We start from the raw sequence: 57,671 nt of genomic DNA, 5'->3' as shown, positions 1-57,671 counted from the left end.
CCGTACCCCAATCGGTCTGACCGGAGGTGCCCGCGTATTCGTGCGGGAAGTGCGCGGGGTAGGCGAACCTTTCCACGATGGAGGCCGGGCCGATGACGGGCGTCACGGTGACCGGAACCACGCGCACCGGCGGAAGAGCCCGTCCCGTGAAATAGGCGATCTGGTCACCCGGACGGTAGGCGAACAGATGGCTCTGCCCGCCCGTGCTCAGGAAGTCGAAGGTGATGATGCGGTCCTTCGCCAGCTCCAGGTTGTAGCCGCCGATGCCGGTCGAACTGTGGAACACCGCCGTGAACGAATTGCCCGCGCCGTGCTTCAGGATCCAGGCCGTCTTCCCGCCCGGACGGTAGAGCAGCAGATGATCCAGCCTGCCCGTGTGCTCGTAGTCGTAGGCGATGATCTGGTCCGCCGTGCTCTTCAGGTCATAGCCACCGATGCCGGCCGCACTGTTGAAGACGGCCCTGAACGTGTTGCCCGCGCCGTGTTCGAGCACCCAGGCCGTCTCTCCGCCCGGACGGTAGAGCACCAGGTGGTCCGGCTTCCCCGAGCTCGTGTAGTCGAAGGCGATGATGCGGTCCTTGGCGTCCTTCAGGTTGTACCCGCCGATCCCACCATCGGCCGTGGCGAAGACCGTCGTGAACGTGTCATTACCGTTGTGCCGGAGAATGCGGGCCATACCGGTCCCCGGCCGGTACAACAGCAGATGGTCCAGCTTTCCCGAATGCTCGTAGTCGTAGGCGATGATCTGGTCCTCGGCGCTATTCAGGTCATATTCGCCGATGCCGGCCGAGCTGTGGAAAACGGCATTGAACGTGTTGCCCGCGCCGTGCTCGAGAATCCAGGCCGTCTGCCCGCCCGGACGGTAGAGCAGCAGATGGTCCAGCTTTCCCGAACCCGTGTGGTCGAAGGCGATGATGCGGTCCCGGCCGTCCTTCAGGTCATAACCACCGATACCAGTGGTCGAGGAGAAGACCGGGGCGTAGGTGCCGTCCGTTCTCCGCTTGACGATGAAGACGATCTGCGAGCCCGGACGGTAGAGCAGCAGGTGATCCAGCTTTCCCGAATGGTCGTAATCGAAGGCCACCGCCTGATCACGGTTGTCCTTCAGGTCATAGCCGCCGATACCGGTCACGCTGCCGCCGTACTGCGCGAAGGACGTGGTGGGCTCGCTCGCGACCGTGCGAATCCAGCTCGCCAGGTCGTCCACCCGCGCCGCATCGCCCCCGCGCGCCCCGTCGCCGGCGGCGCCCAGGCAGCCTCCCTGGCCCGCCCCGGAGCTGAGCCCGACGAGCTCCGCGCGGCCCCCGCTCGTGCGCAGCACCGGCGCGCCCGCGTCCCCCTGACAGGCGCTCACGTCACTGCCGTTCGCCCCGGTCCAGCCGAACGAGCCGGCGTCCACGGCCCCCGCCACGACCGGCGCGGCATGCACCCGGTTGGGCGCCCACTGCTCAGCCGTTCGTCCATAGCCCACGACCTGCAGCGCGTCCCCCGCGGCGGGAACGGCGGAGCCGACCACGGCAGGCGTGATGCCGACCGCCCGCAGCGCCAGCTTGACCAGCACGACGTCCCGGTCGCGGTGCGGGTGGATCCATTCCACGGGCAGCACCCGCCCGCTCGTACCGGACAGGTCGGTCCTGCCGACCGTCACCGTCGTCGCCGTCTTCGGCGCTCCGCTCGTGACCGACTGCCCTTGGGAGGCGAAACAACTGGTGGCGGTGATCACCCATTGCGGGCTGACGAGGGCTCCGGTGCAGCTGTGCGTCTCGCCGGCGTTCACCTTCGCCACGAAACCGTACGTGCCGTCGGCCACCGGGCCGGCTCCCTTGACGGCCTGGGCCGGCGTCGCCCCTGCCCAGAGCACCGCTGAGGAGGCGATCATGAGGAGGGAGAGGGTCGTGACATGTAAGGACCGAATGATCCGCTGGAGGTTCACGACACGATTGTGAAGATCAGGTCATTCGCTAGCCAGGGCACTACCCGGACATAAGCCGGGCATTTGCCCTCCGAGTTTCTGTATCGATTCTCTGGTTCGACGACATGGCGCCGCGGAGGCCGTTGTCCTGAATGCGGGCACGGCATTTGACGAGCACCGGCGAACCACTCTTCGAGATGATTCAGGGCTCGAAAATTCGATTCATCCGCCAGCCTGTACGTACTGCGCCACACCTTCACCGAGCGACCAGTCGATCGACCTGTTCTCGTGGAGCACGACGAGAACATTGCGCGGCTCGATGCCCGCGTACTCCTCGGCGAGCTCGGCGATCCTTCGGTAGAGAGCCCGCTTCTGGTCATCGGTGCGTCCGGAGCGCATGGTGATGGACACGAACACGATGTCGTCGCTCCGTTGCAGGCCGAGGTAGTTGTCGTAGTGGAGCATGCTCCGCGTGCCGCCGTGACTGGTGAGCACGTGGAAGAGATCGTCCTGCGGGATGCCGATGGCGTCGACCAGGGCCTCGTGCACGGCCCGTCCCATGGCCTCCAGCCGCTGCTCGTCCGCGCGGAGCGCGTCGATGCGAACAAAGGGCATCAGTTCGTCCTTTCGAGTGATGCGATCGGTGCATGGTCGATGGAGAGCCGGCGGCAGGCGCGGCCGTGGCACATCGGGCTCTCCCGGGTCAGCGAGCGTGGCCGGCGAGCATGCCGAGCGCGCCGTCGATGGCCTGGGCGTACACCTCCGCGTCGGCGGCGGCGCGGGCGACCACATATCCGCCCTGCAGGACGGCGACGAGGGCGGTGGCGGTGGCGGCCGGGTCGAGCTCGGAGTCGATCTCGCCCTTCGCCTGCGCTTCCGCGAGGAGCCCGGTCATCCGGGCGCGCAACCAGACGAAGGTCCTCTCGACGGGACGGCGCAGCGTGGGGTCGGCCATCACGTCCGGGTCCTGGGTCAGGCGGCCCACCGGGCAGCCTCGCAGAACGTCCCGTTCCCGGCGCAGGTAGGTGATGATCCGCTGGGCGGGGGTTCCGGGACCGGAGAAGATCGCCTCCGCGCGGGCGCGCATCTCCTCGGCGCTTCGGGTGATCGCGGCCAGCGCCAGGTCGGCCTTGCCGCGGAAGTGGTGGTACATGCTGCCCTGGCCCGCCCCGGACCGCTCCTGGATGGTCTTCGGCGACGTGCCCACATAGCCGCGTTCCCACAACAATGCGCGGGTGCTCTCGATCAGCCGTTCCCGGGTGTCCACAGGCCGAGCGTACATAACAGTAGGTACAGCGACAAGCCAGACCTTTCGCATCGACCCAGCCGCCGTGGCCCCCGCGTGTGGCGGTTCACGGCCGGAACGGCTGCCAGTCGCGCGAATCCGCGTCGAACAGGGGCCTCTTGTGCGTCCGTTTCTGTACTTACCGGTTTGTCAATCGAGAGCACCCAGAGGTGCCGTGCTCACATGCCGCCAGGATGTTCGATCGATCGGATGACCGGGTCGGGGACGATCAGGTCGGCCTTCGGCTTGGTGGTGGCGATCAGATCGGCGTTGCGCTGGTCGACCTCCTCCGCCCAGCTCACCGCGTGCTCCGGCGGCTTGCCGAAGCGTACGTGCCGGGTGATCAGCCGGCGCAGGCGTTCGGTGTGGTCCAGGTCGCAGTACCAGACCTCGTCCAGCCAGGGGCGTACGCGGGCCCAGTCGCCGTCGTCGAGCAGCAGGTAGTTGCCCTCGGTGATGATCAGGCGGGCGGCGCGGGGGACCGGGATACCGCCGGCGACGGGCTGTTCCAGGTCGCGTTCGAAGACGGGGGCGTACACCATGTCCTCCTGGTCCTCGCGCAGGCGGCGCAGGAGGGCGGCGTAGCCGGCGGCGTCGAAGGTGTCAGGGGCGCCCTTGCGGTCGCGCCGGCCGAGCCGGTCGAGCTCGATGTCGGCCAGGTGGAAGCCGTCCATCGGGACATGGGCCACCCAGTCGGCGGTCAGACCGGGGGGCGGTTCCTGACGGAGCAGGCGGGTGAGGGTCACCGCGAGCGTGGTCTTGCCCGCGCCGGGGCCGCCGGTGATGCCGAGCAGGGCGCGCCGGCCGGTCCAGGAGCGGGCGCGGTCAAGGAGGTCGTCCAGGCTCTCGGGAAGGGTCATCGGCTGGTGTGGAGGTGGCCGGCGATGAAGGCGCGGGCGTGCCGGGCGAGGTCGTCGCCGTCGTCCCACAGGTTGCGCCAGATGGCCAGGTCGTTGGAGAGCCCTTCCATCACGACGGCCGAGGAGAACGACTCGAAGGTGATCGGTCCTTGGTAGCGGATGTCGCCCAGGGCGTGGAAGAAGGCGGTGAAGTCCAGGTGACCGGAGCCGAGATAGCCACGGTGGTTCTCCCCGATGTGGACGTAGCCGAGCCGGTCGCCGACCTCGCGCACCGGGCGTACGAGGTCGTCCTCCTCGATGTTCATGTGGTAGGTGTCGAGGTGGATCAGCACGTTGTCCTCGCCGATGTCGTCGGCGAGGCGCAGCGCGTCCCGGGCGGTGTTGATCACGTTGGTCTCATACCGGTTGCAGATCTCCAGGCCGAGCGTCATGCCGTGGCCGTCCGCCTCCTGGGCCAGACGGCGCAGCACCGTGACCACGTTGCGCCGTCCCGCCTCGGTGAGCGGGCGGCCGTACTTGCCCAGCGCGCTGTAGAGCGCGCCGGTGAAGTGGGTGCCGCCGAGGGCGCGGGTGACGGCCAGGGAGTCGTGCAGCAGCTTTTCGCCGCGCTCGACCACGGCCGGGTCGTCGCTGGAGACGTCGGCGTCGAAGGCGAGGCCGCGGGAGCAGACCACGCCCAGCCCTGCCGTGCGCAGGGCCTCGCGCGCCGCGGCGACGTCGAGGTTCACCGAGTCGTGCAGCGAGAGCTCCAGCAGGTCGAAGCCGGCCGCCTTGGTCTTGTCGATCGCGTACGCCAGCGAGGCCGGGCCGGTGTCCCCGACCCAGACGAGGGCGTGCACGCCGATGGGGTTGGTGGTCATCTGAAGGAGTTGCCTTTCTGGGAACGTCAGTTGCCGAGCGCGCCGGTGATCAGGGCGACGATCTCCTCGCCGGTGGTCTCGTCGGTGCGCCGCCCGCCCACGCACTGTCCGGCGCGCATCACCCACACCTGCTGGCTGAGCCGCATGACCTGGGCGAAGTTGTGGCTGATGAGCAGGACCGCGTGCCCTTCGTCGCGCAGGCGCAGGATCAGCTCCTCGACCCGGGCGGTCTCCTGCACGCCGAGCGCGGCGGTGGGCTCGTCCATGATCACGAGTTTGGAGCTGAAGCCGGCGGCACGGCAGATGGCCACGGCCTGGCGCTGGCCGCCCGAGAGACGGCGGACCCGCAACTTCACCGCGGGCACGTTGACGGCGAGTGTGGAGACCATCTCGCGGGCGCGGGCCTGCATGGCGCGCCGGTCGAGCAGGGCGATGGGGCCGAGCCTGCGGACGATCTCGCGGTTGAGGAACAGGTTCTGCCACACCGTGAGGTCCTCCACCAGCGCGAGGTTCTGGTGCACGGTCTCGATTCCGGCTTCGCGGGCGTTCTCGGGGGAGCGGAAGTCGGTCTCGGCGCCGTCGAAGACGATGCGCCCGCTTTGTGGCCGGTGGATGCCGGAGATGCAGCGGACGAGGGTGGACTTGCCCGCGCCGTTGTCACCGACCAGCGCGGTGATCTCGCCGCGGCGCAGGGTCAGGGACACATCGGCCAGCGCGCGTACGCTGCCGAAGGACAGGGAGACCTGGTGGGTTTCGAGCAGGGGAACGGCGTTGTCGGTCATCGCTGGAACCTTGTGAGCAGGGCGGCCAGCACCACGACGACGCCGACGGCCAGCGGTTGGTAGAACTGGGAGACCCCGAGCAGGGTCAGCCCGTTGACCAGCGCGATCAGCAGCAGCGCGCCGATGACCGGGCCGATGATGGTGCCCCGCCCGCCGAACAGGCTCACCCCGCCGAGCACGACCGCCGCCACGGAGTTGAGCAGGAAGGAGGTGTTGGAGGCGGGTTCGGCCGCGCCGACGCGGGCGATGAGGAGCAGCGCGCCCAGCCCGGCCAGCATGCCGCTGATGGTGTAGACGGCGATCTTGATCCGCCGGGTGCTGATGCCCATCGCGTTGGCCGACTCCGGTGAGCCGCCGGTGGCGAGCAGATGGGTGCCGAACCTGGTGTGGAACAGGACGACGTGCGCCACGATCGCGACCGCGACCGCGATCAGGAACGAGTAGCCGAAGACCCCTGCCCTCCCGGTGGACAGGGTGAGCAGCGCCGGGTCGATGATCGTGACCGGCTTGCCGTCGGAGAGGATCAGAGCCAGTCCGGAGGCGGCGGAGAGCATGCCCAGCGTCACGATGAAGTCCGCGATCTTCCCCCAGGCGGTGAGCAGGCCGTTGACCAGGCCCGCCACCGCCGCGGCGAGCACGCCCGCCACGCACGAGAGCGCCAGCCCCCACTGCGCCGTGTACGCCTGACCGAAGACCACCGCGCCCAGCGTCATCGCCGAGGCGATCGACAGGTCGATGCCCGCGGTGGCGATCACGAACGTCTGGCCCACGGCCAGCACGATCAGGATCGCGGCGGCCAGCAGCATGGAGGTGATGTTGCCGGGGCTGAGGAAGGCCGGGTTGAGCGCCTGGAACACGATCACCAGGACGACCAGTCCGACGAGGGCCGCCCACTCCGCCCAGAACCCGGTGTCTTTCAGCTTCGCGGACCAGCTCTCCGCGTCGTGGGCCGAGAGCGTTGCGTTTGCCATGTCTGTCACTCCTCGTCCCGCCGGGCCGGCGGGACGGCGTAGGCGCTACTTGATGAGGGACGTGAACGGGTCGTCATAGCTGCCGAACGGCTTCGGCGTGGCCGCCAGCGCCTTGTCCGCGTTGTCCTTGGTGACCAGCTCGACCGGGGCCTTGACGCTGGCGGGCAGCGTCTTGCCGGCCGAGGCCGCCTGGCACGCCTCCACGCCCATCAGCCCGATCGCGTACGGGTACTGGGCGACGGTGCCGTCCAGGGTGCCGGCCTTGACCGCGTCGAGCGCGTCCTTGATGCCGTCCACGCTGATGACCTTGACCTTGCCGGTCTTGCCGGCGTTGGCGACGGCGCGCGCCACGCCCAGCCCCATGTCGTCATTCGCGACGAAGAATCCGGCCAGGTCGGGGTGTGCCTGCAGCACGTCGGTGGCCGCGGTGAGCGCGGTCTGCCGCTCCCAGTTGGCCGCGACGGTCTGCGCCACCTTGACCTCGGGCCCGAGGCCCTGCTGGAAGCCCTCGATCCGGGCGCCGCTGGTCACGTCGCCCGCGATGCCGCCGATGGCCGCGACCTTGCCGCCGCCCGGCAGCAGTTCGGTCATGCGCTGCCCGGCCATCTTGCCGGCCTCGACGTTGTCGGTCCCGATGTACGTCGCCAGCTTGACGTTCGCGCTCTTGGCCGCCGCCGCGTCGATCGGGCTGTCGATGTTGACCACGGTCTTGTTCTGGGCGGAGAGCTGGGCCAGACCCTGGACCAGGTTGGTGCCGGAGATCGGGTTGATCACGTAACAGGAGAAGTCCTGCCCGGCCAGGCCGTTGAGCTTGTCCGCCTGGCCGGTCGTGTCCGTGATGGCGTTGGCCGCCTGGACCGTGACGGGCACCTTGGCCGTGGCGGCCTGCTCGTCCATGCCCTGCTTCATCGTCTGGAAGAACGGGTTGTCCAGTCCCTTGATCACGGCGGCGATCTTGGGCGTCGCGGTGCTCGCCCCTGCGCCCGCCGGGGTGGTCCCGGTGGTCTCGCCGGAACCGCAGGCAGCCAGCGCGAGCACGCCCGCGGCGAGAACCGCGCTGAGGGCCGTGGTGCGGCTACCTCTGGTGTTGGCCATCATCAGATGTCCCTTTCAGGCGTCGATGACATGACCGTAACCAGTGCTTCTGAAGAATGACAACCCTTCTTTCGACTTTTTATGTTGAAACATGGCTGACTTACGTCTAGTTGGAGACATAGCTAGAGTGACCCGTATGGATGTACCGAGCCCGCCCGGCCCGCGTCTGGGGGCCAGCTCAGGCGAGATCCTCAGCCTGTTCCGCGACGCGCCCGACGGCTTGACGAAGGCCGACGTGATGCGCCACACCGGCCTGTCGCGAACCACCGTCAACCAGCGGCTCGACGGTCTGCTGGCGGCCGGCTTGCTCATCCCCGCCGAGGAGGAGGCGCGCACTCGCGGCCGCCCGGCGGGCCAGTTCGTGGTCAACCGCGATCGCGGTGTGCTCCTGGTGGCCGACATCGGCGCGACCGGCCTGAGGACCGCCCTGTGCGACCTGGCCGGCGAGGTCCGGGCCGAGCGCGAGGTCCGCGCCGAGGTGACGACGGGCCCGCAGGCCATTCTCACCATCGTGGACGACCTGTTCGCCGAGCTTCTCGCCGCGGCCCGCCGCAAGCCCGCCGAGGTGCTCGGCATCGGGCTCGACGTGCCGGGCCCGGTGGACTTCGAGACCGGACGGGTCGTCAGCCCGCCGATCATGACCGGCTGGGACCGCTACGACATCCCCGGCTGGTTCCGCTCCCGCTTCGACTGCCCCGTCCTGGTGGACAAGGACGTCAACGCCATGGCGTACGGCGAGCACCGGCTGCGCTACCCGGATGTGCCCCACCTGCTCATGCTCAAGATCGGCACCGGCGTCGGCACCGGCCTCATCGCCAGCGGGAGGGTGCACCGCGGCGCCGACGGCGCGGCCGGCGACGTCGGCCATATCCAGGTCAGGGTCGACGACGTCGCCGAGCCGCCCATCTGCCGATGCGGCAACGCCGGCTGCGTCGAAGCCTACGCCGGGGGCTGGGCCATCGTGCGCGACCTGCGCGAGGCGGGCCGCGACGTGACCACGGTGGACGACGCCGTACGCCTGATCCGCAGCGGCGACCTCGTCGCGGTGCGGCTCGCCCGGCGCGCGGCCCGCATCCTCGGCGGCGCGATCGCCGACACGGTCAACCTGTTCAACCCGCGTGTCATCGCCATCGGCGGGCAGCTCGCCCACACCGACGAGCAACTCTTCGCCGGCATCCGCGAGATCGTCTACCGGCGCTCGCTCCCGCTGGCCACCCGCAACCTGCAGATCGTGCGCAGCGACATCGACCCGCACGCGGGCGTGCTCGGCCTGGCGCAACTCCTGGTCGACGGCATCTACACCCCCGCACGGGTCCAGCAGCTCGTGGACGGAGCCGTGGCATAGCGGCCGTACGGGCTCAGGCGGATTCGCGGATGACCAGTTCGGTCGGGAGGATGAGCGGGGTGGGCTGCTCGCCGCGGATCAGGGCGAGCAGCATGCGGATCATCTCGCGGCCGAGGGCCTTGATGGGCTGGCGCACCGTGGTCAGGGTGGGATGGGTGTGCCGGGCGGTCACCACGTCGTCGAACCCCACGACCGCGATCTCGCCGGGTACGGCCCGGCCGCGCTCTTTCAGCACGCCGAGCGCGCCCACGGCCATCTCGTCGGAGGCGACCAGCACGGCGTCGAGGTCTGGATGCTCGGTCAGCAGGTGAGTCATCGCGGCGGCTCCGCTCGCTTCGGTGAAGTCGCCGTGCGCCACCCGCTCGTCGCCGAGCCGGGCCAGCGCCAGCGCCTCGCGGAAGCCCAGGTAGCGGGAGACGCCGACGTGCATGTCGAGCGGCCCGGTGATGGTCGCGATCCGGGTGCGGCCGGTGGAGATCAGATATTCGGCCGCCTGGCGCGCGCCGTCGCGGTTGTCGGCGTCCACGTACCACTGGTGGGAGCCGCCCAGAGAGCGCCCGCCGTGGACGACGGGCACGCCGCCCTCGGCGGCCACCTTCGCCAGGGGGTCGTTTTCCCGCAGGGCCAGCAGCATGACACCGTCGGCCCTGCGGGACTGCAGGACACGGGCCAGCCGGCTCCGGCCGCGTTCGGAGGCGGCCAGGATCAGCAGCAGCTCAAGGTCGGTCTCCTCCAGGACGGCGTTCACCCCGACGATGACCTCGGCGAAGAAGGGGTTGGTGAACAGGGCCTGGTCGTCGCTGGAGACCGCCAGCACGACCGCGCCACTGCGCTGGGTGGCCAGGGAGCGGGCGGCGACGTTGGGGACGTAGCTCAGATCCTTGATGGCCCGCTCCACGGCCTGCCGTGCGGCCCGGCTGACGTGCGGGGCGTTGTTGATCACCCGGGACACCGTGCCCCTGGACACTCCGGCCCGCCGGGCCACCTCGTCCAGCGTCGGCTGCCGATCCGTCATTTTTAGGAGCGCTCCCAAGTGTGTGTCCGCTGGTCATGCGGAGCGTATCAGGCTTGCTTGCTGTGACCGCTCCCAGTCGCGATCAGGGTCTGGTGAGCGGGCTGAACGGCCCGTCGGCCACCCGTTCCACCATGTCGCCCAAGATCTCGTCGATCGCGCTGAGCACGTCGTCTCCGAGGGTAACCCCGGAGGCCGCCGCGCTGTCGCGCACCTGCTCGGGCCGCGAGCCGCCGACGATCGCGGCCGAGACCCCGGGGCCGCGCAGCACCCAGGCGATCGCCAGTTGCGCCATGGTCAGCCCGAGGTCCGCAGCGATCGGGCGGAGCCGCTCCACGCGCGTCAGGACGTCGTCGGTGAGCAGGCGGTCCACGAACTCTCTGCGCGCCTCGGCGGGCGGCGCCTGGCCGGGGGAGTAGCGCCCGGCCAGGACGCCCTGGGCCATCGGCTGGTAGACGAGCTGGCCGAGACCTTCCTTGGCGCACAGCGGCAGGATCTCCGGCTCGATGACCCTGCGGAGCATGTTGTACTGCGGCTGGTTGCACACGATCCGGTCCAGGCCCAGGTCGTCGGCGATCCGCAGCGCGCCGGCGATCTGCTCCGCGGTCCAGTCGGAGACGCCGACGTACAGGACCTTGCCGCTTCGCACCAGGTCGTCGAAGGCCCGCAGGGTCTCCTCCAGCGGGGTGGCGTAGTCGTAGCGGTGCGCCTGGTAGAGATCCACGTAGTCGGTGCCGAGACGGCGTAGCGAGCCGTCGATCGAGCGCATGATGTGCTTGCGGGACAGGCCGCGGTCGTTGGGGCCGGGGCCGGTGGGCCAGTAGATCTTGGTGAGGATCTCCACCGATTCCCGGCGAACCCCCCGTAGCGCCTGGCCGAGCGCCTCCTCGGCGCGGGTCTCGGCATAGGCGTCCGCGGTGTCGAACGTGGTGATCCCGGCGTCGAGGGCGGCGTGCACGCAGGGTTCGACGGTGTCCTCGGTGAGCCAGTTGCCGTAGGCGATCTCGCTGACCATGAGCCCGCTGCGCCCAAGATGACGAAATTTCATGAAGTCTCCCTTTTCGCGAGGTGTGGGGTGAGGACGAGGATGGATCGGCTCGGTGTTCCGCCGCCGATCAGCATGAGCAGCAGGCGGACCATCTCCCGGCCCATGTCCTCGACCGGCTGATGGACCGAGGTGAGCCCGGCCTGTTCGGCGAGGGGCGAGTCGTCGAAGCCCACGACGGCCACGTCGGCGCGGCCCGCCTCGCGCAGCACCCACAGCGCGCCCAGGGCCATCAGGTCGGAGGCGGCGAAGACCGCGTCCAGGTCGGGCCTGCGGGCCAGCAGCGCCCGCATGGCGACGGCACCGCTGCGCTCGCCGAAGTCCCCGCCCGCCACGAGATCGGAACTCTCCTCGATCCCGGAGGCGGTCAGGCCGTCACGGTAGCCCCCCAGCCGGTGGACGCTGACGAGCATGTCCATCGGCCCCGTGATGGTCGCGATCCGGCGCCGTCCCCGCTCGATCAGGTGCCGCACCGCCAGGTACGCCCCCGCCTGGTTGTCCACGTCCACGACATGAGCGGCGAGAGCGGGATCGAGCGGCCTGCCGCCCAGCACCGCCGGGACGCCGAGCCTCCCCAGGCGGGACGGGAGCGGATCCTCGTGGTGCAGCGAGAGCAGCAGGACCCCGTCCACGTGGCCGCCCCCGAGATAGGACTCCAAGGACGACCGCTCGCCGCTCGACCTGGCCATGGTCATCAGCAACTGCTTGCCGGACGACGTGAGCTGCGCCGAGATGCCACGGACGACGCCCGCGAAGAACGGGTCGCTGAACACCCGCTCGGGTGACTCGGAGATCACCAGCGCGATCGTGTCCGTGCGCCGGGTGACCAGCGAACGCGCGGCCCGGTTGGGGGTGTAGGACAACTCCTCGATGGCCTTCTGCACGGTGAGCCTGGTCTTCGGGCGCACCTTGGAGGAGTCGTTGAGCACGCGGGAGACCGTGCTCCTGCCGACCCCCGCGTGCGCGGCCACCTCCTCGATCGTGGGTCTCACAGCCCACCGCGCCTGATCACCTCGGCGTACCAGCGCGCGCTGTCCTTGGGGGTACGGCGCTGCGTGGCGAAGTCGACGTGAACCAGGCCGAACCGCTGGGTGTACCCGTACGCCCACTCGAAGTTGTCCAGCAGGGACCAGGCGAAATAGCCGCGCAGCGGCACTCCCCGCGCCACGGCGTCGTGGCAGGCGCGCAGGTGGCCGTCGAGGTAGGCGATCCGATCGGCGTCGTGCACCTCGTCGTCGTAGGCCGCGCCGTTCTCGGTGACGTGGAGCTCGGTCACCGGGTAGTCGCGGGCGAGCCGTACGAGCAGGTCGGACAGCCCACGCTCGTCGACCTCCCATCCCATGGTGGTCCGCGGCCGGCCGCCGTCCACGAACCGCACCGTCTCCGAGCCGACGTACGCGCCCGGCTTGCCCGGCGGATGGGCGGGACCGCCGCCGGAGACGATGGCCGGGGTGTAGTAGTTGACGCCGAGGAAGTCCAGCGGCGCGGCGATCACCTTCAGATCGCCGTCACGGACGTGCTCGAAGCCGGTCACCCCGGCCAGGTCCTCGACCACGTCCGCCGGGTAGGCGGCCCGGAACAGCGGGTCCAGGAAGATCCGGTTGGCCACGCCGTCGATGCGGCGCGCGGCGTCCAGGTCCTCGGCCGAGCCGGTGGCCGGGCTCGCCTGGGTGGGGTTCAGCGTGATGCCGACCCGCGAGCCGCTCATGGCGCTCGCGGCCATGCCGTGACCGAGCAGCAGATGGTGCACGGCCCGGATGGCGGCGGCGGGCTCACGCCGGCCGGGCGCGTGCTCTCCGGTGGCGTACCCGAGGAAGGCCGAGCACCAGGGCTCGTTGAGCGTGGTCCAGTTCGTCACCCTGTCGGCCAGCGCGTCGTGCACGGCGGCGGCGTAGTCGGCGAAGCGCGGGGCGGTGTCCCGCGCGGGCCAGCCACCGGCGTCCTCCAGCGGCTGGGGCAGGTCCCAGTGGTACAGCGTCGGCCACGGCTGGATCCCGCGGCTCAGCAGCTCGTCCACGAGGCGCCGGTAGAAGTCCAGGCCGCGCTGATCGACGGCCCCCGATCCGCGCGGCTGCACCCGCGGCCAGGCCACGGAGAAGCGGTAGGCGCGCAGGCCGAGCCCGGCCATGAGGGCGACGTCGTCGCGGTAGCGGTGGTAGTGGTCACAGGCGACGTCGCCGGTGCTGCCATCGAGCACGTTGCCGGGCCGCGCGGCGAAGACATCCCAGATCGAAGGCCCGCGTCCGTCCTCGTCGGCCGCCCCCTCGATCTGGTAGCTCGAGGTGGCGGCCCCCCAGAGAAAGCCAGGATCGAACGTGTTCACGCCTTGACGGCTCCTTCCATGATGCCGCCGATGATCTGGCGGCCGAACGCGATGAAGACGAACAGCAGCGGGAGCGTGGCGATCAGCGTCCCGGAGAACATGAGCGTGTAATCGGTGTAGTACGTGCTGGACAACTGGCTGAGCGAGAACTGGACGGTCGGGTTGTCGGCCTCCAGAACGGCCAGCGGCCACAGGAACTCGTTCCAGGTGCCCATGAAGGTGAACAGCCCCAGCACGGCGGCACCCGGACGGAGAGCGGGCAGCACGACCTTCCAGAAGATGCCGAAGGTCGAGCAGCCGTCCACCCGCGCCGCCTCGACCAGCTCGTCGGGGACGGCCCGCTCGGCGTACTGCCGCATCAGGAAGACACCGAACGCCGAGACCAGGAACGGCACGACGACCGCCTGCAGCCGGTTCTGCCAGCCGAGCTCCACCATGATCATGTAGAGGGGGATGATGCCCATCTGGACCGGGATCATCATCGTGGCCAGGATGACGAGCAGCAGCGCGTTCCTGCCGCGGAAGCGCAGCTTGGCGAACGCGAAGCCGGCCAGTGAGCTGAAGAACACCACCGACACGGTCACGGTGACGGAGGCGATCGCGGAGTTGACCATCCCCAGCAGGAAGTTGGCGTCCTCGGCCGCGAAGAGCCGTGTGACGTTCTCGCCCAGGTTGCCGCCGGGGGTGAGCGGCGGTGGCCAGTCGCCGACGACGTCGTTGGCCCGGGTGGCCACGACGAACAGCCAGTAGAGCGGGAAGACCGACAGCGCGATCGCCGCCAGCAGGGTGAGGTAGACCAGAGGGCCTGAGGTTCGCACGGCTATCTCGCCCTCCGCGTGAGCAGGAAGTTGACCAGGGCGAAGACCACGATGAGCAGGAAGATCATCCAGGCGATGGCCGAGCCATAGCCGTAGTCGAAGTCCCGGAAGGCCTTCTCGAACATGTACATGGCCACGGTCTGGAACTGCCGCAGGCTGCCGCCGGAGATGGCGTAGCCGCCCTGGCCGAAGATGAGCGGCTCGGTGAACAGCTGCATGCCGCCGATGGTCGAGATGATCACCGCGAACAGGATCGCCGGCCGGATCAGCGGCACCGTGATGCCCCAGAACTGCCTGACCTTGGACGCGCCGTCGATGGCCGCCGCCTCGTACAGCTCCCGTGGCACCGACTGCATCGCGGCCAGGAAGATCAGCGCGTTGTAGCCGGTCCATCGCCAATCGACCATCACCGAGATCGCCAGCCAGGACGACCACTTGTCCGCCCGCCAGTCGATCGGTTCCACGCCCAGCAAGGCGAGCAGGCCGTTGGCCATGCCGGCGTCGCGGTCGAAGATCTGGCTGAACACGATGGCCACGGCCGCCACCGAGGTGACGATCGGCGCGAGCACTCCCATCCGGAAGAGCATCAGCGCACGCAGCCGCTGGTTGAGCAGGCTCGCCACGACCAGCGCCAGGAGCAACTGGGGCACCGTGGCCAGCACGAACATGCCGAGGGTGTTGACGACCGCGTTCCAGAAGTCGGGGTCGGCGAACAGATCCGCGTAGTTCGCCAGCCCGACGAACCCCGCGTCCCCCGCCAGGTCCCAGTCGTGCAGCGAGACCCAGGCGGTGTACAGCAACGGGAAGAGCCCGAAGACCCCGAAGATCACGAAGAACGGCGCCACGAACAGGTAGGGCGAGCCCACCAGGTCGAGGCGGGACCGCAGCCCCGCCCGCGACCTCGCGTGCGCGGCGGATGACAGGTGGCTACTTCGCAGCACGCTTGGCGTCCTCGACGGCCTTGGTCCACGCCTCGGCCGGCTGGAGCTTGCCCTGCTCGACGGCCATCAGCGCGTTGCCGACGCGGTCACCGACCGGGTTGTTGTCCGGCCCCAGGTAGACCGGCTTGAGCGCCTTCGCGCTCGCTCCGAAGATCTTCCCGACGGGAGCGTTGTTGAAGTAGTCGTTGACGAAGCCCTGCACCGCCGGGTCGTCGATGGCCTGCGGCGACGAGGGGAAGTTGCTCTTGGCCTTGAACGCCGCGATCTGCCCCTTCGGGCTGGTGAGGAACTTCACCAGCTCGGCCGCCTCCTTCTGGTGCTTGCTCTGCGTCGGCACCGCCAGGAACGAGCCACCGCGAACGGCTCCGTCGCCCGGCACGCGCGCCACGTCCCACTTGCCGGCGTTCTCCGGCCCCGCCTGCTCCTCAATGACGCCGAGCATCCAGGACGGGCACGGGATGGTGGCGAAGGTGCCCTTCTTGAACCCGGCGTTCCACTGCGGGCTCCACTGCGCGAGATTCGCCGACAGGCCACCCTGGACCATCGTGACCGCCTGGTCCCAGGACGCCTTCACCGCGGGATTGGTGTCGATCACCAGTTTGTTGGAGGTGTCGTAGTAGGTGTGGTCGCCCTGCTGCATCAGGATGTTCTGATAGATGCCGCCGGCCGAGTCGAAGAAGTGCGCTCCCGTCTTGGCCTGGGCGAACTTCTGTCCGGTGGCGAGGTAGGCGTCCCAGGTCGGCCAGAGCTCACCGACCTTCTCCCGATCGGTGGGCAGCCCGGCCTTGGCCAGCAGGTCCGTCCGGTAGCACATGCCCTGCGCGCCGACGTCGGTGCCGAGCCCGACGAGTTTGGACCCGTCGCTCGTGAGTGCCTGCTTCCACTTCCATTCCAGGAAATCGCCCTTCAGCGATCCGGCTCCGTGGTCGAGCAGGTTCACGAACTGCTCGGGTCTGGCCATGAACTGGATGAGGATGCCCTCCTCCAGCGCGACCACGTCTCCGGCTCCGCTGCCCGAGGCCATCCACTGCTGCAGCTTGGGCAGGTAGTCGCCGAGCTGGGCGATGCTCTCCTGCTTGATCGTTATTCCGGGGTGAGCGGCCTCGTACTGCTTGTAGAGCTCCTCGTAGCCGAACTCGCTGAAGGTCTTGACCACCAGAGTGGTCTTTCCCGGCGTCGCGGTGTCCGGTGCCTGTGCGCCAGCGCCGCACGCCGCGAGCAGGCCGGTGAGGGCGACGGCGATCAGCGGCCGCGCCAGCCTTGTCGTCATGTCATTCTCCCTGTTTCCGGGAGCGGTTCCAGAGGGGGGTGGAACTGCTCGATACACTCAACTACCTGCGTTGACGCCGCGGATTGTGCCGGTGTACCAGAGCCTTTTTCCGTGCATTTTTGGGAGCGCTCCCAGCAGATGTTAGGGGATTGTCGCACCTCTGAGAAGAGGACGGAGAGAGCAAGGTTCAATCTCTGCGAAACGGTTGACAGCTCGCGGCGGCCTGGCACAGGATTCGGCACTGACGCCGCGGTGTGCCGGGGACGATCTGTCCAGCGACCTGAAAGGTCCCGGTATGCCCGCCACACTCAGGCTGTCCGCAGCCTGTGTCCTCCTCCTCGCCGGCCTCGCGGCCCCCGCGCACGCCGACTCCTACGAAAGACTCCTGAACGGCGGTTTCGACAGCGGCAGAGACCCTTGGTGGAGCAGTCAGAACACCCCGTCACGCGTCGAATCGGGCCGGCTGTGCGCCGACGTCCCGGCCGGGACCACGAACCCGTGGGACTCCATGATCGGTCAGAACGACGTCCCGCTGGAGGACGGCCAGTCCTACACGCTCCGCTTCACCGCCTCCGCCAGCCGCGACGTCACCATCCGCACCACCGTCCAGCTCGCCGGCCCACCGCACACCACCCCCCTGGACCAACGGCCCGAGCTGACGGCCACGCCGCGTACGTTCGAGTACACCGCGACGTCGAACGTCTCGGACTCCCACGGACAGGTGAGCTTCCAGATGGGCGGCGCCACGGAGCCGTACACGCTGTGCCTGGACGAGATCTCCCTGGTCGGGGGAGTGCTCCCGCCCGGCGGCGTCCGGGACCTGGGCTCGCCGGTGCGGGTCAACCAGCACGGCTACGCGACCTCGGGCCCCAAGCGCGCCACGATCGTCGACCCCGGGACGCGGCCGCTGTCGTGGCGGCTGCTCGACACCCGCGGCGCGGCCGTGGCCCAGGGCCGCACCCGGGTGCACGGTGCCGACGCGATGTCCGGCGACCACGTCCACGTGGCCGACTTCTCGTCCGTCCGCAAGGCGGGCACCGGTTACACGCTCGCGGTCGGAGACCAGGTCAGCCTGCCGTTCGATATCGGCGACGACCTGTACGACGACCTGCGCAGGGACGCTCTGGCGTACTTCTACCACAACCGCAGCGGCATCCCGATCGAGGCCGCGTACGTCGGCGACGCCTACGCCAGACCGGCCGGGCACCTCGGCGTCGCGCCGAACCAGGGAGACACCCGCGTCCCGTGCCTGCCGGGCACCTGCGACCACACGCTGGACGTGCGCGGAGGCTGGTACGACGCGGGCGACCACGGCAAGTACGTGGTGAACGGCGCCCTCGCCGCCTGGCAGCTCATGGACCTCTACGAGCGCTCGCGCGGGCAGGGCGATCGAGAGGGGACGCGCGACGGCCTGCTGCGTATCCCCGAGGCCGGCAACGGCGTCCCGGACGTGCTCGACGAGGCGCGCTGGGAGGTGGAGTTCCTGCTCCGCATGCAGGTGCCCGCCAGCGGCCTGGTCCACCACAAGGCGCACGACGCCGCGTGGACCGGGCACCCGACGATCCCGCACCTGGACGCCCAGCCGCGCCACCTCTACCCGCCCTCCACCGCCGCGACGCTCAACCTGGCCGCCGCGGGGGCCCAGTGCGCCCGGATCTGGAAGGTATGGGACCGCGCGTTCGCCCGGCGTTGCCTCGAGGCCGCCGAGACCGCTTGGCGGGCGGCCCGTGCGCATCCCGGCCTCTACGCCCCGCCCGGAGGCGAGGGCGGGGGCGCCTACGACGACACCGACGTCTCCGACGAGTTCTCCTGGGCCGCCGCCGAACTGTACGCGACCACCGGCAAGCGCTCCTATCTGCCCTTCGTCACCACGAAGCTGACCGCCGACGGGTTCTCCTGGCAGTCGACCGGCGCGCTGGCCGACCTGACCGTCGCCCGGCTGCCCGGCCGTTTCCCGGCCGCCATGTTCGCCGCCGCGCGCAAGCGGGTGCTGTCCGTCGCCGACGGCTACGTGCGCGACACGTACACCCAGGGCTACGCCAACCCCTACCTGCCGGCCGACGGAAAGTACGTCTGGGGCTCGGCCAGCGCCACGACCAACAGCGCAGTGATCATGGCCACGGCCTACGACCTCACTCGCGGCCGCCGCTACCGCGAAGCGGTCCTGGAGTCGATGGACTACCTGCTCGGGCGCAACGCGCTCAACCAGTCCTACATCACCGGATACGGAGAGCGGGCCGGCCGCAACCAGCACCACCGGTTCTGGGCCCACCAGATCGACGCGAGCCTTCCCATCCCCGCCCCGGGTTCCCTGGCCGGGGGTCCGAATTCCGGTCTCCAGGACCCGGTCGCCCAGCGCAACCTCGCCGGCTGTGCACCGGCCAAGTGCTACATCGACGACATCGGCTCCTGGTCCACCAACGAGGTGGCGATCAACTGGAACTCGTCCCTTGCCTGGATCGCCGCTTTCACCGACTCCCTGTGACAGGGGATCCCGAAGAAAGGAAGCAGTACATGCGAGTATTAACCCGGTTGGCCGCGGTCACGGCCGCGACCGTGACCGCCCTGTCGGTGGCCGTCGCCACACCCGCCTCCGCCGCGACCGAACTGGTGGTCAACGGCACCTTCGGCACCGGCACCGCGCCGTGGTGGAGCTCGTCCAACACCTCCATGGCGGTGGACACCGGGAGGCTGCGCGTCAACGTCGCCGGTGGCACGGCCAACCCGTGGGACGCCATGGTGGCTCAGAACAACATCACCCTGACCAGCGGTAAGGCTTATACGCTGTCGTTCGACGCCGTCGCCTCCGCCTCGGTCAGCGCGGTCACCACCGTGCAACTGGCCGACAGCCCGTACACCAACACCCTGACGAGGACGATCGCGCTCACCACGACGAGCAAGCGCTTCAGCTTCCCCTTCACCTCCAGCCTGAGCACGGCGGCCGGTCAGGTGTCGTTCCAACTCGGTAAGAACGCCGCGCACACCGTCCACCTCGACAACGTCTCCCTCACCGAGGCGACGACGCCGGGGTCCGGGCCGATCGGCATGACGAGCGGCTTCTATGTCGACCCCAACTCCAACCCCGCGGTCTGGGCGCGCAACAACGCCGGCGACTCCCGCGCGGCCCGCGTCCAGTCCTCGATCGCCTCCAAGCCGATGGCCCGGTGGTTCGGCAGCTGGAGCGGCGACATCACCGCCTCCGTCTCCAGCTTCGTCGGCGCCGCCGACAGCGCCGACAAGCTGCCGATCCTGGTCGCATACAACATCCCCGGCCGCGACGCGTGCGGCGGTCACTCCGGTGGCGGCGCCGGCAGCGAGGCGGCGTACAAGACGTGGATCTCCGCGTTCGCCTCCGGCATCGGCGACCGGCCTGCGGTCGTCGTCATCGAGCCCGACTCCCTCGGGGACTTCGACTGCATGAGCGAGACGGCCCGGCAGGAACGTATCCGCATGCTGACCTACGCCACGGAACAGTTCCGCGGCAAGGCCGCCAACGCCTGGGCCTACCTCGACGCCGGGAACGCCGGCTGGACCGCACCGGCGACCATGGCCTCCCGGCTGCGGAGCGTGGGCGTGGCCAACGTCCGCGGCTTCTCGGTCAACGTCTCCAACTACTACACGACCGGCCAGTCGTCCACGTACGGCGACGCGATCAACTCCGCGCTCGGCGGCACCGCCAAGTTCGTGATCGACACCAGCCGCAACGGCAACGGCTCCAACGGGGAATGGTGCAACCCGTCGGGTCGCAGGCTCGGCGCCACGACGCAGGTCGGCGGCGGCGCCGAGATGCTGCTCTGGGTCAAGGTCCCGGGCGACTCGGACGGCAACTGCGGCATCGCGCCGAACGTGCCCGCCGGAACGTTCAGCCCGGACCTCGCCATACGGCTGATCGACGGCACGTGACCTAGACCCGAGCTCTGAGAGAAGCAGGCCCGGCGTCACACGTGGCGCCGGGCCACCTGTCAAGATCCGGGGAAGCGCGGAGACCGCCAGGTCAACGCCGCCCCGTACCGCATCGTCCCGTGCCGTACATCAGGTACGGCGCAGCTCGAACGCCCGCATCGCCCCCTCCGCCGCCGGCCGCGGCGCGAACCGGATGCCGCCGTCGCCAGGGTGTTCGTGCCGGTGGTCGAAGCCGCCCCCGTAGATCTCCGCCGGGACGCCTTCGGGGAAGGCCGCGCAGTAGGGGACGTACCGGCCGGCCACCTGCGGATCAACCCGTTGCCGGAGCCTCGCGCACGCGTCGCAGATCGCGGGCCGCCGCCGCGTCACAGCCCCTCCTCGTAGACCTCGGCCGCCGCCTCGCCGGTGTACATGGAGTCGAACTCGACGAGCCCGCCGTCGGCCCGCCGCACCAGGACCGGTCCCAGCCCGGCGTACGTGGTGCCGGGGTCGCCCGTCTCGACGAACTCCGCCGTGGTGATCGTGAAGAACCACCCGTACGGCCGCTCCACCGTCACCGCGTCGTGCACGACCAGCCCCTCACCCACCGCGCTCAGCTCGTCCGCGATGTACGCGCGCACGACCTGCTCGGCCCTCTCCTTGCCGATCATGATGATGATCCGTCCTTTCTCAGCGGGTCTGGAAGAAGTCGTACTCGCGGTATCTGCCCTCCATGGGGTGCCGGTCCGGGTACACCCGCTGATGCTGGCCGTCCGCGTAGTAGATGCGGCCGTTGACGTTGAGGACGTTACACACGTGCCCGATGCCGGAGCCGCTGTAGCCGACCACCACGCCGCGCGATCCCGGCCCCTCGTTGAGCAGGATCTTCGCCACCTTCTTGAGGCTGCTGAGCCGCATGTGCTTCTCGATCGCCCGCCTGCCCATCGTGGTGCGGATGACCGGGACCGGCGCGGCGTTCAGCGGCCCGGCCACGGCCGGCTTGCCGCGCAGGATGTCGTCGATGGCCAGGCTGGTCTCGGGGCAGTTCCTGTTGTGCCCGGTCGGGTTGACCTTGTTGAGGATCGTGAGCAGGTCGCCGAACCTGATCTGCCTGGAGCCGAGGTCGTCGATGAACTTCCGCAACTCCCCGTACGCCTTCCGCATGGCCTCCTTGTGCTCTTCGCTGAGCGGCTGGGCGGCGTTGTCGTAGTCTTCCACCCGTTGCGGGCGCAGCCCGGCGAGCGGCACCTTGACCCGGCGCTCGACATTGACCTTGCCGAAGTCGTCGTGGTCGGAGATCGGCGGCTCGTATCCCTTCGTCCCGCTCTGGCCGGCGGCACCGGTGCCCTTCAGGTCGTCCGGCTCCAGGTCGAAGTCGTAGAGCAGGATCTCGCTGATGTAGCCGATACCGGTGCTGGTGTCGTCTCTCTCGCGGAAGGCCATCCAGTCGTCCATCTCGGCCGCGCCCTTGAACTTGTACCACGACGTCCGGTCGGCGTCGGCCAGGCCGTGGCGGCGGACGAACGCCTGTGCGTTGTCGATGGCGTCCTGGAACGCGTCCGCGTCCTGGTCGCGGTCGGCGGCCGTGTACTCGTGGGCGAGACGGTCGGCCTCCCGCATGACGTCCTTCCAGTGGCGCCGGTCGGCCTGGGAGTCGTACAGGTTCTCGGCCTGGTAGGTGGTCTCCGCCGGCTGGCCGCTCTGGCCACTCTGGCCCGCGGGCCGGGATGTCCGTGCCATCGACTGCTCACCGGCCGGGCCGGCCAGGCCGTTCTGGCGGGCGGCCCAGACGATGCCGTCGCGTACGTACGGCGAACGCGCCTGGAACGTGTCCAGCAGCCACTGGGTACCGTTGCGGCCCCAGGTGCTCGCGATGCGCTGCAGGATCTTGCCCGCCTGGCGTTCGGCGTCCTCGTCCCGATAGCGGGATTCGCTCATCCGCCTGTCCATGGCCCGCAGCGCCCACAGGTCCGGATCCGCTTCCGGGTCGTCGGAGGGGCCGCGCCTGCGGGCATAGACCTCCTCACGGGGGCGCGCCGTCAGCGCGGTGTCCTGTGCCGGGGGCGCCTGCGTGGTGTGCAGCCGATCGATCAGCTCACCGATCGCCCTGGCCAGGGGGCGCGGGGCCGCCGAGGCCCGGTACTCGGTGAACGCCTCCGCGATCAGGTCGCGGGGGGTGGTGGCGCCGTACGTGGACAGGCGGGACTCGACAGCGGTCACGGTCTCTTGGTCGTGCACGCCTGTGACGTCGTACGGGCGGCCCAGCGCGGCCGAGACGGTGGCGTTCAGAGCGGTGCGCGCGCCGGGGTCGCCGATGATGCGGTCGGCGATGTGCTCGCCCACCTCGTGGAACAGCACCCCGCGCACCGACCCGCCGCCCGGCACCGTCCATCCGGTCGCCTCCTCCACCCGCCCGGCCTCCACCTGCTCGGTCATGGCGATGGGGTTCAGGTGGATGCCCCGCTCGCCACCGTCCATGACCGCGTAGGCCACCAGGTCCGGCTGGGTCGCGAAGTTGCCGTGGGGGTCGGTGGTGCTGACGGTGCCAAGGGCGCGCGTCAGGTCCGGATAGTCCCGGGCCAACTCCCGCAACGCCTGCTCGATCTCGCTCGCCGCCTCCGGCTCAAGCCCCTTGAGAGCCGGTACGGACGGGGTGCCCGCCGCCCCACTGAGCGCCAGAGCCAGCGCCTCTTTGGACGGCACCAACTCCCCGACCCCGACATCCACCCCGGCCACGTTCGGGGCACCGGAAGCCGTTGGCGCAGAGGCGGCAGCGGTTGTCCCGGTGGCGAGGGTGGCCGCGGTGGCGGGGGCGCTCGTCCCGACAGCGGTGGTGGGGGCGCTTGTCGCGGCAGTGGTGGCGGGGCCGCTTGTCGCGGCAGCGGCGGGCGTCGCCGGCACAGAGGCGGCAGCGGCCGAGGGAGCGAGCCCAGCCCCTGGCGTGGCCTGGGCGGGCCCACCCACTCCACCCGCCCCGGCGGCCGGGGCGCCGGGAGCCGCACCGAGCGGACCGGCCTGCGCCGATGAGCTCCCCGGCTGGGCGCTCGGCCCCGCCCCTTCCGGTGCCACACCAGCCTGCGCGGCGCCACCGGACGCGGCACCCGGTGCCGTACCGGCCTGCGCCGTCGTACCGGCCTGCGCCGTCGTACCGGCCTGCGCCGTCCCGCCGGACGCAGGGCTCGGTGCCGAGCCTTGCGGGGTCGCGGCCGCCTGAAGGCTGGAGGCGATGCTCGGGGGTGCTCCCTTTGGTGTGCTCCCCGTCTGGGCCGGCGCGGTGAGGGTGCCGGTCGGGGCTGGGGTGGGGCCGCCGGGCTGGGGGATGCCCGTTGGGCCGGTTCCGTGCGCGTTGCCGGCCGGGGCAGGTGTGGTGTTCTGGGGGCTCCCGCTCTGGCCGCTGCCGGTGGCGGCGGGTGTGGGGTCTTGGGCGAGGGCGGTGGATTCCGCGCGGGCGAGGGCCGTGGCCGGGTTGGCGAGGGCGGACAGGACGTCGGTGCTGAGAGGGCTGATGGTGCCCACCCGGCCGGCGCCGGCCGCCATGCTGCCCACCAGCCCTTCCACGGTGGGGAGCTGCCAGGTGCCGTACACGACGCCGTTGGCGATCATTCCGGCCGGGGCCGAGACGAGCGCGTTGGTGGCGGCCGCGCTCGCGGCCTTGGTGGGGTACCGCATGAGGACGTTCGCGATCCCGCCGGCGTCCCCCGCCGCGGTGTCGAGGTGGCGCAGGCCGGGGAGGCCGGAGACGTACTTGGAGACCCCGGGCGCGATCCGGGACGCCAGCAGGGCGCCGGTCGCGTCGCCGAGGACGTTCGCGGCCGTCATGCGGGTGTCCCAGCTCGTACGCGTCCCGAGCTCCATCTGCCGCCGCTGGGCGAGCCCGTCCATGAGCAGGCCCTCGCCCACCTCCTCCGGCAGTTCGCGCAGCATGTGGCTGGTGACCGCCCTGGCCAGGAGTCCCTGGCCGAGTCGCCGCCCGCCGAACTGCGCCGTCTGGACGGCGGCGAGCCTCGGCGCGACGGCCGTGAGCCCGCGCCCCGCGCCCGCCACCCGTTCCAGAGAGCCGAACACCTGGTTGAGGAAGGTACGTAGCCGCTGCGCGTAAGCGGCGAGCAGGGGAGTGGTCGCTCCCGCGGTGAGGAAGCTCGCCATGACCCCGACGGCGGCCGCGCTGACCGTGATCCAGTAGCCGACGTTGATGGACAGCTTGCCGTACTGCGTGGCGCGCGCGAAGGAGTCCTGCTGCAGCGCGTACGCCCGCGCGGCGCGCGCCATCCCCGCCAGTCCCGTCTCGCCCGACACGAGCTCGTCGGTGTGCTCGCGGAAGGCGTCGGCCGACGCGCCCGACCACCCGTCCAGCATCGTGGCCCGCGAGCTCACGTCCTGCCCGGCCAGGGCCGCCCGCGACAGGTCGTCGAAGGCCACGGCCAGCTCGGCCAGGCCCTTCTCGCTGCCCTCCGGCCACATCTGCCCGGCCGCCACCAGCGAGATCAGGACGTCCACCCACTCGGGCGCGCCCTCGCCCCAGGCCGGCGTGACGTCGGTCGCGTAGCCGCCGCTGCCGATCGTGTCGTCGGCGCCGCCAGGGTGATCGGTGACCGGTGTGCTGCGGTTGGGCTCCGCCCCCGCGTGGACGCTCACGCCCGATCGCCTCTCGGCGCGGAGGCGGCCTCGCTCGTGGTCTCCACGGTCTGCCGTACGCCTTCGCCGGCGGCCTCGTGGTTCCTTGTGAGCTGCCCGGCCCAGGCGATGAGGGTGTCGGGCCCTCCTTCGGCCGAGTAGGCCCGGTAGAACTCCCGCCCGGCCGAGTCACCGCCCCAGGGGGCGGCGGCGTTCAGCCGTTCGATGCGGGCAGTGGCGTCGCGCAGGGCGTCACCGAGTCCGGCGGCGTGGCCCTGCCAGCCCTTGAGCCCGGCTTCGACCTGAGACCGCTCCATGCGTACGTGCTCGGCCATCCGCTACCCGATCTCGCGCAGCCGGTCGTCCAGGTGTCCCAGCACGCTGTCGAGGTCGCCGTCGAGGTGGGCCCGCATCTGCTCCGGCGGGACGAGGGGCGCGAACATCCGCACGATCTCCTCCTGGGCCATCGCGGCGGCCTGCTGCACGGTTGCGGTGATGAGGATGGCCAGCCTGCCGCTGTCCCGCAGGCGGGAGACGCGGGGGTCGAGGTCGAGCCGGATCAGGTCGCCACGGGCGCCGACGGTGGCGGTGACGAGGCCGTCGGGCGAGCTGTGGGTGACCTGCAGGGCTCGGGCGCGCTGGTGCAGTTCCAGGGATTGATCCTGCAGTCGCAAGAAATTGTCACGCAATTGGTTCGCGTATTCATGCAACTGGTCAGCGTTCATTTCTCGCACCGTAATGGGGGCCAGCCGGCTCGTTCCCTCATTTCAGGATTCGTCGAAGTGACCCGGCCCGCCTCGGCCTCGGCCTGCCGGGCGCCGTCGGTGCCGGGTTTCGACGTCGTCCGGACGGATGTCCGAAGTCCTGTGCACGACTACTCAGGTCGGCCCGGGACTCCCCGGGCTACGGCCGACCACCCCCTTCGCAGTTCGACGGCTTGCGGGAAGACACTCACGCGCTGCAGAGCGCTCTCCGCCCTTCACGCGGGCAGCGCATGGCGACTGGAACGTCGTGTGGGAGAGCCGGTGTCCCCGGTGATCGGCAACGTGGTGAGTCAGCTGTAAGTCAGCACGTCTGGACATGCATATGTGAACTAAGACGCCAAATTTTCGCGAAGACGGCATGCCTTCCGTGCTGGCACACCCAACTGGACGACGTCTACGCGCACGCCATCGAGGTGGCCGACCGCATCGGCGCGTGGGAGGACAAGGCACAGCTCCGCAGCTTCCTCAGCTGGGTCTATCGAGACCAGGCCCGCCACGACGCCGCGATCGCGCAGTTGAAGACGGCGCTCACCGACTGGGACCGCGCCGGCCTGCCCCGGCGCAAGGCCGGGACGTTCAACAATCTCGGCGTCATCCACACACTCGTGGGCCGTCTCGACGAGGCACTCGGCTACTTCGAGTCCGCGTTGAAGCTCAACAGCGACGCCGGACGCCCTGGGGCCGCGGCCTCGATCCGCAACAACCGGATACACGTCTACTACCGTCAGGGACGCTTCGACGAAGCGATCGCGGACGCCCGCCGATCGGTGGAGCTGTGGCAGAAGCTGGACCCGCGCGTCGGTACGGGCGCAGCGCACGAATCGCTGGGAGACGCCTACCGCCACGCCGGCCGCCTGACCGAGGCAATGGAAAGCTACACGACGGCCGTGCGGCTGCTCCGCGAATCGGGATACCGCCTGAAGGAGGCCGGGTGCCGCTGGAGGCTCGGCACCACGCTGCACGACCTCGGACGGCACGGCGAAGCGCGGAAACAGTGGGAGGACTCCGTCCGCCTCCTGCGCGAGGCCCGGATGTTCACGCCCCGGGAGGCGACCGAGATCCTCGCCCGGCCCGTACCGGAAACACCCCAGCCGATCAAGAACATGCTCTGACCGGCAAGGACGTCGCCTACCAGCCGGTCGCCCCCAACGCCTACGCCGCCATGCTGATCGGTGCGGGCCCGCCCGAGGAATACGCCCAGATCATGGCGGTCTCGGGCAATTTCGTCACATGCGGTCAGCCGTCGGACGGCATCATGAGCAAGGTTCGACCCGTCAACGTCCTCGAACTCGAGCACGACAACGCCGTCCGGCCGCCGATCAGCCGACTGACATGACTGGAGCGCGGTGACTACCCTACGTAATGGCAGGCAGCCGCGATGGCGTCCGGATCTGACGAGGGCTGGGCGTTGCCGGAACGGCGACGTCGTACATCAAAGAGCGAGTTTCATCCGCGGGGCCGAGGTCGTCGTGAAGCCCAGTTTCTCGTAGAGGCGCCGCCCTTCCGGCGTGGCGCTCAGGTCGACGCGGTCGGCGTCGATCGACCGGGCCCAGTCGAGCACGTCGAGGACGAGCCTCGTTCCGTAGCCTCGGCCGCGGTGCCCGGGCAAGGTGATGACGTTCGCGAGTCGCACGGTGCGCCCCTTGGCGCACTGGGGGTTCGGCACGCCGAGTTCGAGGGTGCCGATCGCCGTGGCGACGATCGCATCGCCGACCTCGATCACGGGGAAACGGACGCTACTCGGATCGTCAACGGAGCGGCCGAACCACTCGGCTGCGTGGCTTCTCCACGGATCCTCCCGCGCCGCGTTGTCTTCGTCGAACAACAGCGCCCACAGGTTGAGCAACTCGACGCCATCGTGGGTGGTCGCGGTACGCAGGCGCCCATTGTCCATCGTTGTCACGCCGCCATGCTGGCACAGGTCCCATCCTGGTGCGCCCCACCTTCCGATCAGCCGCCCCCTGCCCGTCACCGCACCGGCATGGCGGACGGACCTGCGGGCGGACCGTCCTTCTTGAGGCACCGGCGGCGTCGGCCTGGGCCACGCGGCCGGGCCGGCGCGTGCTCCGCGGGCGGGCTCGATATTCGCCGGCAGTTCACCGTGTGGTGACGGGCGGTTCTCATCTGATTGATCATTCTCGCCCAGAGTCGTCGCCGCGAATCAACCACATCTGACGAGAGCGATACCGCGTGACTTTGCGAACCGACTCCCCAGGCGATGGCACGAGCGGCGACTCCAGGCTCGGAGACGATTGGCCCGGGCTCGGCGCCGAGGTCAGGGACGGTGTCGAGGTCGATCGCAAGGCGTTGCGCGAAACGGCCGTACGCATGGTGGTAGACCTCAACGAGGTCGACATTCCCGAGTGGTGGCATGGGCCGGGGTTCAACGCCGGCGACTGGGGCCGGGCCAACGACGTTTCCAAGATCTTCCGAGGATTCAGCGATGCCTTGTACGGCATCACCAGCGACGCGGCGGTGGAGTGCGTCGTCGCCGCCTGCGGAGTCGCCACCGCCGGCAAGAACTACGACATCGCCGAAGAGAACGACTGGCTGACGAGGCAGTCGTTCTGGAACCGGCGTGGTGCCCCCATCGACACTGTCAGCCAGTTTTCGCAGACGCCGAGAAGTAGCTGGAGCAGCGACGACAAGGGTTACGCCGTCAGCAGTCAATATCCGTCCGGATATATCGTGGTCGACTGGAGCGACATCGAACTGCGCCATGACTACGGCGGTCTCGGCAAGGAACAGATCAGGGACCTCCTGATGACGGGCGACGAACAGTCGATGAGAAACTTCTCCAAGGTCATGAAAGCCATTTCCGATGACCTGGACACGATGGCCGGCAGGCTGCGGTCGCATGCGAACGACATCAGTTACCAATGGGCCGGCGCGGCGGCGGAGAAGGCGCAAAAGTCGTTGAAAGCCATCCATGACACGGTGTATCCGCTGGCCGAGGTCTACAACGTGATCGGCTCGCTGGCCCGGACATGTGCCGATGACATCGTGGCGCCGGCCAAGGCGCGCTTCGATCACGCGGTGGCCGACGAAAACTGGTTCACCGACATTTTCCAGGATGACGACGACAGCACCGCCCGTGAGTATTTGAAAAAGGTCGACCAGCAATTCTGCGACGAAGTGCTCCCGCGGTTCCCGCAGTCCGCCCAGCTCGGCCTGCCGGGCCTGATCCGGCCAGAGGATCGGCGTCCCTACTTCAATTAATGGCCGTCGGGCGGATGTCTCGACGGTGAACGATCATGAACAATCGCAGGTTGAAAAGGTCGGTGTCATGAACGGCTTGGCCTAGTTATCGACCCGCCCGAAAACGCCTATATGGTTAGGTCCCGACGTTCGGGCCGGCGTACAGCTTGCCGCGAAATATGACAAATGCGACGTCGGGGAGATATTGGTGAGTGTCGAGGCCCTCCGCGAACAACAGGCGATCCGCCGGACCACCGAGCACCTGGTTCAGGTCTTCGCCGGCACCCATTCCGCCGAGCACGTCGAGAGGGTGATGCAGGCGGCCTATCGCCGCTTCGACGGCTTTCCTGTCCGGGATTTCATCCCTGTCCTGGCCGAACGCCTGGCGCGTGGCGAGCTGGCGGTACGGGTGGAAACGAACGTACCCGTCGAGGTCGCAACACCAGAAGAGCGGCCCGAGCCCGTCCCGGTCGCGAGGAAGATGCCCGGCCGCAAGGTGCTGATCCCGGCCGGGCTGGCCGTCGCGGTCGCCGTCGTCGCCACCGTGGTGGTCGTGAACCTCGGGCAGGAGGAGCCCCCGGCGCCGCCGCCTCTCGCGACCGTGCGTGGTGTGATCGGCTCAGAGAAGAAGGCGTTCTTCGAGGACCCGCAGGTGGTGCGGGCCTTCGCCGGCAAGGGCGTGAAGGTCGAGATCGAGACGGCAGGCTCCCGCCAGATCGCCACGTCGACGGACCTCGGCGGTTACGACTTCGCGTTCCCGTCGAGCGCGCCTGCGGGCGAGTACATCCAGCGCCTCCGCAAGGTCGGCACGAAGTACACGCCGTTCTCCTCGCCCATGGCGATCGCGACGTTCCAGCCGATCGCGGACCTGCTCACCAAGGCGGGCGTCGTGAAGCAGGACGCCGTCCCGGCCTTCAGAATCGGCCGCCACCTCGAACTGGTCACCACGGACACGAAGTGGGACCAGCTCGCGGGCAACTCCGTCTATCCCGTCGACAAGAACATCCTGATCTCCACGACGGACCCGCGCACGTCGAACTCCGCCGCCATGTACCTGGCGATCAACAGCTATGTCGCGAACGGCGGCAAGGTCGTGCACGGCGCCTCCGAAGAGAAGACCGTGCTGCCCCTGGTGACGCGGCTCTTCACCGGCCAGGGTTACACCGACAACACCTCCGAGGGCCCGTTCAACGAATACCTCACGGTGGGCATGGGCCCGTCGCCGATGGTGTGGATCTACGAGTCGCAGTTCATCGACGCCGCCACGCAAGGGCGGCTCAAGCCCGGAATGGTGCTGATGTACCCGTCGCCGACCGTGCTGTCGAAGCACACGCTGGTGCCGCTCAACGCGGACGGTGACCGCGTCGGACGCCTGCTCAGCACCGACCCGCAACTGCAGCGGCTGGCCGCCGAGCACGGGTTCCGCTCCGGCGACACCGGCCGCTTCGCCCAGGTCGCCGCCGACCACAAGGTACGCGTCGCGGCCGACCTCATCGACGTGGTCGACATTCCTTCCTACGACACCCTGGAGAACCTGCTCGACGGTGTCGCCAAATCGTACGGCTGACCTGGTCAGCTCGTGACGCCGAGCTGTGCACGTACCCGGAGGAGAAGCTCCTGCGGGAGCGGGGCGTAGCCGTACAGAGGAAGGTAGGACTGGCCGGCGTCGCTCGCGGTGTAGGTCAGGAAGGTCCGTACGAGCGGGTCGGAGTTGTTGGAGCAGGTGATTTCGTACGTGACCAGAATGATGGGGTAGGCGCCCTTGGCCTTGGTCAGGTAGTCGAACTTCACCACCAGATCATCGTTCTCGCCGGCCCTCCGGGCGCCGTCCAGCGCCTCGGTGGCACTCTCGGGTGAGAGCGCGACGAACCGGCCGGCGGCGTTGCGCACCTTGGCGGTGCGCAGGCGGGCATTGCTGGCGAACCCGTATTCGACGTACCCGATGGACCCCTCGACGTACTGGACGAGCTGGGTGACCCCATCGGAACCCGCGACGCCCCGCCCGGCGTCGGTCCATTTTCTGGACGGGGGGTGCGGCCAGCGGCCCGCCGCCTGGAGGTAGGAGGTGAAGTTGTGGGTGGTGCCTGAGTCGTCGGAGCGGTGGATGGGCCGGATGCGGCTGGGCGGCAGCCGCACGCCGACGTTGTCGGCGGCGATCTCCCGGGCGTCCCACCTGGTGATCCGCCCGCTGAAGATGGCGGTGAGGGTGGTGGGCGAAAGTCTCAGATCCGGTACGGACGGCAGGTTGTACGGCAGCGCGATGGGGCCGACCACCATGGGCAGGTGCACCGCCCTGGCGCCGCAGCGCCTGTCCGCCAGCACCTGTTCCCGCGGTTGCAGCGCGACATCGGAACCGGCGAACGCGGTGGTGCCGGCAAGGAAATCGCGAATGCCGGCTCCTGACCCGTTGGCCCGGTAGTCCACGCGAAGATCGGGATGGGTCCGATGAAACTCGGCACGCCACGCGTCCATCGCGCCCTTCTGCGCGGTCGAACCCGAGCCGGAGATCGACGCGGACGCCCGCGTCCTCACAGGCGCATCGTCGCGCGTCAGTATCGCTATCCCGCACAAGCCAACAATGCAGGCGGCCAAGATGAGGGCGGCGAGCAGGGCCGGCCAGGCGGCCCACCTCAGGTTTGCCATCTCATCAAGACTATGAAGAGGTCGTTTCCGGTCACGTTGATCAACCGTCAAGCTACGGACATTAATGAGTCATCAAGCCCCCATGCCGGTGGCTGTCCTGATTCCCGCAGGCGGTCCAGGCCGGCGACCGCCATCGGGTCACAAGAAGGCCGCCGCCACGACCCTCGCGGCGGCGGTGCCCACCTCTGGCCAAGATCGTCAACGCCCGTGGGCAAACACGTGTTGGCCTACACTGGCCGGCGTGAGACGATCGTCCGAGGACACCAAGGCCGCGATCCTGCGGGCCGCCCGCGAGCACTTCGCCGCCGATGGCTACGACCGCGCCACCATCCGGGCCATCGCCGCCACCGCGGGCATCGACCCGTCGATGGTGATGCGCTACTTCGGCAGCAAGCAACAGTTGTTCGCCACCGCCGCGGACTTCGACCTGCGCCTGCCCGACGTCACCGGGTTGCCCCACGACCAGGTCGGGCACGCGCTGGCCGCGCATCTGGTCGACCGGTGGGGCGACGGTGACGTGCTGGCGATCCTGCTGCGTACGGCGGTGACCAACGATCAGGCCGCCGAGCGGATGCGCGCCATCTTCGCCGACCAGCTCACCCCTCTGGTCGTCAAGCTCACCGGCGACCCGGCCCAGGCGCACACCCGGGCCGGGCTGGTCGCCACTCAGGCGCTCGGCTTCGCCCTCTGCCGGTACGTGCTCCGCCTGCCGCCGGTCGTCGCGCTGAGCCGTGACGAGATCATCGAGTGGCTCGGCCCGACCCTGCGGCGCTACCTGATCGGCTCCTGACGGCGGTTCCCCGGGTGACAGAGGGCGTGCGCACGATGCCAACGCCTGTTGACATCGTGCAGCGCGCCGTCTTAACGTTTGCCTACAAGCGTTGACCAACAAGCGTTGGCAAGCTCTGAGGGGGATGCCATGTCACCCACTGTCACCAACACCGACGTCCTGGTCGTGGGCGCGGGCCCGACCGGGTTGCTGCTGGCCGGCGATCTGGCCGAGGCGGGTCTGTCGGTCGTGCTCGCCGAGCGCCGCCCGCACAAGGTCAGCAATCTGTCCCGGGCGCTGGTCGTGCACGCCCGGGTCCTGGAGCAGTTCGACGCCCGCGGCATCGCCGACGAGGTCGTGGCGGGCGGGCACCCCATCGACCGGCTGGCGCTGTTCGAGGCGGCCCGGCTCGACCCCTCGCGGCTGCCCACCCGCTACCCGTTCGTCCTGTTCACCCCGCAGTACGAGGTGGAGAAGGTGCTGGAGCGCCGGGCCCGGGAGGCCGGGGTCGCCTTCGCGTACGAGACCAAGGTCGTCGCGGTGGAGCAGGACGCGGACGGCGTCACGGCCCGCACGAGGGACAAGGACGGGCGGCCGGGCGCCACGTTCCGCGCGTCCTACCTGGTCGGCGCCGACGGGGTGCACAGCTCGGTCCGGCCCGCGATCGGCCAGCCCTTCCCCGGCGACACGATCCTCAGCTCGCTGATCCTGGCCGACGTCAGGCTCGGCAAGGCGCCCGACCGGCCCTTCGTCGTGAACGCCGTCCCGGACGGGTTCGCGCTGCTCACCGAGATGGGCGACGGCCTGTACCGGGTGACCGGCTGGAACCGGCGCCACCAGCTTCCCGACGACGCGCCGCTGGAGGCGGAGGAGATCAGGGAACTGCTCAGGATGAACTTCGGCACCGACTACGGCATCACCGACATCCCTTGGAAGTCCCGGTTCCACAGCGACGAGCGGCAGGCTCCCGCGTACCGCGTCGGGCGGGTGTTCCTCGCCGGTGACGCCGCGCACGTGCACTCCCCGGCCGGCGCCATGGGCATGAACACCGGGCTCCAGGACGCCGCCAATCTGAGCTGGAAGCTGGTGGCCGTGCTGCGCGACGGCGCCGGAGACCGGTTACTGGACACCTACCAGGCCGAACGGCACGCGGTCGGCAAGCTGGTGCTGCGGATGAGCGGGACGCTGGTGCGAGCCGCCTTGCTACGCGGGTTCGCCACCCGGCTGCTGCGCCGCGTGGCCGGGATGGTCGTCAGCGACTTCCGCCCGCTGGCCGACAAGGCGGCGTCCATGATCACCGGGATCGGCATCGCCCACAAGGCCCCGCGCGGTGCGCACAGGCTGACCGGACGGCGCGCCCCCGACGTGAAACTGGCCGAGGGGCGCCTGAACGAGCTCCAGCGCGGCGGCAGGTTCGTGCTGATCACACCGGCCGGTCAGGACGCGGACGTGCCCGGCCACGTCGTCCACGCGCACTGGGCCGGCTCCCGGCGCACCACGGCCCTCGTCCGTCCCGACGGCTACTTCGCCTGGGCGACCGACCGCCCCGACGCGGAGAGCCTCCGCGCCACCCTGGCCACCTGGGCGGGCACCGCGACCCCATCGGCCTGAAGGCCGTACGGTCCCTTGGCCCTTCGGCATATCTCGCGTCTGAGAGAGTGGTCGGATGCGGATCGCGTTGCTGGGGCCGGTGCGCGTCTTCGACGACCACGCGCATCGGGTCGTGGTCGGCGGCGCGCGGTTACGCGTGCTCGTGGCCCGGCTGGCGCTGGACGCCGGCCGGGTGGTGACCTCCGACGCGCTCATCGACGACCTGTGGGACTCCGAGCCGCCCGCCGACTCGGCCAACGCGTTGCAGGCCCTGGTGTCGCGGTTGCGCAAGGCGCTGCGTGGGGTGGCCGCCGTGGAGTCGGTTCCGGGCGGATACCGGCTGGCGGTGCGGGCCGAGGACGTGGACGCGCTCCACCTGGCGGAGCTGGCCGCCCGGGGCGGTCGTGAGCTGGAGGCCGGACGGGTGGAGGCCGCCGCGTCCTTGCTCGGCGAGGCGCGGAAGCTGTGGTCGGGCGAGGCGCTGGCCGACCTGCCGGACCTGCCGTTCGCCCGGTCCGCCGCCCTGCGGCTGAACGAGCTGCGCGTCCGCGTCGCCGAGGACTGGTTCGAGGCGGCGCTCCGGCTGGGCCGGCATGCCGAGGTGCTGGCCGAGCTGGAGGACATCGGGGCGCGGCATCCGCTGCGGGAGCGGCCGGCCGTGCTGCGGATGCGGGCGCTTTACGCGGCCGGGCGGCAGGCCGACGCGCTGACCGTCTACGAGCGGACGCGGGCGAGGCTGGCCGAGGAGCTGGGCGTCGACCCGTCGGCCGAGCTGCGGGAGACCCACCTGGCGGTGCTGCGCGGCGAGCTCGACGCGCCCACGCGGGCGGCGCCGGGGCGGCTGCCCGCGCGGCTGACCAGCTTCGTCGGGCGCGCGGACGAGCTGGGGCTGCTGGCCGCGCTGCTGGAGGAGTCGCGGCTGGTCACCATCGTCGGGCCGGGCGGGGCCGGCAAGACGCGGCTGGCGCTGGAGGCGGTGTCGCGGCACCGGGCCCACGAGCGCGGCCGGGTGTGGTTCGTACCGCTGGCCGGGGTGAGCTCGCCGGAACGGATGGCCGACGCGGTGCTCGGCGCGGTCAGCTCGCGGGACCTGAAGCCGCCCGGGCAGCGGGTGGCCGTGCAGCCGGCGGACCCGGTGGATCGGGTGGCGGAGCTGCTGAGCGTGGGTGAGGCGGTGCTGGTGCTCGACAACTGCGAGCATCTGGTGGACGCCGCGGCCGGCTTCGGGCGGCGGCTGCTGGATCGGCTGCCGTACCTGACGATCCTGGCGACCAGCAGGGAGGCGCTGGCGGTCACCGGCGAGGCGTTGTGCCCGCTCGGGCCGCTGGCCGAGCCGGCGGCGGCGCGGCTGTTCGCGGACCGGGCCAAGGCGGTACGGCCGGCCTTCGAGCTGGACACGGACACCGCGGAGCCGGTGGCGGAGATCTGCCGGCGGCTGGACGGGCTGCCGCTCGCGCTGGAGCTGGCGGCGGCCCGGCTGCGTTCGATGGGGGTCGACCAGATCGCCAAGCGGCTCGACGACCGCTTCCGGCTGCTCACCTCGGGCGACAGGGCCGCGCTGCCGCGCCAGCGGACCCTGGCCGCGGTGGTCGAATGGAGCTGGGAGCTGCTGAGCGAGCGGGAGCGGGCGCTGGCCCGGCGGATGTCGATCTTTCCGGCCGAGGTCGGGGGAGCGGCGGTGGAGGCGGTCTGCTCCGACGACGGGATGCTGCCGGTAGAGGAGGTCGTCTACGTGCTGGGCTCGCTGGTCGAGAAGTCGATCGTGCAGGGCGGCGAGCGCTACCGGATGCTGGAGACCGTACGCGTCTTCGCGGCCGAACGGCTGCGCCAGGCCGGCGAGTGGGAGGCGGTCTCCGCCCGGTTCGTGGAGTTCTTCCGGGGCCTGGTGGAGGAGCAGGAGCCGATACTGCTCACGGACGGGCAGGTCAAAGCCAAGGGCGTCTTCGAGGGCGAGTACGACAACCTGGTGTTCGCGCTGCGCGCGGCCATCGATGGCGGCGACGCCGATTCGGCCTGGCGGCTGCTCGGCCCGCTGTGGCTCTACTGGAACGCCCGCTTCGACGCCCGCTCCGAGGGATTCCTGGCCGAGGTGCTGGAGTTCGGCGACGCGCTGCCCGATCATGTCCGGGCCGCCTTCACCGCGATGCACCGGCTGGCCGGCAACAGCGGGTCGTTCCCCGAACCCGCCGTGGTGCGCGCGGTGATCGAGGACGTCTACCGTACCGACGCCATCGACCACTACCCGATGCTGTCCGTGATCGCGATCGCCCCCGCGTACCTCTTCGGCTTCGACGACCTGCTGGAGCGCGAGCTGCCCCGCGCGAAGAACCACCCGCACCCGTGGGCCAGGGCGGCCGCCTACTGGGTGGACGCCTACATCCGCGCCGACCGCGGCGACTGGCCGGGCGGGGCGGAGACGCTGGCCGCCACGCTGCGGGAGTTCGAAGGGGTGGGCGACCGGTACGGGCTGGCGATGACGCTGATGAGCATGGCGCGCGTCCACTCCGTCCAGGGCGAGTATGACGAGGCCGTCGCCGCCGCTGAGCGCGCCGTCGCCCTCGCCGCCGAGTTCAGCTCCAGCGAGGAGGTCATGTACCGCTCCTGGCTCGCCGGGCTGCGCGTCCGCGGCGGCGACCCGGACGGCGCCGCGCGGGACGTGGCGGCCGCCCGCGGGCGCGGGGTGGAGCGGGCCCAGCCGTACTCCGAAATCGAGCTGCTGCTGCGCCTGGCCGACCTGCACCGCCGCTCCGGCGAGCTGGACCGGGCCGGCCAGACGCTCGACCGGCTGGAGGCGTTCCTGCAGGAGATGTCGATTCCCGCGGAGATCACCGCGGCGCGCGTGGCCGCGGCCCGGACGGCCAATCTGCTGGCGGCCGGAGCGGCCGGGCCGGCGCGCGAACTGCTGCCCGCCGCCGTCGGCGCGGCCTTCGGCGGGCAGGATCCGGCCCTGGCCGCGGAGCAACTGGCCAGGCTGCTCCTGCTGGAGGGCGACCTGACCGGCGCGGCGACCGCGCTCGGGACGAGCCAGGCCATCCGCGGCGTGTTCGACCAGGGCGAGCCGGAGCTGCGCGAGCTGGTGACGGAGCTCACCGCCCGGCTCGGCGAGCGGGAATACCGCGCGGCCTACCGCCGCGGCGCGGAAACACCCAGGCAGGAGGCCCTGAACCGGCTGGCCGAGCTGGCCTGACAGAAGCGCGGGCGGCCTATCAGGTCGCTGTCAGGCCCGGTGGAGATCGTGGGTGGCGTTGGAACCATCCACCCTGAAGGAACCGTCATGACCATCACATCCGTGAACGTGACCGCGCGGTCGCTGGCACCGGATCTCGCCCGCGGCTTCATGTTGTTGCTGATCGCGCTGGCGCACGCGCCGGCCCTCGTCGCCGACTGGGACGCCGGGCCCGCCTGGCTGTCCGGCACCGCCAAGTTCGTCAAGTCGCTGGTCGCCGACAACCAGGCGCGCGCGATGTTCGTCTTCCTGTTCGGCTACGGGCTGGGGCAACTGGCCCGGCGGCAGACCGAGTGGACCTCGTTTCGACGGCTGCTGCGGCGCAGGGGCTTCTGGCTGACCGTCATCGGGTTCGCGAACACGGTGATCCTGGTGCCGATCGACATCGTCGCGGTGTACGGGCTGACGCTGCTGGCGATCGCGCCGATCGTGCGGGCCAGGGACTCGGTGCTGCTGTGGACGGCCGGCGTGACACTGATTCCGGCGACCCTGCTGCTGACCTGGCAGAGCGTGACCGCCTTGACCGCGGCCGCGGCCGGCACGCCGATCACCATGGCCGCGTACATGGAGCCCACGCTGGGCCTGCACCTGGTCGCGAGCATCCCGTCGTGGCCGGTCGAGACCGTGCTGGGCACGATCATGGTGGTGCCGGGCATGCTCGCCGGTCTCTGGGCCGCGCGCCGCAAGGTCCTGGACGAGCCGGAGCGCCACCTGACGCTGCTACGCCGCGTCGCGGTGATCTGCCTGGGCGCCGCCGTCGCCGGCCGGATTCCCGCCGCGCTGATGCTGGCCGGAGTGTGGCCGGTCACCTCCGCCCCGGTCACCTGGTCGGCCGCCCTCGCGCACGACCTGACCGGCTATTTCGGCGGCATCGGCCTGGCCGCGCTCGTCGGCCTGATCGCCCACCGGATCGGCCGCGACCACGGGCCCGTCACGCTGGCGCTGTCGGCGCTCGGGCAGCGGTCGCTGACCTTCTACCTCTTCCAGTCGGTCGTGTGGGTGGCGCTGTTCTACCCGTTCGCCCTCGACCTGCGCGACGACATGAGCTTCCCGGCCACCTTCGGCGTCGCGGTCGCGGTCTGGGTCGTGTCGATCCTGCTGGCCGACTGGATGCGCCGGGTGGGTCATCGCGGGCCCGCCGAGATCCTGCTGCGCCGCCTCACCAACCGCTGAGGGACATGTCCGTCGTCCTGGCCCGTACCGTATCGGCAGGCTCCTCATGTCCGGGCTGTGGCCGCGGGGTCGGCGGCCAGGTGCTCGGGCCCGGCGGCCGGTAGCGGGATCCGCCGCGGATACAGCAGCAGGATCAGCGCCATTCCGAGCGCGGCGCCGATGAGCTGGGCGGCGATGAAGCCGGGCGCGGAGGCGGGGGCGATGCCGGCGAAGGTGTCGGTGATGGTGCGGCCGAGGGTGACGGCCGGGTTGGCGAAGCTGGTGCTGCTGGTGAACCAGTAGGCGGCGCCGATGTAGGCGCCCACGGCGGGCGGGGCGAGCGCGGCGCGGCCGGTACGGGCGAGAGCGAAGATCAGGGTGACCAGCCCGGCGGTGGCCACGATCTCGCCCAGCCACAGCCCGGCGCCGGTGCGCTGGTGGGTGGAGGCGGTGACGGCGGGCAGCTCGAACATGAGGTGGGCCAGCACCGCGCCGCCGAGCGCCCCGGCGACCTGGGCGGGAAGATAGGCCAGCAGGGCCCGCCCCGTGAGGCCGTCGCCGGTGCGGCGGTTCAGCAGCCAGTCGGCCAGCGAGACGACGGGGTTGAAGTGGGCGCCGGAGACCGGCCCCATGATGAGGATGAGCGCGGTCAGGGCGAAGGCGGTGGCGGTGGAGTTCTCCAGCAGTTGCAGCCCGGCGTCGCCGGGGGAGAGCCGCTGGGCCATGATGCCTGAGCCGATCACCGAGGTCACGAGCAGGCAGGTGCCGATCGCTTCGGCGAGCACCCGCCGGGCCGGTTCGGTCACGTGTTACCCGCAGCCGCGGGTACGCCGAGTTCGTCCAGCAGGGCCCGTACCCGGCGTTCGATCTCGTCGCGGATGGGCCGTACGGCGTCCACCGACTGCCCGGCTGGGTCGGCCAGAGCCCAGTCCTCGTAGCGTTTGCCGGGGAAGACGGGGCAGGCGTCGCCGCAGCCCATGGTGACGATGACGTCGGCGGCCTGGGCGATCTCGTGCGTCCACGGTTTGGGGTATTCGCCGGTGATGTCGATGCCGCGTTCGCGCATCGCCTCGATCGCCGAAGGGTTGATCCGCTCGCCGGGCTCCGAGCCGCCGGACCAGCCGATCGCGCGGTCGCCGGCCAGGTGGGTGAAGAAGCCGAGCGCCATCTGGGAGCGTCCGGCGTTGTGCACGCACAGGAACAGCACGATCGGCGTGCCGGAGTGGTCTTTGCCTTCGACGCGGGCCAGGGCGCGCAGTCGCTGGCGGGCGAACCGCTCGGCCATCAGGGGCAGGAAGTTGGCCACGGTGGCGCGGCCGGCGAACTGGTCGTAGCTGGTGTGCAGGAACCGGTCGATGGTCTCGGCGCCGAAGGTGCCGTCGAACTCGGCCGCCAGGGTGCGGGCGGCGGTCAGCAGGGCGTGCTGCTGGTCGATGGTCAGGTCGGCGCGGCGGTAGGCGGGCTGGGTCATGACGTGCCCTTCCTCGGGGAGACGACGTCGGTGAGGACGGTGGCGAGCCGATCGACACGGTCGGACAGGTCGGTGTAGGCGTGTTCGAAGGCGTCGTCGGTGCCGGCGGGGACGGGGTCGGGCACCGACCAGTGCAGCGGCGGGCGGGCCGGCAGTTGTTCGTAGGCGCTGTCGCAGACCGCGATCACGAGATCGCCCTCGCGGATGGTGTCATCGACATGAGAGGTGGCACGGGGATCCAGGACCAGATGGTGACGGCGGGCGGTGGCCAGAGCCCGCGGATGCACGCGGGCGGCGGGGCGGGTGCCGGCCGAGGTGGCGGGCAGGTGACTGCGGCGCTGCCACAGGGCGGTGGCCAGTTGCGAGCGGGCGGAGTTGCGGGTGCAGACGAACACCACCCGCTCGGCCGTCGCCGGTCCGGCGGGAACAGGGGCGAGCCGGGCCGGCATGCCGGGTAGCAGCCGGACGTAGCTGCGCCGCCGGTCGGCCTCGGAGCGCGTCCGCGTGATCAGCCCGGCCTCCTGGAGGACTTTGAGGTGGTGGGCGAGCAGGTTGGACGACAGGCCGAACGCTTCCGTGAGCTCGCCGGGCGAGCGGTCACCCAGGAGCAGTTCGTCGACCATCGCCAGCCGGACCGCGTCTCCCAGCGCCGCGTGCTGTGCGGCCCGCCGTTGCAAGTCAGGTATCTCAATCATGATTGAGTCAATAATTACTGAGATAAATCGCGGGGTCAAGCTCCGGCCTCCTGGTTCGCCGCGCCGGCCACCGGGACGCTACCCGGCGCGACCTGGGCCACGGCCTGATCCCCGAACGCCCAGGACCCGCCACCTCCGACCGCCTGAGCAGCCCGCTGCGCCTGGCCTGTGGGCCTGGTGGCGGCAAGGTGCTCGCCGGCGCCCTGGTCCAGGTGCCCGCCACGTGGACCCTGGCCCCTGGCCGGCATCGCCTACTGGATCGCCAAGTACGCCGTGCCCTACCCTGACCTGCCCATGGTCATCTCCGGCGAGCCCTTCACGGCCACCGCCATCGTGATCATGACAGGCATCACCGGCGCCCTCATCACGGCCGGCCTCGCCGCCGTCAGACGCAGGCCGCTGAGCTGAGACCGGAGGGCGAGCCGACATCGCCCTCGCTCAGGCCGTCTCTCCGGTCACCGCGGCGGCCCGCACCACATCTACGAGTCCTCTGGCACAGCGGTGTTCCGCCTTCAGGAGTTTTCTCGGAAGCTCGACGCATCAGTGCAGGGGAACGTACGGCTCCCACAGGGCGGCGAGCGTCGCCACGGCCGCGAGGGCTGTGAGCTGCATGACCACGATGCCATAGCGTCGGTGACGCCAGGCGATGACCGCGCTGACGATCAGGACCAAGGCCATGGCCGCGTAGGAGCCGTACGCGACGGTGGAGCGGAAAGTCATCTCCGCCTGCCATAGCGCGGGAGTGAGGTCTCCACCCGAGCAGAGTTTGGTGGAGCCGTCGCACAACACGCCGCGGTCGCGCGCCCAGGTGATGGCGAAACCCGTGGCCATCAGCAGAGCCACGTTCATCATCAACACCGCGGCCGCGACACCGGTCCGCCCAGGTAACTCATCCGTATTCACGGGCCGAAGCCTAAATGCCGCGCAGCCCGAAAGGGGGCTCGTCCGCCCATCCATGATCAAGTCTCAGATCCATGTTGGCCTGGCAGGCGACGCGTGATGGCGGTCGGCGAGATCGCGGTGGGATATGAGCTCCATGATCCGGCCCGGCGAACGCTACTACAGCGCCGCATCCGGCTGCCGGCCCCGGCGACGATCACCTACAACGCGTGGCCATCACCGCAGGCACCATCGCTGCGTCAAGTGCCCGAAGACGCCCGTCATCGCCCACGACCGGAACCTGTCGTGGGCGATGGACCACCACGTTGAACTGCTGCCGCAGATCCGGGATCGGCCCCCGCTCACCCAAGAGCAGATGAGGCTCGATCAAGGATCACCGCTCGTCGGCGAGATCCGGTGCCACCCTGGAATGGCCGAACGTGGTCCGGCTGCCGGCCACGAGAACCGGGCAGGTGCTCAGCCACTGGCGCGATGTGACGCCCAGTCCGCCGTGTTGGAGCACGTGCCCCAGGTGGTGAACTTGAACCAGTTGCCGGTGGCGTCCGTGACGACCACTTCGATGACGGTGTCCTTACCGACCCGGCAACCGATTCGCATGGTTTTCTTGTCGTCGAATTGCGGTTTGTGAACGCCGTCCTTGTACCAGCGAACCGTCACCGGCGGGGTGCCACCTTTGTAGGCGATGTAACACCACAGCAGCGCGGGGATCCGGTCGCAGTCGCCGAATTCGAACGTCAGCGGATCCGCGGCGGCGGCCGTCGCGGTAGCCGAGGCCGAGGCCGGAGCGGTGGAGAGTGCGGACAGGGCCAGGCCGAGGGCCAGGGGTACGGCCACAAGTCCGGTCCGGATGAATGTGCGCATGGAGTCTCCCTTGACGAATGGGCCCGGCCAGCCTCGCATTGAGCTTTGCGGAGCGTGCTGATTCGCTGCGATTCTTTTCGGCTGCATTGACTGGCCGTGTCGAATGATCTGAACCAGAAATTAATCGACGAAGAGGGCGGCAACAACAGCTTATTGGAACCGAAATTAACACGATGTCCCGAGCTCGGTGATCCGACGCCTCCCCACACGCGATTCCTCAATGGGGGACGTACCGATACGGGGGGTATCGATGGACATCCAAGCGTTGCGTTATGCGGTGACGCTCGCCGAAGAGCTGCACTTCGGGCGGGCGGCACGGCGGCACCACATCTCCGCGCAGCCCTTCGGCCGGCACATCAGGCGCCTGGAGCGGGAACTCGGCCGGCCGCTGTTCCATCGCACGAGCAGGCGGGTGGCACTGACGCGGGAAGGGGAACGGTTCGTGCTGCGGGCTCAGGCGATCCTGAGGGAGATCGATGAGCTGGCGGCAAGCGTCCAGGAGGACCTGCCACATGACGACGCGAGGCTCGCGACCGAGCACCGCCGTACGGCCGGCGAACCGCTGCCTTCGGCCGTTTGATCGAGCATGGTGCCCATGTAGAGGAGCACGGCGGCGCTGACGGTGAGCAGCATGATGATCAGCCCGGTGACGTCGAGCGGACGCGATGGCGAGGCGCGATCTTCGCTGTGCTGCGACATGTGCGGCCGTCAGGGACCAGACGTGTCGGGCGGCGGCTCGGGATCCGAGTCTGACGGCGGAGCCTCAGGCGTGCCCCCGGGGTCAGTGGGGGTCGGCTCCGGGAACGTGATGGTCGGACCGCGAGGCGGTGACTTGCGGACGGAGGGGCAGGGCGGCGGCGCGTTGTCTCCGCCATCGGTGGGGCACGGACGGTGCTTGGAACGAGTGGGTTTGTTCCTGGGCGGCTCGTCTGTCTCGGGACCGCCCGATGACGCCGTGACAGTCACGGTGGCGGACGGTGGCGGGCACGGTCGCGGGATCGTCCGCGTCCAGGGGCCCGCACGCGCAGAGCGTTCCCGACAGTGGCACCGATCGGGCAACCGTGTTGGGCTCCTTCTCGGTCGGCCCATCCCAGATCTGCGGGGTGCCGCACTCGGAATGATCAAGGGCCATTGGGGTGCGGTGACCGTTGACGACATGATCGCCGGTAGCGGGCGACAGCGATCTCCGCGAGGACCGCCACGACGACGTCGGGCTTCGACGCCAGAGTGCGGCAGAAGGTCATATAGGACAAACGGAGCGTCCCGAACCTTGAGCATGCCCGGCCCTGGCCCCTGCTCCGACCTGGAAGCCGAGAGAAAACCCGCAGCTCGCGACCGTGAACGGAATATTGACACCTTTCAGGGTCGGCCTTGGGAGTCCGACGCGCAGGACGCGTTCACCGAGCAGCTCGTCGGGCATGCCCCCGGCCAGGGCCTGCTATTCGACGGACGCGTCGATCCACCGCAGGAAGCTCATGACGTTGAGCGGCGGTTGCCGCATGCGGCGCTCATGCGGTTCCGCTGCCGGCCCCTCCGCCACCCTTGGCTCTTGGGCTCGTTGCACGATCTTGAGGACCTTCAGCATGACGGCGATGGCATGCTCGTCCCCGTGACCGTGCTCATCGTGGTGGTGATGCCCGCTCTCCGGCCAGTCGAAGGGCTCGGTCACGGCGACCCACTTGCCGGCTTTGAACCAAGACACGCCCTTGTGGGTGGTGCGCTCGATTTCCCCCGCCGCCACGGCTTCGTGGGCCTCGAACCAGTCCTCGATGCGATCGTCCACCCAGCCGTGAAGGCGCCAGAACAACGGGTTGAGGTGGGACGAGTAGAAATCCCCGAGATAGTCGTAGGCCGGGTCGTCCCATTTCTCGTCGAAGTCGAAGTCGCCACGCAGCGCGATCTTGCCCTGCGCGTCCCGCGGAATGGATGCCCAGCGCATGTGCATCGGGTTGTGGATGGTGAACTCCAGAAGATTGCCCAAGGCCCCAAGAGACAGGCGGGACAACTCGATCGGTGAGGTATAGGTGCGTTCCAATGCCCTCATCGTGAAGTTGAGATAGGCCGGAGACTTCAGCAGCTTCATCGTCGGCCGGCTCGTTTCGGGGAAAGTGGCCAGCAGTTCCGCGTCGGCTGGTGGGACCATGAATCCGGAACGGGCGGCGTCGTACTGCATGATTTGCTCGCCAGGGCGGGCGGGATCGTCCTTCTGCGTGTACACGTATTGAGGTGCGTCAGCGCCGGGGATCGGCCTCCATCCACGGATGACGGGGACACCGGAGCTCTTGTAGATATCGTTCACCATTTGGATCATCCGCCGGTGCATGAAAAGGAAATCCTCACCGGCGCCGTTGGTCAGGTTGAGTCCCTTGTCGTTGAACGGCGGGCGTTCGATCCCCCAGCCCAGTTCGGTGATCTCCTTGCGATCGGTGTTGCTGAGCGGACTCCGCCAGACCGATCGGAGAAGATGCCACGTGGTGTGCCGCAGACGGTGGACCCGGGTGGCCAGCATCGAGAGCGCCTCCGGCCGCATTGCCACCCCCGGCACCACGCGTGGAGCGGGGAAATCGCGTTTGACCGCCACGAAGCTGGCCGTGGCGCCCGCTCTGGCCACGTGGGTGCCGCTTCCGTGATCCTTGGCGCGCAGAACCGTGCCGGTGAGCGAGAGGCGCTGCCCGACTCCCGTTTCCCAGGTGCGCGAGAGCACCCCGTCGTACTCGTAATGGAAATCCGCGATACCGGTCCGCGGACGTCCTTTGCCTGACAACCTGAACCGTACCGTCGACCAGTCCAGGACCTCTCCCGTGATGTCCATGAAATCCTTGCGGTCCACGCCGGACGCGGATGGAAAGGACAGAGTTCCGGTGATCGTCCTGTCCTGCTGTACCGAAAGGTAGAGCTCGGCCTCCCCGAACCGCAGCTCATTGAAGTCGGCAACCAGCCCTGGGTTGTTCAGGAAACTCCTATAGGTGTAATAGCCAGTGAGATCTTCAGCTTGCATGACAGCTCCTTGTCGTTGATCATTCCGGCGCTGGGGAGGCATGGACGGCGCACCAGAGCAGGCGATGCCCGGCTCGCTCTTCCGCCTAACTCTTGCTTCGGTCAAGCTCGTGGCGGACGATCGGCTTTGGCTCCGGCACGTCGGCGCGGCCTCCCCGCTCTTGCCGTACGGAGCGGCGACGGCCGCCTCAGCACGGTCGGCCGGGCTGCCTGCCCGTTCCGAACGCCTTCTGGCGGGATGATCGGCGATCTCGCATAATCGGGCCATGTTCATGACTGGCAGGGCCTTATCGGGGGTGACGCTCCTCGCCGGCCTGCTCGCAGGGTGTGGCGGCGGCAGCCCGGCGGCGACCACTCCACCCACCGCGTCGCCCTCACCCACCGCGTCGCCCTCACCGACCGCGCCGGCCTCATCGGTCGCGCCGCCCACCCCGACCCGCGACTTCGCCCTGCCGAAGGACTGTGACGACCCCCGGCTGACCGCGGCCATGGGCGCGCTGATCAAGGGCAAGAAGTTCGACAAGCGGTACGACGCCGCCGCAAACGTGACCTGCGCGTGGGGAAAGAAGATCCCCACGACCAGCGTGACGATCGCCCTTCCCGCCGCCAAGCCCAAGTACGAGGACTTCCCCGAGGTCGAGACTCCCGAACTGACCGCACTCGGGCTCAAGGCCCAGGCCGGCGGCAGCGAGATCGGCGTGGGCGACCGGTCCCTCTACAACCAGGTGTTCGTGGTCATCGCCCCGCAGTTCCGGCTCACCGTCGACCAGATGAGCGAAGAGCGCCGCGACGACGATCTGCGCGAGGCCGCCATCGCCATCACCACCTGGCTGACGTCGTAGCCTCAGGACGCCCCGAGCTCCCGGCTGCTCTCGACCTCAAAGGAGCCGCCGTCCGGAACCATGGTCAGCCTGCTCACGGTCCCGTCCGCGCCGAGGCGGAGCACCTGGGCGCCCGTGGAGGTGAGCGTGTCCAGGGCGACGGCGCGCGAACCGTCCTTCGCGGCCGACAGCAGCGTCGCCGCCCGGCCGGACGGCCATTCTCCCGTGGTCGTCTCGGCCGAGTCCGGTTGCGGGCCGCGCGGCCAGACGTGATCCAGCTTCCACACGGTCCCGACCTTGCGCATCTCCATGACCAGGCCGCCCAGCCGGTAGCCGCCGCCGGTGGTGGCCACCTGGCCCCAGACCAGTACGACGACCCGGTCGGTGCGGGCGGCGACGATTCCGCTCTCGGCGGCCGTCGCCCTCTGCACGATCTCCTCGTCGCGGATCTGCCGCGATTGCTCCTGGAGGCGGCCGGTGTACTCCACGTTCGCGCGTCCGGTGGTCGCGTCGTCCACCGCCTTGAAGTCCTGGTCGAGCGTTTTGTGGCCGAAGCTGTTGACGACGCCGTACGCGCTGCGGGCCGCCTGCTCGGCCTCCTGGGCGTACAGCGGCGGCGGGACCACACTCCCCGTCGGCGCGCTCGCCGGCGGACCTCCAGGCCCGGCGTTCCATACCGCCACGCCGCCCCCGGAGGCGGCGATGACGGCGGCCGCCACCGCCGCGAGGATCCACCACCGCTTCCGCGGCGGCGCCTTGGCGGATGGTGCCGGCGAGGTGCGGTCGACCAGGTGATAGAGCAGGTCCTGGGCCGACGGGCGGTCCGCCGGGTTCTTGGCCAGGCAGGCCCGGAGGATGCCGCGCAGGAAGCCGTCCGGCTCGGCGCCCAGGTCGGGTTCCTGGTGGAGGACGCGGTAGACGACGGTCTGCACCGCGTCGTTGCCGAACGGATGACGGCCCGTCGCGGCGTACGCGATGGTCGCGGCCCAGGAGAAGACGTCGGCGGCGGTGTGCGGCGGATGCCCGGCGAGCTGCTCGGGCGCGATGAACGCGGGGGTGCCGGTGACGAGGGAGTTCGTGGCGGGGCCGTTGAGGGCGTGCGCGAGGCCGAAGTCGACGACCCGGGGGCCGTCCGGGCCGATGATCACATTGCGGGGCGTCAGGTCGAGGTGGGCGACGCCCGCGCGGTGGATCGCGGTCAGGGCCGTGGCGGTGGCGATGGCCAGCCGTTCCAGGGCCTCGCCGTGAAGGGGGCCGTCCTGCCTGACGAGCTCGTCCAGGGACGGGCCGGGCACGTACTCGGTGACGATGTGCGGCGGATCGGCCGTCAGATCGGCGTCGAGCACTTGGACCGTGCAGAACCCGGAGACCCTGCGGAGCAGGGCGAGCTCGGCCGCCATGCGGTGCCGGGCGGCTTCGTCGGCGATCCGGGGGAGCGCCTTCACCGCGACCTGCCGGTCGTCGTCCCCCACGGCGAGAAAGACGACGCCCTGGCCGCCTGCGGCGATCCGCCGCAACACCTGGTAGCGTCCGATCCTCTTCGGATCTCCCTGACGAGACGCGCTCATTTCGTCCGCCGCTCGAACAGCGACCAGTTGTCCTTCGGCGAGGTGATGTCCTCCACCTTCCATTGCCCGCCGACCCGGCGCAGGTGCAGCCGGTACGTCACGACCGTGTGGTCGGGGGCCTTGGCCGAGTCTCCGAGGTGGATGAGGGTCGCGGAATCGGGGCCGTCGAACCGTTCGAAGGCCGTGCCGATCGCCCGGTACTGCCAGGTCCACCAGCCGGGAACCTTGTCGTCGGGGACGGCGGCCAGCTCCCGCCACCACTTCTCGGCCCGGCCCGTGGTGCAGCGGGCGAAGAAGTCCGGATGTTCCTCCAGGCGGGGCCCGTTGATGAAGGCCTCGGTCTGGCAGCGGGCGGCCTCGGCGAGCATGCCCCGGACCTCCGTGGCAGGCCAGGGCGCGCCGGTCGGAGCCGCGGTGCCGGACGGGGTGGTCCGCGCGTAGTCCATCTTCCAGCCGCCGCCCGCGGGCACCATCTCGGCGAACAGCAGGGGATCGCCCGACTTCACCGGAGTGCCGTTCTGGGTGATGGCGGTGAGCCCGGTGATGATGAGCGACACCCGTTCCGGCGACGCCCACACGATGCCGGCGGCGGTCGCCCGTGCCGTCTGCTTCGCCTTCGCGCTCATCACCGCGCTTTTGGAGTTGCCGGCCAGGTGCTGGTAGTCCTGCGCCGCCACGCCGGAGAGCAGGGCCAGCGTACGCCGGGTGCCGTCGTCGTAGTCGGCGTGGTCGAGGCTGTACCACGCCTCGAAGGCCGTACGGGCCGCCCCGATCGCCGCCTGCGAGTACGCCGGAGGCTCGTAGCCCGCAGCGGGCTTCCCGGGCTGCGCGACCTGCGGATCGTCCCTCTCCCGCGCCCACCAGAGCGCACCGGCCGCCAGGGCGAGCGCCGTGACGATCGCAACCACCGCCGAGATCGTCCGCCGCCTTCCCGGCGACATCGGCCGCGCCGGTAATCGCCCGCTCTGGGGGACGGCGCCGACGTCCATGATGGACAGGGGAAGCTCGGCCGCCGTGGGACGGCCGGCGGGGTCCTTCGCCAGGCAGCGTTCCACCAGCGGGCGGAGATGGCCGGGAAGGAGGCCCAGGTCGGGTGGCTCGTTGAGGACGCGGTACAGGATGGCGGGAAGCGTGCCGGCCTCGAACGGGGAGTGGCCGGTGGCGGCGTACACCATGGTGGCGCCCCAGGCGAAGATGTCGGCGGCGGAGCCGAACTCCTCACCCCTGATCTGCTCGGGGGCCATGTAACGGGGCGTGCCCACGAGACCGCTGGCGACGGCGGCGCCGTCCTGAAGGACGCGGGCGATGCCGAAGTCGATGACGCGCGGGCCGTCGTGTCCCAGCAGGACGTTCTGCGGTTTGAAGTCGCGATGGACGATGCCCGCCCGGTGGATCGCGATGAGGGCCGTGGCCGTCGCCACCGCGAGCCGGTCGAGCTCGGCTCCCGTGAGGGGCCCGTTCTGGGCGACATGGGCGTGAAGAGAGCGGCCGGCGACGTACTCACTGACGATGTACGGCGGGTCGGCCGTCACGTCGGCGTCGAGGACCTGCGCGGTGCAGAAACTGGAGACACGCCTGAGCACGGCGAACTCGCGCTCGAACATGCGGCGGGCGTCGGAGCCGACCTCGGCATCGATGACCTTCAACGCCACCTGGCCGCCGTCGGGCGCGTGGGCCAGGTAGACGACGCCCTGGCCACCGGCCCCCAGCCGGCCCGTCAGCACATAACGCCCGACCTGCCGCGGGTCGGGTGGAAGCAGCGGGTCGATACTCATCACCGCCCAGGGTAATGATCGTTTCCCCTACCGGCCAGAGATGGGGCCCGTCGGCGCTACGCACGGCCGGCCCAGCCGTGCGCCTGGCCCAGCCGGGTTGAGTGCCCGGATGGACGGTCGCTCATCCTAGCGGTCTGAAAGCCGGCCCTGCTCGCGTACGAACGCTTCACCATCAGCATCAAGCCCTGAACCGAGCGGGCTCGCCTGCTCTGAGCTATCCGAGGAGGCGCTGCCAGAAGTGGCACTGATGCTCCCGGCACAAGTCCACGGCACGGATGCCGGACGCTCCCGGGGCGAGCGACTGGACGTCGTCCCGTCCGGCCCGAACGGCCGGCCAGAAAGGCGTCCCGCGCCCGTTGGGATCGCCGTTGCGCGCGAACCGGCTCCAGTAGCCGATCATCGCGTCGGACAGCCGCGACTGGGCCGCTGACAACGTCCGGCCGGCGAAGTAGTCGGCTTCGAAGAGATACTGCAGCTCGGAGGCGTGGAACGCGCCGGTGGGGAAGCTCGGCACGACGGGAGTGCTGCTCACCCACGGGGCCCGCCGGTCCGCGAACTCGTAGGCATAGGTCGGCACATGACCAGCGAGCAGGTGGTTCGTCCGCGTCGCCGGACTCGCCCAGAGGTGGTCGGTCATGACGGACTTCATGGCGGCACCCGCGCGGCTCGTACCGGCCTCGCCGTACTTCTCCAGCGGGTAGCGGGCCAGCACCTCGGCCGCCTTGTCTCCGTAGAAGGCGTTGATCTCCCTGACGTACCCCTCGTCGGTGAGCGGTGGCGCGCCCGCCACCTCCTGGCTGAAGCTGACATGCTCGTCGCGCGTGATGCCGTGCATCACCGGCACCCGGTTGAACCGTCCTCCGGCAAAGGCATCCGCCGGGTCGCGCGGCAGCAGCGGGCCGCCGATCACCGGCGCGAACTCGTTCTGGCTGTGGGCCAGCAGCTCCGCCGTCGTCTTCGCCCGCAGGCACGCCGCCACAGTGTCCGCCTCCTTACAGCCGAGCCGCCCGGCCGTGGCCGTACCGTGCTGGTACGCCTGCGCGATCGGCCGGGGTAACCAGCTCCACCCGGCCGGCCAGCGCGTCATCAGGCACGGCGCGCTCTGGATGATCGCCCGGTGGAACAGCCCGGCCGATCGCGGCGAGATCAGGTGCGCGCACGCGCTCGCACCTCCGGCCGACTCGCCGGCCACGGTGACGTTGCGGGGATCACCGCCGAAGGCGGCGGCGTTCCGCTGTACCCAGCGCAGCGCCGCCTGCTGATCCTCGATGCCGAAGTTGCCCGACAGGTTCGTGGCGGCCCCGCCGTCCAGGGCGGGATGAGCCAGGTAGCCGAAGATGCCGAGCCGGTAGTTCACGGTGACCACCATGACATCGCCTTGGGCGGCGAGCCGGCTCGCGCCGTACATGGCGCCGGAGCCGTTCCGGAAGCCGCCGCCGTGCAGCCAGACGAGCACGGGAAGCGGCTGGCCCTTCGCCGGGCGTGGTGTCGTCACGCTCAGGTACAGGCAGTCCTCGGTCCGGCTCTCCTTCTCTCCCAGAATGCCGGCGGTCTGCGCGCACGAGGGACCCGGCTTCGAGGCATCCCGCTGCCCCGCCCACGGCGCGGCCGGCCGCGGCGAGGCCCACCGCAGGTCGCCCATCGGCGGGGCGGCGAACGGGATCCCCTGGAACGACCGGTGATCCCCGGCGACGGCACCGCGCACCTGCCCACTGTCGATCGTGACCACGGCGCTGTCACGCCCGTCACCCAGTCCGTCCGCGGCCGCCGCCCACCCGGTGCCGAGACCGGATGTCAGGCCGAGCCCGGCGACGACCGCCGCCGTCCCCCGGGTGGCTCGCCCGAGTGTCACCCGTCCCGGCCCTGCGCGTAGTCGACCCACTGCTCCTCCTTTGAGACGAAGAAAGACCCGGTCCACTCTCGCGGCACCGACCCGGCGAAACACCCCCGGCGACACCCCGAACCACCATCCGGCCGGCCTTACCGTCTCGGACGCGGTGGCCCTACCGTCGCTGACACACCGTGATCGGCGCCGCGGTGACGAGTTCTCTCCACGAAAAGTCTGAGCGCCCGCTCAAGAGATGATCTTCGCTGATCAAAGATGTGCAGGTGAGACCGTCAGCCGGCGAGCAGCAGAGGCGGCAGCACCATGGTGATGATCGTGGCCGCGGGCCCGATCAGGACCATGGCGAATCCCCATGCGGTGAGGCGTTTCGACAGCAGCGGTCGCTCCTGCTCGGCCGCGGAGGCGACGATCGTCGCACCCGTGGTGGAGAACGGCGCGCAGTCCACAAGAGACGCCGAAATGGCGAGCGCGTAGATGAACCCGGTCATCTCCAGCCCGCCCCCGGGCATGAGGAGCGGTACGGCCAGGGGGATGAGCGCGCCGAGGATGCCGATCGTCGAGGCGAACGCCGATACCAGGCCGGCGATGACACAGATGACGATGGCCGCGATCAGGGGGATGTTGACCGACCTGGCCAGTTCGCCGAGTTGGTCGATGGCGCCCAGCCTGGTCAGGACGCCCACGTAGGTCATGATGCCGCCGAGCAGCAGGATCGTCCCCCAGTCGACCTTCGACATCGCGCGGCGCCCCACGTCCGGCACCAGGAGGGAGAGGATCACCGCGAGGGTGAGTGCGACGACACCGAGATTGACGTCGACGTCGAGCACGGTGAGCGTGAAGAACCCGGCGACCAGGACGAACAGCGTGCACAGCACGGTCACCTGGATGCGAGTGATCGGCTGTGCCGTCGTGGTGTCGGTCATCGCCATGGTGCCGGTCCCGGAACTCAGGGTGCCGGTCGAAGAGCTCAGGGTGCCGGTCGCAGAACCAGGGTCACCGCTCGCGGTGTCCTGCCGCGAACGGCGGATCAGTTCGGGGCCGCCGAACATCAGGAAGGCGGCCAGGACGACCAGGGCGTTCACCCCGACCGACAGGACGAACATGAGCCCCGCGTTGTACGGCAGGCCCGTGTCCTCGGCGATGGTGGCGACCGTGATGCCGTTGATGCTCGTCGGAGCCAGCGCGCCGCCGACGATCGCGGAGCTCATGGCGATGCCCATGAGCGTGGGGCTGATCCGGTGCGTCGTGGCCAGTGACATCGCGATCGGTACGACGGCGAACGCCGCGTGAGAGGTGCCGAGGCAGGCGACCCCCGTGCCGATGAGCCACATCGCCCAGGGCAGCAAGGAGACCCGCGGGCCGACCAGGCGCACCGAACGGTCGACGAGCCAGTCGATCGTGCCGGTCTCCCTGGCCATGCCGAACAGGTAGGTGATGCCGAGCAGGATGAGCAGCGTGTCCACCGGGAACGCCGCGAGAATCTCGTCGAGTCCCTCGCCGACGAACCCGATGCCGACGACGAAGGCGGCGACCAGCGCCAATGCCCCCATGTGCACGTTGCGGATCGCGGAGACGGCGAAAACGCCCGCGAAGACGATCAGCGCGATGATCTCGGCGCTCATTGTTCGTCCCCTCGGGGTGAACGCGGGGGCAGCGTCGTCATTGGTCGGTTCCCTTCGGCTGAGGGGCTGGGCGTCCGGCGGTGAGGTAGGCGGCAAGCGGTACCGGAGCGACGTTTTCGAGGTCGTCGAGGCGTACGAGCTCGCCCGCCTCGACCCGGCGGCGCAACCGCGCGTCGCCGAGCAGGTAGTAGGGCGCGAGGCCGGCGTCGGGAGCCACCATGACCGGGGCGACGCCGTCGATCTCGTGATGATGACCGGCGACCCGGAACGGCGTGCCGGGCGCGAGTGCCGTGGCGGCCCTGGCCGCGAGCAGCACCGTCGGCCGGGGGCGCGGCGCGGTGCCCGCGCCGGTGACGGCGGCGTGGATGGTGAGCGGGGTTTCGACGCCCATCGCGTGGTAGGGCCAGTAGAGGCAGGCGTAGCGGCCGTCGCGGCTGACGACGTGCCCCTTGCCCCGCAGCATTTCCCAGGTCACCGGATCGCCGGTGCGTACCACCGCGAACACGCCGCCGGCGAAGCTCGCCTCGCCCGGCAGGCGCAGCGCGGAGAACACGTCGATGACGCCGTCGCGGCTCACGAGGCCGCCGTCCTGACGCTTGGCGTAGATGTCGGCGAGTTCGGCGACGCGGGCCACCGGGTAGTGCAGGCTTTCCTCGTCCGGCACGGCACCCGTCCGCATCGCCACCACGGTCATCTCGCACAGGTCGGCGGCCGCCCTGCGTTTGAGCCCGGCGACGAGATCGGCGCGGCGGCTCAGCGCGGCCAGCGGCTCGTCGCCCAGATCGAGCACCTCGGCCAGGGCGGGTGCGTCGATCGTCACCCCGGCCTGTGTCACGGTTCCCGTGCCGGGGTCGAAGACGAGGTCGTATTCACCCGACTTGCCGATGGCGACGATCTCCAGGCCGGTGGCCGAGATCCAGTCGACGAGGCGCAGGAGGTTGGCCGGCTGGTCGCCGTCGCCCGGCAGGTAACGAACGCCGGCCGCCTCCGCCTTCGCCGCGAGGGCGACACCGGCGACGGTGTCGACCTCCTTGCTGACCATGACGACGTGCACTCCGTGTGCCAGCGCGTCCTCGGCGTAGGCGGTGCCGGAACTCACGTGGCCGGTCGCCTCGACCAGGACGTCGACGCCATCCCAGCCGAGCGGGGCGGCGTCGGCGAGCAGGACTGTGCGGCCGGAGGCGACGGCGTCGCGGAACTCCTCGCCGGTGGCCGGCGCCACGAGGCTGATCGCGTCGTGCCCGAGCTCGGCCAGCATGCGGCGCACGCCGTCCACGTCGGGATCGATGAGCACCGCCGGGATCAGCTCGGGCGTGTGCTGGAGCTGCGCGAGCAGCGTGCGGCCGTATCCACCGCCTGCGCCGGTCAGCGCGACTCTGACGGGAACGTGATCCCGCACGGCATGGGAATGGATCACCGTAGCTCCAATCTGGCAAAAGCGCAGCCCAGGCGACCAGGGGCGGCGCAGGGCGCCACTGTTACACAGGATCTAGAATTTTACAAATTTGCATCAAATATTCACATGCGGTGAAATGTGACCATACGCAGGTCCGATGAGGAAGAACGAGGTGCGACAGTGCTGGGTGCCATCGCCGACGACTTCACGGGTGCGACGGATCTCGCGATCATGTTGCGCCGCAACGGTTATCGGGTGGCCGTCGCCATCGAGGAGCACGACCCGGGCGCATCGGCGCGCACCGGTCTCGACGCGCTGGTCATCGCTCTGAAGACCCGGACCGCGCCCGCCGGCGACGCGGTCGCCTCCTCACGCGGCGCACTGGACAGGCTGCGGAGCTGGGGTGCCGAGCAGATCTATGTGAAGTACTGCTCCACCTTCGACTCCACCGACGAGGGCAACATCGGTCCGGTGCTGGACATGGTGTCGGAGGAGTTGGGCGCCGAGCGGGTGGTCGTCGCGCCCGCGCTGCCCGCCAACGGCCGCACGGTCTATCACGGTCACCTCTTCGTCGGTGGCGACCTCCTCGAGCATTCCTCGATGCGGCACCATCCGCTCACGCCGATGACCCGCTCCCGGGTCGCCGATCTGCTCCGCCCGCAGACACGGTACGCCGTCGCGGAGATTCACCACGAGACGGTGCGGCAGGGCCCGCAGGCGGTCCGGGCCGCCATCGCGGCCGCACCCGCCCGCTACGTCGTCGTCGACACGATCGATGACGAGGACCTGCGCGTCCTCGGTGCCGCGGTCGCCGGCAGCACGCTCGTGAGCGGCGGCTCCGGCCTGGCCTGCGGCCTGCCGAGTCCCGGCACCACGGCGGATACCTGGTCACCTGGCCAGGGCGCCAGCCGGGTGGTGCTGTGCGGCAGCGCGTCGGCGACCACGCGGCGGCAGATCGCCGCTGCCGCCCGCACCCAGCCGGTACGCCGGATCGACCCGGCGACGGCCGTACGCGACCCGGAAAAGGAGATCGACGCGATCACCCAATGGGTCCAAGCCCAGCCGGCCGGCACCGCACCCGTCGTGTACGCCGCGGGCGAGCAGGCCGACCTCGTCCACGAGGTCGACGGCCGGCCGGTCGCGCCCGCTGTCGAGCACGTGCTCGCCCGCGCCGCGCGGCGGCTGGTCGGCCAGGCGGGCATCACCCGCCTGCTGATCGCCGGAGGCGAGACCAGCGGCGCGATCGTCCGCGCGCTGGGCATCGGCCTGCTGCGCATAGGGCCGGAAATCGCCACCGGTGTCTGCTGGAGCTCTGCCGACACCGCCGGCGGAGAGACCGTCGCACTGGCGCTCAAGAGCGGCAACTTCGGGCCCGACCACCTGTTCACCTCGGCCTGGGACCGGCTCGCGTGAGCACGCTCGACGACCTGCTCGCCGCCGGTGTCCGCGTGGTCGAGGAGGGCCTCAGCCCCGGCAGCAGCGGCAACCTCAGCGTCCGCGCCGGTGACCGGATCATGATCAGCGGGACCGGCGCGCCGCTGGGCCGGATGCGGCCGGAGAACATCGCGGTGCTCGACCTCGACGGGCGCCACCTCGACGGCGCGAAACCGTCGAAGGAGTGGCCGCTGCACGTCGCCTTCTACCGGCGCGATCCCCGGCATCAGGCGGTGGTCCACGTCCATTCGCCCTCGGCGGTGGCCGTCGCCTGCCTGGAACCGTGGTCGGAGCACAGCGCGGTCCCCCCGCTCACCCCGTACTTCGTGATGCGCGTCGGTCAGACACCGCTGCTGCCCTACCGCCGGCCCGGTGATCCCGCTCTCGGCGAGGACCTGCGCACCTGCCCCTGGGAGCTGCGTGGCGCGCTGCTGGCCAACCACGGGTCGGTGCTGGCCGGCACGGATCTGAACGAGGCCGTGGACCGCGCCGCCGAACTCGAGGAAGCCTGCCGGATCACGCTGCTGACCAGCGGAATGCCGCGGCGGGAGCTCGATGCCGACGCGGTGGCCGAGCTTGCCCGGCGCTGGTCCAGCCCGTGGGGCGAGCGCACTACACTAAGCCCGGCGAGGAGGTAGTCCATGGCGAGGCCGCCACTCATTCCCGAGCAGCGCCGGCAGGAAATCCTGCGTCATCTGCAGCACGCGCACGTGCTGAGCTACCGCCAGCTCACCGAGCTCCTCAGCGTCAGCCACATGACCATCCGCCGGGACATCATCGCCCTCGAAAAGCAGGGCAGCGTCGAGGCCACCCCGGGCGGAGCCAAGATCGTCACCCGGCTGCTGCGCGAGCCCGACCGCACCGAGAAGGCGGTCACCGACCAGGCCGGCAAAGCCGCGATGGCACGCGCCGCGGCCGCGATGATCGCCGACTCGATGACCGTCTACCTCGATGCCGGCACCACGATCCAAGCCATCCGCCCCTTCCTCGAGGAGGCGCGCGACCTGACGGTGGTCAGCAACGACCTGGCGACCGTGACCGACTTCATCGACCACCCAGGCGTGGACCTCATCTGCGTCGGCGGACGGGTCGAGACCGCGAACCGTTCCACCTCCGGCAGGCTCGCCACCCTCGCACTGCGTGAGCTCTCACTCGACCTGGCCTTCCTCTCCTCGAGCTCCTGGGATGTGCGGCACGGCGTCACCACGCCCGTCGAGGCGAAGGTCGATGTCAAACGTGCCGCACTCGCCGCCGCCACCACGTCGGTCCTCGTCGCGGGCAGCGCGAAGTTCGGCCGGTTCGCGCGCTACCGGGCGCTGCGGCTGGACGAGATCAACAAGATCATCACGGACGACAGGCTCGACGACGAGGCGGCCGCGGAGATCACCGCAGCGGGCCCTCAGCTCCTCCGCGTGAGCACCGACGGCACGACCTGATCGGGATCCGTCGTCTGTCGTAACGTTCTGGAGCAGGTCAAGAGCAGACGTCGATCAAGACTGCGGCGGCCACCCCGCGCCTGGTCCGCGAGCCCGTCCTGGACCTCGGCGGCGCCCGCCCGCGGCCAGTCCGTCTTCGCGGCCGGTCGGCGGGCGGGCGCCGCCTCGGGGTCGGGCCGCGCCGCCGGGGGCACAGCCGCCAGCGGTTACGGCGCATGGATGTTCAGTCCCTTCCCGGGTCACAGGCCGGTGGCGACGAAGCCGAGGGAGCGATCGAGCTCCTGGCCTTCACAGTCGCGGTCGCGCGAGTCGAACAGATCACCCCAGCTCGTCCGGCAGCGGAACAGCTCCGCGCCGGCCGCGCCCGGCACTCCCGGAACCTCCTGAGGCGAGCTGGTCCACAGGTAGCCGAGCCGGCGCAGCACCGTCTTGCCCTCGCATCCGGCATCGATGGAGGTGAAGGCGTCGGCGCCGTCGCGGCAGCTCATCAGC

The 57,671-nt window shown here is 70.1% G+C and carries 51 protein-coding genes (2 of these 51 only partly in view); 17 read left to right on the top strand and 34 right to left on the bottom strand.

The window, feature by feature from the left end:
* The 8 genes from C4V41_RS30910 to C4V41_RS30875 form a co-directional block, all read right to left on the bottom strand.
* Positions 1–1,879, bottom strand: the 5' portion of a protein-coding gene (locus tag C4V41_RS30910; protein WP_146103841.1) for a S1 family peptidase. The gene continues 437 nt to the left of window position 1, outside the view; only the first 1,879 of its 2,316 coding nucleotides appear in the window; its start codon is at positions 1,877–1,879; its stop codon lies beyond the left edge, outside the window.
* Positions 1,880–2,134: 255 nt separating this feature from the next.
* A complete protein-coding gene (locus C4V41_RS30905; protein WP_103959484.1) occupies positions 2,135–2,527 on the bottom strand; it encodes a tautomerase family protein in 393 nt (130 codons plus the stop codon).
* Positions 2,528–2,615: 88 nt separating this feature from the next.
* Positions 2,616–3,179, bottom strand: a complete 564-nt coding sequence (locus tag C4V41_RS30900) for a TetR/AcrR family transcriptional regulator (RefSeq protein ID WP_103959483.1) — start codon at positions 3,177–3,179, stop codon at positions 2,616–2,618.
* Between the two features lie 197 nt (positions 3,180–3,376).
* Positions 3,377–4,057, bottom strand: coding sequence for a nucleoside/nucleotide kinase family protein (locus C4V41_RS30895; RefSeq protein ID WP_103959482.1), 681 nt, complete (start codon positions 4,055–4,057; stop codon positions 3,377–3,379).
* On the bottom strand, positions 4,054–4,917 hold the full coding sequence (locus C4V41_RS30890; RefSeq protein WP_103959481.1) for a sugar phosphate isomerase/epimerase family protein: 864 nt from the start codon (positions 4,915–4,917) through the stop codon (positions 4,054–4,056). Before C4V41_RS30890 ends, C4V41_RS30895 begins: the two co-directional genes overlap by 4 nt.
* Positions 4,918–4,943: 26 nt before the next feature.
* Entirely contained in the window at positions 4,944–5,699 is a 756-nt protein-coding gene (locus C4V41_RS30885) for an ATP-binding cassette domain-containing protein (RefSeq protein ID WP_103959480.1), read from the bottom strand.
* Positions 5,696–6,670, bottom strand: a complete 975-nt coding sequence (locus tag C4V41_RS30880) for an ABC transporter permease (RefSeq protein ID WP_103959479.1) — start codon at positions 6,668–6,670, stop codon at positions 5,696–5,698. Before C4V41_RS30880 ends, C4V41_RS30885 begins: the two co-directional genes overlap by 4 nt.
* Before the next feature lie 45 nt (positions 6,671–6,715).
* Entirely contained in the window at positions 6,716–7,768 is a 1,053-nt protein-coding gene (locus C4V41_RS30875; protein WP_200824335.1) for a sugar ABC transporter substrate-binding protein, read from the bottom strand.
* A 133-nt stretch (positions 7,769–7,901) separates the two neighbouring features.
* On the opposite strand from C4V41_RS30875, the gene C4V41_RS30870 reads away from it, so the two are divergent.
* Positions 7,902–9,110 (top strand): ROK family protein, encoded by a 1,209-nt coding sequence (locus tag C4V41_RS30870; RefSeq protein ID WP_160150452.1) that lies wholly within the window; start codon positions 7,902–7,904, stop codon positions 9,108–9,110.
* Positions 9,111–9,123: 13 nt separating this feature from the next.
* Here C4V41_RS30870 and C4V41_RS30865 read toward each other — a convergent pair whose 3' ends face one another.
* The 7 genes from C4V41_RS30865 to C4V41_RS30840 form a co-directional block, all read right to left on the bottom strand.
* On the bottom strand, positions 9,124–10,125 hold the full coding sequence (locus tag C4V41_RS30865; RefSeq protein WP_200824334.1) for a LacI family DNA-binding transcriptional regulator: 1,002 nt from the start codon (positions 10,123–10,125) through the stop codon (positions 9,124–9,126).
* Between the two features lie 82 nt (positions 10,126–10,207).
* Complete coding sequence (locus tag C4V41_RS30860) at positions 10,208–11,170, bottom strand: aldo/keto reductase family protein (RefSeq protein WP_103959477.1); 963 nt, start codon at positions 11,168–11,170, stop codon at positions 10,208–10,210.
* Positions 11,167–12,159 (bottom strand): LacI family DNA-binding transcriptional regulator, encoded by a 993-nt coding sequence (locus C4V41_RS30855; protein WP_235030468.1) that lies wholly within the window; start codon positions 12,157–12,159, stop codon positions 11,167–11,169. Before C4V41_RS30855 ends, C4V41_RS30860 begins: the two co-directional genes overlap by 4 nt.
* A complete protein-coding gene (locus C4V41_RS64445) occupies positions 12,156–13,490 on the bottom strand; it encodes a GH1 family beta-glucosidase (protein WP_235030467.1) in 1,335 nt (444 codons plus the stop codon). The genes C4V41_RS30855 and C4V41_RS64445 overlap by 4 nt, the downstream gene beginning before the upstream one ends.
* Entirely contained in the window at positions 13,487–14,308 is an 822-nt protein-coding gene (locus C4V41_RS30850) for a carbohydrate ABC transporter permease (protein ID WP_200824333.1), read from the bottom strand. Before C4V41_RS30850 ends, C4V41_RS64445 begins: the two co-directional genes overlap by 4 nt.
* A gap of 2 nt (positions 14,309–14,310) precedes the next feature.
* The gene (locus C4V41_RS30845) at positions 14,311–15,249 is read right to left on the bottom strand and encodes a carbohydrate ABC transporter permease (RefSeq protein ID WP_200824332.1); all 939 of its coding nucleotides are present in this window, start codon (positions 15,247–15,249) and stop codon (positions 14,311–14,313) included.
* Entirely contained in the window at positions 15,236–16,519 is a 1,284-nt protein-coding gene (locus C4V41_RS30840; RefSeq protein ID WP_103959475.1) for an ABC transporter substrate-binding protein, read from the bottom strand. The genes C4V41_RS30845 and C4V41_RS30840 overlap by 14 nt, the downstream gene beginning before the upstream one ends.
* A 295-nt stretch (positions 16,520–16,814) precedes the next feature.
* Between C4V41_RS30840 and C4V41_RS30835 the strand changes: the two genes are divergently transcribed.
* Both C4V41_RS30835 and C4V41_RS30830 read left to right on the top strand, forming a co-directional pair.
* Complete coding sequence (locus C4V41_RS30835) at positions 16,815–19,004, top strand: glycoside hydrolase family 9 protein (protein ID WP_103959474.1); 2,190 nt, start codon at positions 16,815–16,817, stop codon at positions 19,002–19,004.
* Positions 19,005–19,033: 29 nt separating this feature from the next.
* Positions 19,034–20,422: a glycoside hydrolase family 6 protein gene (locus tag C4V41_RS30830; RefSeq protein ID WP_103959473.1), complete on the top strand. Its 1,389-nt coding sequence runs from the start codon at positions 19,034–19,036 to the stop codon at positions 20,420–20,422.
* Positions 20,423–20,551: 129 nt separating this feature from the next.
* Here the strand turns inward: C4V41_RS30830 and C4V41_RS30825 are convergent, their stop codons facing one another.
* Genes C4V41_RS30825 through C4V41_RS30805 form a run of 5 tightly spaced genes read right to left on the bottom strand, consistent with a single transcriptional unit; the run spans position 20,552 to position 25,704 of the window.
* Positions 20,552–20,791, bottom strand: coding sequence for a hypothetical protein (locus C4V41_RS30825; RefSeq protein ID WP_103959472.1), 240 nt, complete (start codon positions 20,789–20,791; stop codon positions 20,552–20,554).
* Positions 20,788–21,072 (bottom strand): YrhB domain-containing protein, encoded by a 285-nt coding sequence (locus C4V41_RS30820; protein WP_103959471.1) that lies wholly within the window; start codon positions 21,070–21,072, stop codon positions 20,788–20,790. The genes C4V41_RS30825 and C4V41_RS30820 overlap by 4 nt, the downstream gene beginning before the upstream one ends.
* A gap of 19 nt (positions 21,073–21,091) precedes the next feature.
* The gene (locus C4V41_RS30815; protein ID WP_103959470.1) at positions 21,092–25,036 is read right to left on the bottom strand and encodes a toxin glutamine deamidase domain-containing protein; all 3,945 of its coding nucleotides are present in this window, start codon (positions 25,034–25,036) and stop codon (positions 21,092–21,094) included.
* Positions 25,033–25,350, bottom strand: coding sequence for a hypothetical protein (locus C4V41_RS30810; protein ID WP_103959469.1), 318 nt, complete (start codon positions 25,348–25,350; stop codon positions 25,033–25,035). Before C4V41_RS30810 ends, C4V41_RS30815 begins: the two co-directional genes overlap by 4 nt.
* Before the next feature lie 3 nt (positions 25,351–25,353).
* On the bottom strand, positions 25,354–25,704 hold the full coding sequence (locus C4V41_RS30805) for a YbaB/EbfC family nucleoid-associated protein (RefSeq protein WP_235030466.1): 351 nt from the start codon (positions 25,702–25,704) through the stop codon (positions 25,354–25,356).
* Between the two features lie 488 nt (positions 25,705–26,192).
* Here C4V41_RS30805 and C4V41_RS30800 point away from each other — a divergent pair, with 488 nt between their 5' ends.
* Positions 26,193–26,891, top strand: a complete 699-nt coding sequence (locus C4V41_RS30800; RefSeq protein WP_160150450.1) for a tetratricopeptide repeat protein — start codon at positions 26,193–26,195, stop codon at positions 26,889–26,891.
* Between the two features lie 50 nt (positions 26,892–26,941).
* Positions 26,942–27,115, top strand: coding sequence for a hypothetical protein (locus tag C4V41_RS62085; protein ID WP_160150449.1), 174 nt, complete (start codon positions 26,942–26,944; stop codon positions 27,113–27,115).
* 96 nt (positions 27,116–27,211) lie between these two features.
* On the opposite strand, the gene C4V41_RS30795 is transcribed toward C4V41_RS62085, so the two are convergent.
* Positions 27,212–27,673: a GNAT family N-acetyltransferase gene (locus C4V41_RS30795; RefSeq protein WP_103959466.1), complete on the bottom strand. Its 462-nt coding sequence runs from the start codon at positions 27,671–27,673 to the stop codon at positions 27,212–27,214.
* Positions 27,674–27,969: 296 nt separating this feature from the next.
* Here C4V41_RS30795 and C4V41_RS30790 point away from each other — a divergent pair, with 296 nt between their 5' ends.
* Positions 27,970–28,998 carry a WXG100 family type VII secretion target gene (locus tag C4V41_RS30790; protein WP_146103840.1) on the top strand — a complete coding sequence of 343 codons (1,029 nt, stop codon included), beginning with the start codon at positions 27,970–27,972 and terminating at the stop codon, positions 28,996–28,998.
* 187 nt (positions 28,999–29,185) lie between these two features.
* Positions 29,186–30,544, top strand: coding sequence for a three-helix bundle dimerization domain-containing protein (locus C4V41_RS30785; protein WP_235030465.1), 1,359 nt, complete (start codon positions 29,186–29,188; stop codon positions 30,542–30,544).
* 5 nt (positions 30,545–30,549) lie between these two features.
* On the opposite strand, the gene pstS is transcribed toward C4V41_RS30785, so the two are convergent.
* Positions 30,550–31,509, bottom strand: a complete 960-nt coding sequence (pstS, locus tag C4V41_RS30780; protein ID WP_160150448.1) for a phosphate ABC transporter substrate-binding protein PstS — start codon at positions 31,507–31,509, stop codon at positions 30,550–30,552.
* A gap of 352 nt (positions 31,510–31,861) precedes the next feature.
* Here pstS and C4V41_RS30775 point away from each other — a divergent pair, with 352 nt between their 5' ends.
* The 4 genes from C4V41_RS30775 (at position 31,862) to C4V41_RS30760 (ending at position 38,378) form a co-directional block, all read left to right on the top strand.
* A complete protein-coding gene (locus C4V41_RS30775; RefSeq protein ID WP_200824330.1) occupies positions 31,862–32,410 on the top strand; it encodes a TetR/AcrR family transcriptional regulator in 549 nt (182 codons plus the stop codon).
* A gap of 129 nt (positions 32,411–32,539) precedes the next feature.
* Entirely contained in the window at positions 32,540–34,000 is a 1,461-nt protein-coding gene (locus C4V41_RS30770; RefSeq protein ID WP_103959461.1) for an FAD-dependent monooxygenase, read from the top strand.
* Positions 34,001–34,055: 55 nt separating this feature from the next.
* Positions 34,056–37,166, top strand: coding sequence for a BTAD domain-containing putative transcriptional regulator (locus C4V41_RS30765; RefSeq protein WP_103959460.1), 3,111 nt, complete (start codon positions 34,056–34,058; stop codon positions 37,164–37,166).
* An 87-nt stretch (positions 37,167–37,253) separates the two neighbouring features.
* On the top strand, positions 37,254–38,378 hold the full coding sequence (locus C4V41_RS30760; RefSeq protein WP_103959459.1) for a DUF418 domain-containing protein: 1,125 nt from the start codon (positions 37,254–37,256) through the stop codon (positions 38,376–38,378).
* A gap of 44 nt (positions 38,379–38,422) precedes the next feature.
* Here C4V41_RS30760 and C4V41_RS30755 read toward each other — a convergent pair whose 3' ends face one another.
* Genes C4V41_RS30755 through C4V41_RS30745 form a run of 3 tightly spaced genes read right to left on the bottom strand, consistent with a single transcriptional unit; the run spans position 38,423 to position 40,523 of the window.
* Positions 38,423–39,163 (bottom strand): aquaporin, encoded by a 741-nt coding sequence (locus C4V41_RS30755; protein ID WP_103959458.1) that lies wholly within the window; start codon positions 39,161–39,163, stop codon positions 38,423–38,425.
* Positions 39,160–39,828 carry an arsenate reductase ArsC gene (locus C4V41_RS64440; protein WP_103959457.1) on the bottom strand — a complete coding sequence of 223 codons (669 nt, stop codon included), beginning with the start codon at positions 39,826–39,828 and terminating at the stop codon, positions 39,160–39,162. The genes C4V41_RS30755 and C4V41_RS64440 overlap by 4 nt, the downstream gene beginning before the upstream one ends.
* Complete coding sequence (locus tag C4V41_RS30745; protein ID WP_103959456.1) at positions 39,825–40,523, bottom strand: arsenate reductase/protein-tyrosine-phosphatase family protein; 699 nt, start codon at positions 40,521–40,523, stop codon at positions 39,825–39,827. Before C4V41_RS30745 ends, C4V41_RS64440 begins: the two co-directional genes overlap by 4 nt.
* 273 nt (positions 40,524–40,796) lie before the next feature.
* Between C4V41_RS30745 and C4V41_RS65430 the strand changes: the two genes are divergently transcribed.
* Entirely contained in the window at positions 40,797–40,931 is a 135-nt protein-coding gene (locus C4V41_RS65430; protein WP_268808692.1) for a hypothetical protein, read from the top strand.
* Positions 40,932–41,063: 132 nt separating this feature from the next.
* Here C4V41_RS65430 and C4V41_RS30735 read toward each other — a convergent pair whose 3' ends face one another.
* Complete coding sequence (locus C4V41_RS30735) at positions 41,064–41,426, bottom strand: hypothetical protein (RefSeq protein WP_146103839.1); 363 nt, start codon at positions 41,424–41,426, stop codon at positions 41,064–41,066.
* Between the two features lie 453 nt (positions 41,427–41,879).
* The gene (locus C4V41_RS30730) at positions 41,880–42,284 is read right to left on the bottom strand and encodes a hypothetical protein (RefSeq protein ID WP_146103838.1); all 405 of its coding nucleotides are present in this window, start codon (positions 42,282–42,284) and stop codon (positions 41,880–41,882) included.
* Between the two features lie 250 nt (positions 42,285–42,534).
* Between C4V41_RS30730 and C4V41_RS30725 the strand changes: the two genes are divergently transcribed.
* A complete protein-coding gene (locus C4V41_RS30725) occupies positions 42,535–42,864 on the top strand; it encodes a LysR family transcriptional regulator (protein ID WP_103959452.1) in 330 nt (109 codons plus the stop codon).
* Between the two features lie 858 nt (positions 42,865–43,722).
* Here C4V41_RS30725 and C4V41_RS30720 read toward each other — a convergent pair.
* A complete protein-coding gene (locus C4V41_RS30720) occupies positions 43,723–45,282 on the bottom strand; it encodes a hypothetical protein (protein ID WP_103959451.1) in 1,560 nt (519 codons plus the stop codon).
* Between the two features lie 265 nt (positions 45,283–45,547).
* Between C4V41_RS30720 and C4V41_RS62080 the strand changes: the two genes are divergently transcribed.
* On the top strand, positions 45,548–46,123 hold the full coding sequence (locus C4V41_RS62080; protein ID WP_160150447.1) for a hypothetical protein: 576 nt from the start codon (positions 45,548–45,550) through the stop codon (positions 46,121–46,123).
* A gap of 2 nt (positions 46,124–46,125) precedes the next feature.
* On the opposite strand, the gene C4V41_RS30710 is transcribed toward C4V41_RS62080, so the two are convergent.
* The 5 genes from C4V41_RS30710 to C4V41_RS30690 all read right to left on the bottom strand — a co-directional run bounded on the left by C4V41_RS30710 (position 46,126) and on the right by C4V41_RS30690 (position 54,330).
* On the bottom strand, positions 46,126–47,670 hold the full coding sequence (locus C4V41_RS30710) for a serine/threonine-protein kinase (RefSeq protein WP_160150446.1): 1,545 nt from the start codon (positions 47,668–47,670) through the stop codon (positions 46,126–46,128).
* Positions 47,667–49,445, bottom strand: coding sequence for a serine/threonine-protein kinase (locus tag C4V41_RS30705; protein WP_103959448.1), 1,779 nt, complete (start codon positions 49,443–49,445; stop codon positions 47,667–47,669). The genes C4V41_RS30710 and C4V41_RS30705 overlap by 4 nt, the downstream gene beginning before the upstream one ends.
* Before the next feature lie 214 nt (positions 49,446–49,659).
* Positions 49,660–51,327, bottom strand: coding sequence for a carboxylesterase/lipase family protein (locus C4V41_RS30700; RefSeq protein ID WP_200824329.1), 1,668 nt, complete (start codon positions 51,325–51,327; stop codon positions 49,660–49,662).
* Between the two features lie 236 nt (positions 51,328–51,563).
* The gene (locus tag C4V41_RS30695) at positions 51,564–52,913 is read right to left on the bottom strand and encodes an SLC13 family permease (protein ID WP_103959447.1); all 1,350 of its coding nucleotides are present in this window, start codon (positions 52,911–52,913) and stop codon (positions 51,564–51,566) included.
* Positions 52,914–52,950: 37 nt separating this feature from the next.
* Complete coding sequence (locus C4V41_RS30690) at positions 52,951–54,330, bottom strand: homoserine dehydrogenase (RefSeq protein ID WP_103959446.1); 1,380 nt, start codon at positions 54,328–54,330, stop codon at positions 52,951–52,953.
* A 159-nt stretch (positions 54,331–54,489) separates the two neighbouring features.
* Between C4V41_RS30690 and otnK the strand changes: the two genes are divergently transcribed.
* Genes otnK through C4V41_RS30675 form a run of 3 tightly spaced genes read left to right on the top strand, consistent with a single transcriptional unit; the run spans position 54,490 to position 57,179 of the window.
* Positions 54,490–55,722 carry a 3-oxo-tetronate kinase gene (otnK, locus tag C4V41_RS30685; protein WP_103959445.1) on the top strand — a complete coding sequence of 411 codons (1,233 nt, stop codon included), beginning with the start codon at positions 54,490–54,492 and terminating at the stop codon, positions 55,720–55,722.
* Complete coding sequence (locus C4V41_RS30680; RefSeq protein WP_103959444.1) at positions 55,719–56,381, top strand: class II aldolase/adducin family protein; 663 nt, start codon at positions 55,719–55,721, stop codon at positions 56,379–56,381. Before otnK ends, C4V41_RS30680 begins: the two co-directional genes overlap by 4 nt.
* Before the next feature lie 3 nt (positions 56,382–56,384).
* Positions 56,385–57,179 carry a DeoR/GlpR family DNA-binding transcription regulator gene (locus tag C4V41_RS30675; protein ID WP_103959443.1) on the top strand — a complete coding sequence of 265 codons (795 nt, stop codon included), beginning with the start codon at positions 56,385–56,387 and terminating at the stop codon, positions 57,177–57,179.
* A gap of 239 nt (positions 57,180–57,418) precedes the next feature.
* Here C4V41_RS30675 and C4V41_RS30670 read toward each other — a convergent pair whose 3' ends face one another.
* On the bottom strand, positions 57,419–57,671 hold the end of the coding sequence (locus C4V41_RS30670; protein ID WP_103959442.1) for a LamG domain-containing protein. Its footprint extends 3,752 nt past the window's final position; 253 of the gene's 4,005 nt are visible here — the last part of the coding sequence; its start codon lies off the right edge, out of view — the gene reads right to left on this strand; its stop codon occupies positions 57,419–57,421.

The sequence above is a fragment of the Nonomuraea solani genome, assembly GCF_900108335.1.
In the GTDB taxonomy this organism is placed as follows: domain Bacteria; phylum Actinomycetota; class Actinomycetes; order Streptosporangiales; family Streptosporangiaceae; genus Nonomuraea; species Nonomuraea solani.
The sequence above is the reverse complement of the archived record's forward strand: the minus strand, read 5'-3'. Positions and strand labels throughout refer to the sequence as shown.

Coding starts and splice junctions, on each gene's coding strand:
- C4V41_RS30830 (WP_103959473.1), top strand. CDS start 19,034: ATGCGAGTATTAACCCGGTTGGCCGCGGTCACGGCCGCGACCGTGACC.
- C4V41_RS30890 (WP_103959481.1), bottom strand. CDS start 4,917: ATGACCACCAACCCCATCGGCGTGCACGCCCTCGTCTGGGTCGGGGAC.
- C4V41_RS30835 (WP_103959474.1), top strand. CDS start 16,815: ATGCCCGCCACACTCAGGCTGTCCGCAGCCTGTGTCCTCCTCCTCGCC.
- C4V41_RS30810 (WP_103959469.1), bottom strand. CDS start 25,350: ATGGCCGAGCACGTACGCATGGAGCGGTCTCAGGTCGAAGCCGGGCTC.
- C4V41_RS30795 (WP_103959466.1), bottom strand. CDS start 27,673: ATGGACAATGGGCGCCTGCGTACCGCGACCACCCACGATGGCGTCGAG.
- C4V41_RS30730 (WP_146103838.1), bottom strand. CDS start 42,284: ATGCGCACATTCATCCGGACCGGACTTGTGGCCGTACCCCTGGCCCTC.
- C4V41_RS30820 (WP_103959471.1), bottom strand. CDS start 21,072: ATGATCGGCAAGGAGAGGGCCGAGCAGGTCGTGCGCGCGTACATCGCG.
- C4V41_RS30710 (WP_160150446.1), bottom strand. CDS start 47,670: ATGAGCGCGTCTCGTCAGGGAGATCCGAAGAGGATCGGACGCTACCAG.
- C4V41_RS30865 (WP_200824334.1), bottom strand. CDS start 10,125: ATGACGGATCGGCAGCCGACGCTGGACGAGGTGGCCCGGCGGGCCGGA.
- C4V41_RS30720 (WP_103959451.1), bottom strand. CDS start 45,282: ATGCAAGCTGAAGATCTCACTGGCTATTACACCTATAGGAGTTTCCTG.
- C4V41_RS30765 (WP_103959460.1), top strand. CDS start 34,056: ATGCGGATCGCGTTGCTGGGGCCGGTGCGCGTCTTCGACGACCACGCG.
- C4V41_RS30905 (WP_103959484.1), bottom strand. CDS start 2,527: ATGCCCTTTGTTCGCATCGACGCGCTCCGCGCGGACGAGCAGCGGCTG.
- C4V41_RS62080 (WP_160150447.1), top strand. CDS start 45,548: ATGTTCATGACTGGCAGGGCCTTATCGGGGGTGACGCTCCTCGCCGGC.
- C4V41_RS30705 (WP_103959448.1), bottom strand. CDS start 49,445: ATGAGTATCGACCCGCTGCTTCCACCCGACCCGCGGCAGGTCGGGCGT.
- C4V41_RS30895 (WP_103959482.1), bottom strand. CDS start 4,057: ATGACCCTTCCCGAGAGCCTGGACGACCTCCTTGACCGCGCCCGCTCC.
- C4V41_RS64440 (WP_103959457.1), bottom strand. CDS start 39,828: ATGACCCAGCCCGCCTACCGCCGCGCCGACCTGACCATCGACCAGCAG.
- C4V41_RS30760 (WP_103959459.1), top strand. CDS start 37,254: ATGACCATCACATCCGTGAACGTGACCGCGCGGTCGCTGGCACCGGAT.
- C4V41_RS30870 (WP_160150452.1), top strand. CDS start 7,902: ATGGATGTACCGAGCCCGCCCGGCCCGCGTCTGGGGGCCAGCTCAGGC.
- C4V41_RS30880 (WP_103959479.1), bottom strand. CDS start 6,670: ATGGCAAACGCAACGCTCTCGGCCCACGACGCGGAGAGCTGGTCCGCG.
- C4V41_RS30675 (WP_103959443.1), top strand. CDS start 56,385: ATGGCGAGGCCGCCACTCATTCCCGAGCAGCGCCGGCAGGAAATCCTG.
- C4V41_RS30875 (WP_200824335.1), bottom strand. CDS start 7,768: ATGATGGCCAACACCAGAGGTAGCCGCACCACGGCCCTCAGCGCGGTT.
- C4V41_RS30770 (WP_103959461.1), top strand. CDS start 32,540: ATGTCACCCACTGTCACCAACACCGACGTCCTGGTCGTGGGCGCGGGC.
- C4V41_RS62085 (WP_160150449.1), top strand. CDS start 26,942: ATGCTGATCGGTGCGGGCCCGCCCGAGGAATACGCCCAGATCATGGCG.
- C4V41_RS30840 (WP_103959475.1), bottom strand. CDS start 16,519: ATGACGACAAGGCTGGCGCGGCCGCTGATCGCCGTCGCCCTCACCGGC.
- C4V41_RS30745 (WP_103959456.1), bottom strand. CDS start 40,523: ATGATTGAGATACCTGACTTGCAACGGCGGGCCGCACAGCACGCGGCG.
- C4V41_RS30860 (WP_103959477.1), bottom strand. CDS start 11,170: ATGAAATTTCGTCATCTTGGGCGCAGCGGGCTCATGGTCAGCGAGATC.
- C4V41_RS30885 (WP_103959480.1), bottom strand. CDS start 5,699: ATGACCGACAACGCCGTTCCCCTGCTCGAAACCCACCAGGTCTCCCTG.
- C4V41_RS30695 (WP_103959447.1), bottom strand. CDS start 52,913: ATGAGCGCCGAGATCATCGCGCTGATCGTCTTCGCGGGCGTTTTCGCC.
- C4V41_RS30725 (WP_103959452.1), top strand. CDS start 42,535: ATGGACATCCAAGCGTTGCGTTATGCGGTGACGCTCGCCGAAGAGCTG.